Origin of the sequence: Mucilaginibacter oryzae, from assembly GCF_003148845.1 — a bacterium.
GTDB lineage: Bacteria > Bacteroidota > Bacteroidia > Sphingobacteriales > Sphingobacteriaceae > Mucilaginibacter > Mucilaginibacter oryzae.
In genome coordinates, this window is the sequence record NZ_QGHA01000003.1 from 1 (window position 1) to 57671 (window position 57671).

The window sequence follows — 57671 nt, forward strand, 5'->3', positions numbered from 1 at the left end:
TCTTGTAAGGCCAGTTCGCCACCTTGTTCGTAAAGTTCCTTGAACCTGTAGAAACTATCACGGGAATAGCCCATCACTTTACAGGCCTGTGATACGTTACCTAAATGCTCGGCAAGCTCCAATATGCCCATCTTGTTTTTGATGATCTTTGCTTGGGTTGTCATAATGCTAATCTCTGTTACGTGCGTTAATTAATCGTAACTGTCAGATTAAATTGTGACTATCTCACCTAAAACACAGCGCCGGATTAAATCCGGCGCTGTGTTTTTTCTATAAAGAGATCCATCTCAAACGGTGTTATCTCCAAAGCCTGCAAACCAGGTGTTCTGGCTTTCAGAATTTTTCATCGACAGGTACAGACATCAGGCAACTAATGTGGTCATGAAGCTTATCCCCATTAACCCGGCTCAGAACTTTTCCAGTTTTTCTATGCCCCTTTTTTGGCTTGTAAGCTGCTCATTAACTGGTCGTAAAGATCATCGTTTTTGGCTTTGGCCGGTTTAAGCTTTTTGATGGTTGGCCGTTTACCCTTCGCTTTAGCCTTGATCAGTTCAAGTAACTCGGTATGGTATTCGTCTTTGTATTTCGACAGATCAAACTTTTCAGCATATTGGTTAACCAATGCGAGGCCAACATCCAGCTCTTTTTTGCTCACTTTTACATTATCGCTGATATTCAGGTCGTCCTGATCGCGGATTTGTTGCTCGAAGCGGATACGGGTAACCACCATACTTTTTTTCACCGCGTGTACCACGCAAAGGCTTTCGGTGCTTCGTAATACAAATCTGGCCACACCGGCTTTTTTTGTTTGTTGCAGGGTTTGAAAAAGCAACGCGTAGGCCTTGTTGTTTTTAGTATCAGGTTCGGTGTAATAGGAAGTTTCATAGTACATCGGGTTAATCTCTTCGAGGTCAACAAAGCTTTCTATTTCTATAACCCTGCTCTTTTCGGGCGCGGCAGCCTCAAAGTCGGCATCTTCCACAATAACATATTCGTCGTTATCAAGCTTGTAGCCTTTAACTATCTTATCATAGGGAACTTCTTTTTTGGTATTCTCATTTACCCGCTGATATTTGATATGCGCATGATCCCGGCTGTCAAGCATATCCAGGTCGATACCTGAAGTTTGCACTGCCGAGTATAGTTTTACAGGGATGCTTACCAGGCCGAAGCCGATAGAGCCTTTCCAGATAGCCCTCATGATTTTATGGTTTTGATGTGATCATTCGTTTGATGCGGATGGTGGTTCTCTATCTCATCGGCCAATAAATGCAGTACCTGCTCTTGGAGGTTACCTGGATTACTGCAAACCCTCAGGTACTCATGCGGGTCAGGTTCAAAACTGGCAACCCAGGCGCCATCCCTAAAAACTTTAAACTTACAGGTTTGGCCGCTGTGATGCAGGTATTCACCCACCTCAAAGCGCAGTACCTCTTTATCAACACTGATAGTTACCGGAAAATTATCCATATTAAAGTATTTGCTTTTTACAACTATTGTAACCGGCTTTTGTTTAGCAACAAGAAGTAAATATGATAGCTAACTACTCAATAAAATGGATTGAAAATTGCTATGCAACGGTAGTTTTTTGACACTCCGGCAACATCCGGAATTGTATAAAAATGGCTTTGTCAATCCCGATCTGGTTGTAGTTATAACGCAGGTATCAGTGCCTTAGTGCGCTAAAAAAAATATACTTCAAAACTTTCCTTTTTACCATTTTAGCCCGCTACTTTCGGCAAAAAACCAACCAGTTAATATGGAATTTAATCCAAATAATCACATTATACAGATGTGTATGCGCGGAATGCTTATGGAAGAAACCGGCAAGTTTCAGGATGCCGTTAATTTATACAGGCAAGCCTGGGATGACGCTTCAAACGAGTTTGAAAAGTTTCTGGCCGCCTGGTTCATTGCCAGGCTCCAGCCCGAAGCTACCGGCAGGTTAATGTGGTATGACACGGCATTACAATTAGGCCTGAGTTTGGATAATGAACCGGTCAGGGCGGCTTTTCCCCCATTACATGAATATATCGCTCAATGTTACCAGGAACTGGGCGACGTTAGTCATGCCAGGAAACACCAGGAACTCGCCCTGTCATCGGTTAGCCCGCCTTTGGATAAAGGCCCTTTTTATCACGGTACAAAAGCTGACCTGCAGGCCGGAGATCTCCTGAACGCTGGATACATGTCTAACTATCAGTCAGAACTGGTGATGAACCACATCTATTTTACCGGCCTGATCAACGGCGCAGGTTTGGCGGCAGCTTTAGCCAACGGCGAAGGCGCTGAGCGCGTTTATTTGGTGGAACCTACCGGCGATTTTGAGGACGATCCCAACGTAACCAATAAAAAATTTCCCGGAAACCCAACCCGTTCCTACCGTAGCCTGCAACCACTAAAAATCATTGGTGAAGCGACCGAATGGCAAAGGCAAACACCTGAACAACTGCAGCAATGGCGCGAAAAACTAAAGGCTAATAAAGGCGGGATAATCAATTAATGTCCATGATGCTAGTCTATATATTAAATCAGCGGGCTGGTTACGAAATCAATTGTTAAAATCCGAGAATTAATTAAAGGACTTACGGAATTCAAGGGGCGACAGCCTGGTTTTAGTTTTGAATAATTTGCTGAAAGACTGCGAGTGCTCAAACCCCAAAGCATACGCCACCTCACTCACCGACAAGTTGGTGGTAGACAGCTTTTCTTTCGCCTTATCAATAAGCCGGTCATGAATGTGCTGCTGAGCGCTTTGCCCGGTAAGTGAGCGCAGCATATCACTGAGGTAATTTGGCGAAAGATTTAGCTTTGCAGCCAGGTAAGCCACCGTAGGTATACCCCCGCTCAGCGCCTGTTCGTCGTTGAAATAGGTATTTAGCGTTTCCTCCAACCGTTGCAGGATATCGGTAATGGCCGCTTTCCTGGTCAGGAACTGCCGCCTGTAAAAGCGGTTGGCATAGCTCAGCAGCAGCTCGATCTGGGAGATCATAACTTCCTGGCTAAAATCGTCTATCCGGCTGTCCAGTTCCCTTTCCATAAAGTTGAAGATGGACAAAATGATGTTTTTTTCCTCTTCCGAAAGATGTAGCGTTTCGTTGGTGCTATAGGAAAAAAAGCCGTATTGTTTGATCTTTTTAGCCAGCGGGTAGCCTAAAAAGAAATCCGGGTGAATGATCAGGGTGTATTGCGAACACACCGCCCCCTCCTGGTCATTGCCGCCTATAATCTGTCCTGGTGCCGCAAACAACAAGCCGCCCGCATCAAAATCATAATAACCCTGCCCATATTTCAACTTACCTCCCAATTTCGGTTTATAAGCTATTTTGTAATAAGCCAGCACATGCCGCGTTGGCAATTTACCTTCCAATACCGTATGCGCGCCGTTGATCAGGCTGATCAGCGGGTGTTTAGGCTGCGGCAAGCCAAACAGGCGGTGCGCCTCGGTGAGCGATTCCAGCTTAAGCGGCTGTTCCTCTTCTTTTTTCATCATTAACTAAATTACAAACAACCGGGCATCGTTTTCATGCCCGGTTGTCATTATTGATTCATTTTACTGTGCCGAACGTGAAACCTCGTCCCACGCTTCCCAGGTGGCAATACGGTCGGCATAAGCAGCTTTCAAGCCGGGCAGGTTGTGGCTACCCAGGTTTAACCGCAGCGGTGGGTTCACGGCATCCACTAATTTAAACAGCGCGTTAGGCGTGGCAAGCGGGTTGCCTCTTTCCATTCCTTTCATACGCTCCATAAAATCTGCCTTGAAATCGTGGTAAACCGGGTTTCCCTCAAAAATCTTCCCGATCTGATCGCTTCCAAATTCAGTTGCATAAGCGCCCGGCTCAATAATGGTCACCTTGATACCAAATTGCGCTACTTCCAGCGCCAGGCTTTCATGGATGGCCTCGAATGCCCATTTAGACGAGCAATAATAACCGAGTATGGGCATGGCCAGGTGCCCCAGATTGCTTGAAGTACCCAGGATATGACCGTAACCCTGCCCGCGCAGCAGCGGCAACGCCGCCTGGATAACGCTAACCGGACCTATCACATTGGTTTCATATAAGGCGCGGATGTCATCTGCCGCTCCGTCTTCTATGGTACCAACCAGCGGATAACCCGCGTTGTTCAGTATAATATCCAGCCGTTTAAAATGCGCATGTGCCGCGGTAACCGCTTCTTTCACCTGGGCCGCATTGGTAACGTCGAGTTCCAGCAAGAATACCTGATCGCCATATTGTTTTTTCAGGGCTGCTATGCTACTCAAATTGCGGGCGGTAACAGCTACCTGGTCGCCGCGCTGAAGTACTGCTTCTGCCCAGATCCTTCCCAGGCCGCGTGAAGCGCCGGTAATAAACCACACTTTATTTGTTTGTTGTGTCATGCTATTTTTTATTTAATGGCACAAAGTTCCAGTAGCGGGCGATGGGTTTTGTAGCCGGATTACGGGTATTTGTAGGCTAATTACAGATCAGGGGCATGTTTCTCAAACATGATAAGTTTTAATTTCTGACCGGCGATTGCCGGTACTCTCCAATAGGAAGCACCATGCAAACATATCCGCTCTCAAACTATTAATTGAAGCAAACCTTCATAAATTAAATACCTATCGCATTTTACGGCACAATTTTATAAGCTTCGCCCTCTCCTGCTCACCAATCTGCCTTAATGATTTAATCTCATCCGGTATAAGCTTATAGGAGGTTTCAAACTGACTCAGGTACTTTTCAAAATCCATGGGATGATAACTAAACAAGCGATTGGTTTCCTCAGCAATACCGAGATTTTTCGGGATGTACATACCATCATTACCATTATCACTGCTTTTTAACGCCGCCGTTATCATCGTCAGGCGTTTAAACTTTTCTACAAGCCCCGATGTTACCGGACCTCCGGGTGCCACCTTGTAGGTTATCCGTATTTCCCGGGCAACCTTACGGTTTTGATCCGGAAGTAAAATATTTAAACACAGATTGTTCCCGTCATAATTCCAGCTACCATCACGGCTATCCGGATTAAACTGCACGAGCTTGCCGTTTACCGATACCTTTGCGGGCGGCTGGGTACCAAACAGTTTTATCGTAAATTTCTTCCGTTCGACCATTCCTGGATAATTGCCAACAGGAGGCGCGATATTCACCACCTGCACGTTACCGTTGATGCGCGATTCGATGTTCGTTTTAGCAAATTGGCTCTCATAACTCTTATCGTTCCCGTTATCCTCGTAAACCCGGAACTTACCGGTGCTACCGGGAAATATCCCTATTGTAAGATTGTCCGGATCCTTATCGAGATTTTGTACCTGGTCATCATACATCGGGATCACCGAGCCGGCTTTTACATACACCGGGTATTCGTTGATAGAAAACGAGCGTTCAAGTACCTGGCCGCCTTTAAGCAATGTTCCGGTAGACCATTCGTACCAGTCGTTTCCTTTAGGTAACCAAACCTTAACGGTAGCAAAACCATCAACAGATGGCGTGGTAACCGGCCTGATCAGCATATTATCGCCAAACATGTATTGTTCTTTATAGCTGTAAGCCTCCGGCTGTTTCGAGTAATCATAATACATTGGCCGGCAAAGCCCGATCCCCGTTTCGAACGTTTTCCGGGACATGGTATAAATATAAGGTACAAGCGCGTAACGCAGCCTGATGGCATCATGCTGGGCGGTTGCATACTCCGCCGAAAAATTCCAGATCTCCTTTTTAATGGCCGCGTTTTTAGTGGAGTGGGTACGCATGATGGGACTGAAACCTCCGTATTGCAGCCAGCGGGTATAAAGCTCTGGCTCTACGCCTTTTTCATTTCCTTTAAGGATGTGCCCGCCTATATCATGGCTCCAGTACGAATATAAAACGTTTGAAGCCGTGCTGGTAAAATAAGGTTCATAAGCCAATGATTCCCACGACATGAAAGTATCGCCCGAAAAGCCGATCTGGTAACGATGGTTGCCCAAACCGCCCCAACGGTGATATAGCAAAGGCCTGGTTTGGCTGTGCATAGCCATATCTGTAAAAAATGTATAGTTAAGCCACCAGGTATTACTTAGTTGCGGTATTTTATTATCGTTGGGCCATTGCTGCCAGTCAAGCCACCAGAAATCAACACCGGCCTTTTCTATCGGCCTTAAAACGATATCGAATAAGCCGCGCATAAATGCTTTGTTTGATGCTTCAAAAGGGATGGATCTCTTCTGAGCAGTATCCGCTTTCATGTAAGCAGCGAAACTCCGGTACTGATCTTCGGTTGGTTGAATACCATCCGCCGGGTGCAGGTTCAGGGTTGTTTTCAAATGGTTATCCCTGGTCCATTTCAGGAACCTGCCGGGATCCGGAAAAAGATTTTTGTTCCAGGTGTAGCCAGTCCAGCCTTTGGTGTGCCAATCCATATCTATCACCAGCACATCGGTAGACACATCAAAGCGCCTCAGGTTCTGAACCAACTCCCGGAGCTCATTGTCTGAATAACTCCAATACCTCGACCACCAGTAGCCAAACACGTAGCGCGGTAACATGGGAACACGGCCGGCAATTTTGCTAAAATCCAATATAGCTGATTGATAGTTATCGCCATAAGCCAGAAAGTACCAATCCAATTTCGGAGTGCCTGGAGGGGCTACCCATGGCCAGTCAGAATGATCCAGTCTTAAGGATTGAGAATCATCCAGGAAAAACCAGCCGTCCCGTGAAAGGATCCCATCTTCCAGCTGCAATTTCTGATTGCTGTACAGGTTCATCTCACCGTCCTGGCCATCCAGCGTACGGGACGTGCCTTTTAAATTAAATTTCTGCTTTTGCCCGGGTTTCCACGCTACGGTGTCGGCACTCAAAAAACGGATTTTAAGGTTAGTGCTATCAAATACGCCTGAATTGATTTTATAAGCAAGCTCTATTTTATTTGTTTTGAGGTAAAACCAGTTATCGCTCGTACGCGTAGTGAACGCGGGAACCGGCAGCCTGCGGTTAACCACCACCAATGAAGCCCGGTTATCATAGCCTGAAGGTTGCCCCCACTGTAATCTCACCATTTGATCGGTAAGCACGGTGAAACAGGCGTTTCCTAATTGTACAACTGCTTTGGGGTCGGGCGTTAATTGGTTACCGACCTGACCATAGGCCCTGCCGGTTATGAAGATTAAGCAGCAGGTTATCGTTTTAAAAAGCGTTATTATTTTTTGTTGAAAAGTGATGCGCATGTAAATATCAATTGTGATTGGGAATAATCCGGGAACGGGCATAAAACAGCTACCCCGGCTCAAAAACTCCGGTGTTGTTTGTTTTTTTAAAACAAGATTAACTGTAAAATTAAACGCGACTAAACCACGGGATTAATTTCAAGGCTATTATCAGCCTGAAAAAAGCGGTTGTTTTATTCAAAACAACCGCTCATTTAGCTGCCCGGGTTTGATCTTCTAAATGAGTTTGATTAAAAACCTTAATTAAAAGAAAACACGCCGGTATTTCGGTTTAGGTTACCATCCATAATTTTGTACCAGTGCCGGATCGATATTGATCTCGGTTTGAGGTATCGGCATCAGGTAGTGCCTGTCGGCAAAAACGCGGGTTTGATCAACCACGGTTTTATAAAACACGGCAACACCGGCAGCTTCGCTGTTCGGATCCAGGCCGGTAGCGTTTAGCTCGGCGGGAGTAGGCCTGGCGTTCATACCGTGCATGTTACCATTGTCGGTAGTTTTGGCTATCAGCCAACGGCGCACATCCCAAAAACGCTGGTTTTCAAAAGCGAATTCAACGCGCCTTTCGTTCCTGATCCTTTGCCGCATGCCTTCTTTGGTATTATCTGAAGCTATAATTGGCAGCCCGGGCATAGATACACGGCTCCGTACCGCGTTTACAGCATTATACACATCGGTGTTTGGTGCGCCTAAATATTCGTTCATGGCTTCGGCATAAATTAAATAGATCTCAGCCAGGCGAATGATCGGGAAATTACGGTTGGCACTGCCTCCGCCTTTTAAATTCACATTTGGATCGGCCCATTTGCGCCAGTTGTAGCCTGTTTCGCAATTGGTACCGGGTTTAGGCCATCCGTCGCAACCGCCGCCGTTATTGCCAAACCAGGCAAACTTCAGCGGCCTTGCATTATTGCTATAATTCCAAACATCGTACTGAAAAAATATGGTAGCGTAAAAACGCGGATCACGGTTTTTATACATGTTTGATATATTGGAAACCGGGGTATATCTTACCCCATCCCATAACTGGCCGTTCCAAAAGCCGGTAGTTTGATAACCTGACTGAGGGTCGGTTATAGGCCTGCCGTTATTCATTTCGTACGAATCAACCAATTCCTGGAATACGCTCATCTTTCCGTTTCCGTTCACAGCGTTCCCGTCCCTGCCGTTGGGCATGTAGTTACCTTCAAAATCCCTGTTGGTACCCATAATATACGGCAATATAATTTCGTCATAATTGCGGGTAAAAAACAACTGCGCGTAGTTATCAACCGGGTTTGAAGGATTTGGATTAGATAACGAATAAGCATTCAGATCAAGCACTGCTTTGGCGGCGTTGGCGGCCAACAGCCATTTATTGTTATCATAGGTTTGAGGGAACAGTTGCGTACCATCGGCATTTTTAATACCGGCATACATGGCATTACCGTTAAACAAGGGGCTGGCAGCATAAAGTAAGGTACGTGCCTTTAATGCTAAGGCGGCACCCTTTGTTATCCGCCCGTAATCCGCCGAACCGCTGGCATAATTTAAAGGCAAAATCTCAGCTATGGCGTCACATTCTGCTGTGATAAACTTTACCACATCATCAACTGTGTTTCTTGTTGTTGTGGTAGCGGCGGGATCTGTTGTAGCTAAAACTGCATTGATTAGCGGAACAGCCCCATACCTTCTGAATAATTCAAAATATTGATTAGCGCGCAGAAATCGTGCTTCTGCCTTGTACAGCGGAATGCGGGGCGCGTAATAATCATTCCTTGAGGCTGGGATAGGCGTTTTATCAATACTTGCCAGGAATATATTGGCCGATCGGATATACTGGTAAGCCCTGCCCCAGATATCAAGCGAATTGTTGGTAGCGTTCCAGGCACCTGAGTTAAAGGGCAGCTCGGGTACATTTTCCCAATGGTTTTTACACTCATCGGTGCATGCTCCTAAAACCGTTCCTCCACCGTATATGTACTGGATATCGTTATTGTTTAAAGATGCATACAAATGGTTCCACGCACCCTCGGCATTTTGGATATTATTAAAAACGGCGTCCTGCGTAACCAGTTCTGTTGGCACTACATTAAGATATTTTTTGCAGGAAACAACAGAAATGCAGGCAATTAAAAACAGGTATATAAGTTTATTGCTTTTCATGTTTAATGTTTTAAAATGTAAATCGTAAACCAGCATTGATCACTTTTTGCTGCGGATAGGTTCCGGTGCCATTATTGCCAATTTCAGGGTCAAAATTGAAATCTTTAAGCTTGCTCCAGGTGAGCAGATTGATGCCGTTAACAAAAACGCGGGCATTCTCTATCCCTATCTTTTTCATCCAGGTTACCGGCAACGTATAGCCCAGCTCAACCGTTTTTAAGCGGATATAATTTGACGAATAGATCCAGAAGGTGGAAGCCTGCTGATTATTCACATTATCGGCCGATGAAATACGCGGGAACATATAATTAGCATCCGGATTAGAGGCTACCCAATGATTATCCACCACCTGCACCAACGAACTGGCAAATCGTGAAAAGGCATAAACCCCTGATCCTGAAAGCAAGGTAGAACCGCCCAAACCGCCTTGAAACAATACGCTCAAATCAAAATTGGCATAGTGATAACCCAGCGCTACGCCAAATTGCGACTTAGGGTTGGCTACTTTTCCGGGAAGATAACCGGCATCAAGGCTATTGATCACGTTATCTCCGTTCAGGTCCTTATATTTAATATCGCCCGGTTTGGTAACGCCAAGGCTTGCCTGCGAAGGGCTGTTGTCAATATCCTGCTGGCTTTTGAACAGGCCGAGGGCTGTGTAGCCGTAAATCTGGTTGATGCTTGTTCCCTTTAAAGCCTGCCATTCACGGCCCGGGTAATCGGGCTGGGCATAAAACAAAATCTTGTTGGTTGCGTAGGCATAATTGATGGTAATGCTATATCCTTGCTTTTTGCCAAACTCGTGCCTGTGGCTTAACGAAATCTCATACCCCTTGTTATCGGTTATGCCCGCGTTAACCGCCGGTATTTGCGGTAAGCCTATAAACGACGGAATCAGCTGTGAGGTGGCCAGGATATTATTACGGCGCTCTTTAAAAACATCAGCCGACAGCGAGAACATCCCTTTCCATAAACTAAGATCAAGCCCCAGGTTTATTTTTTTTGATCGTTCCCAGGTTAACAATGTATTACCTGCCTGGCCTTCCAGGTAACCTGTATAACCATTTCCGTTGCTGTTAAACCCGAACCTATACGAATCTCCCGTTACCCACGAACTGAGGTAGAGGAACCTGCTCGAACCTATCTTATCGTTACCAACAATACCGTATGATCCCCTCAATTTAATTTGATCGATAAAACTAAGCGAAGCGTTATCTTTAATAAAATGCTCATTTGATGCTATCCAACCTGCCGAAACAGCCGGGAAAAAACCAAATCTGTGCCCTTCGGCAAAGTTTTCTGAGCCGTTATAGCCAAAATTAAACTCGGCAAGGTAACGGTCGTCATAAGCATACGCGGCGCGGCCTAAAATTCCCTGGTATTTGTAGGGCAAACCTGCTCTCGCGTTTTGTACGCCGCCACCTACAGCATCAAAAAAGCTCGACTGGTTATAAATGGCCATAGCTTTTACGGAATGCTTGCCAAAGTCCCGGTCATAATTGATGTAAGCCTCTAAAACTGTACGGCGCGATCCATTGGCGTTTACATTATAATCGAGGGTGCCGTTGCCGTTGTTTACAATTACATAATGACCGTTGGCTGCCAAATCTGTTTCGGTATCAGCAACACCCTGATTTAATAAGTATTGGTATGTGATATTCGATAGCGGCCTGCTTACATTCCGGAAATTATCATTATCAAATGATAATCTCACACGTGTACTCAAACCTTTGGTTAACCAGCCCAGATCCCACTTAAAACCCGCTGTTGACTGCAGTTCGGTTTCGAAGTTTCGCTGATAACCCGATTGGGTTAAATCGACATAAGGCGACTGATTGGTGTTAGGCGCTGCACCGGGCGATCCATCGGGATTGGTTATCGGGTAATACCACGCGGGAGTTTGTTTGATATCGTTAAATATCTGCGAGGCATTTGCGCCGGGATAATTCCTGTCGTACACTATGGCTCCCAAATTCAACTCCATCGACAGGTTTTTGGTAAGATTCAGGTCGATATTAGAGCGGAAGTTGTATTTATGGGTTATGGCCTGGATATCGTACTGGCTTACGGCGTCTTCATAGTTGTACAGGCCGTTTTGCTGTAAATACGATAGAGAGATAAAATACCTTGTTTTCTCGGTACCGCCTGTAACGTTCAAATTACCTTGCGAAAGGTATGAAAACGGCTTCAACATTGTTTTTGTCCAGTTAACATCAGGGTACAAATACTGGTAGGCAGGGTAAGTGCGATCGCGGTATTTGTTCAGCAAAACATCGGTGTAGGCGCTGGTATCGGCGAAAAGACCGTCATTAATCAAACCTTCCTTATAAAGCTTGCGGCCGGTATATGAATCGACATACTGGGGTAGTGAAGTTGGCGATTGCCAGCCATTTTGAGCGGTTGCCGAAATGCGCGATGTACCAATTTTTCCGCGTTTGGTAGTAACCAACACAACGCCATTAGCGCCTTGTATACCGTAAATAGCGGTTGAGGCGGCATCTTTAAGAATGCTTACATTTTCTACCTCATTGGCATCTATACCACTAAAGTCTCTTTGAATACCATCAACCAAAACCAACGGAGATGAATTATTGGTTGTACCGAAGCCCCTGATGTTCAGGGATGAGCCATCGGCGCCCGGCTCGCCACTGTTTTGAACGGTTAACAAGCCTGGTAAACGGCCGGCCAACGCGTTGCTTAAATTGGCAACCGGGCTTTGCTGCAGCTCCTTAGTACCAACAGATACTATTGAACCGGTAACCCGCTCTTTACGCTGGGTTCCGTAACCAACCACAACAATCTCCTGCAGGCCGGTACCCGGAACAAGGGCGATAATACCGAGATCTTTTGCGGCCTGAACTTCTTTAGTGGTATAGCCAATGAAAGAGATGACCAGCGTACTGTTGTCTGGTATATTCTTAAACACAAACTCACCCTTCTCGTTGGTGATCATCCCCTGCCCTGTTCCCTTAATTTTTACTGAAGCTCCGGGCAAAGGCCTTCCGGCCTCATCAACCACCGTTCCCTTAACTTCAATATTTGCCGCCGTCATTTTATCTTTATCGGGACCGGCCTCAACAGGTTCGCCGCTGCTTTTTATTACAATTGTTTTATCGGCAAAACTGTACGACAATGCCTGACCTTTTAATAAAATATCAAGCACTTGTTTAATATCGGCATCCTTAACATTGATAGATACCTGCGGCGAGTTTTGCAGCAGCTTTTTTTTATAAAAGAAAGTATAGCCGCTTTGTTTATTGATATCTTTTAATACGTCTTCGAGCGACACCCCGTTTTCGGCCAGGGTGATTTTTTGGGCGAATACATCCGCTTTAACCTGTAAAGTAAAAGCGATAGTTAAAAAAATAATTAGCTTCATCACTAAAAATGTTCTTCGACTTAAAAACAGAAATTCGCAGTTTTTCAAACTACGTAGATTAATTTTCATAGTTTAGTTAGGTTTTTGGTTGGATTAAAATTGAACTGTGCTGGTTTTCTATTAATCTCCGATCCAGAAACTACCGCGCAAGCGGAACCCGCCGGCAGTGTTGGAAGCACTACCGGCTTTTTTTATGGATGAGATTTTTAATGGAGCTTTTAAGTATCTTTTTTCTTCATCATAAATTGGGTTTTGAGGTTAATAATTGGTTATTGGTTTTTATTAGGATTGATGTAGGGTTGTTATTGAGAAACGATGAGCTTTCGCCCGTTTAGCTTTACATTGATATCATCAAGTTTCAGGATTTTAAGCACCTCTGAAAATGCAGCGTTACCGGGGATTTCCCCATTGTAGGTATCATTACCCAACCGGCCCCGGTATTCTACTTCAACATTGTACCACCTCGAAATTTTGCGCATAACATCATGGATATCCGCGTCCCTGAATAAGATCACGCCTTTTTTCCAGGCCACAAACTCGTCGGCATCTACAGTTACTTTTGATAACCGATCGTTTTTGAAAACAGCCTGTTCATCTGGCCTTAAAGTGATTGCTGAACCGGGCAAATCCGGAGGGCCTGACTTTCCATATACCTTAACGCTACCCTCAAGCAGGGTTGTCTTAACTATATTTTCGTCAGGGTAAGCGTTAACATCAAAGTGAGTACCCAATACCTGCACTACCTGACCCGCACCTGCCACTTTAAACGGCCTGTTAGCATCACGGGCAACTTCAAAATAAGCTTCGCCAGATAACTCAACCATTCTTTCGTTAACTGCAAAGTGAACCGGGTATTTAATGCTGCTGCCTGCATTAAGCCAAACCTTTGTGCCATCGGCCAGTATAAGTTGGTACTTTCCGCCACGGGGTGTTGATAATATATTGTAAACCTGTAATTTACCGGTGGCCTCAGCATGAGTTTTCTGGTAGGCCACGCTGCTATCTGCAGCGTTATTAACGGTAACATCATCAAACCTAAACAATTGCCCCTTGGGCGAACCCTCAAGAATAATTTCCTTTCCGTTGCCAAGGGTCAATATGGCTTTGTTGCTGCCTGGTTTAATAATGTTTTGATCGGATACCAATTCATGAGGTTTAGCAGGATTGTGAAAGTACTTGTTAACGAACAATAATCCGCCCAACGTAAAAATAGCAACCGCCGCGGCCGCCCACCAACGTATTGGGGTAATACGTTTTACCTGTTTTTTAAATAACCGGTTATGCAAATCTGCTTTCAGGCGTTGCTCAATTTTTGCTTTATCGCCAAAGTCTGAGCTCCATGGCATATCCGATAAATCGAAGCTATCACGATACTCTTCAAATAGTTTTTGTTCTTCGGGGGTACAGTTGCCTAATGTGCAACGCTCGTACAATTTTTTAAATTCCTGGTACAACATGGCTATAACGGTTATTGGTATAGACAACCCTCCCGGCAATAACTCACATACTTTTTTTCTTTTTTTTTAGATTTTTTTAAAGAATCTGTAATAAGGCTTAACTATCCCTCAACAATAAAACTTTGTTATTACCTTGCATGGTTCAAGCTCAGATCGGATTCCTTTTAAATGAACCATACCAAACCATCAGATGAAGACTTATTTGCCGCAGTAAAACGTAACGATAAAAAGGCGTTCACCCTGCTTTATGATCGCTACTGGGAAGTGGTTTATAAAAAAGCCTTCTCTTATTTACGTGATACCGAAACCTGCATGGGTATCGTAAACGATATATTTGTTAATATCTGGGAAAAACGGGGGTTGCTTAACATTATCACGTTTAAAAACTACCTTACCTCTGCTGCCCGTTACCGGGTATATAACGCCATCAAAGCCAATAATTCATCGCCGGTAAAATTTGTTAAAGACTATGAAGACCTGGATGATTTAAGCATTGTATACAATAATGCCGAAAGCAGTATTGAAGCCGATGAACTTAGAAACAACCTGGATCAACTACTTGATGAATTACCTGCCAGATGTAAAGAAATATTCCTCTTAAGCAGGGTGAGCCATTTGAGCAACGCAGAGATAGCCGAGCGCCTTTCTATTTCAAAAAGATCGGTTGAAAACCAGATCTCGCTGGCAGTTAAATTCCTTAAGCCGCATTTCAAACACTATCCTACTGTAATACTTATCGCCAAGCTCATCCTTGTACATGCCAAACTCGGGTTATAAGCCAAAATCTGTATTATTAAATAGTAGCCGCCCCGGTTTGTTAGCCTGATAAAGTTTACCGAAGCGGCAGGTAAACAGGTTTGATTACCTGCTGATTGAAAGCACCGGCATTTCTGAACCTATTCCCGTTGCACAGTAAAATTACCCGAAATCTTGCTTTATAATTTTCAAACACAGACCGGCAAAACATACCGTATTATTTAAGTTAAAACGAGTTCGATATATACTTAAGTTATTATAAATCTGTAGAATAAGGCGTTTAATTTTATTCTTAGCCAGGCTTTAAACATCATGATCTGACGATGCATCAACGGAAACGATAACTGCTGATCTCCAACCTCTAATCTCTACCTAACAAACCTCACCACCTCATTTTTAACCGGTTTAATGGTTTTCAAATAAGCGTATATGGCCTCCAGGTCGGACGTTTTCATACCGGCATATTTCCACCAGGGCATAATCGTCTGGAACTCGCCTGGTTTCACTGAAATTGGTTGGACTTTACCATCCGCATATTGCGTAAAACGACTTACAAACTGCTCTTTTGTCCAGCCACCTATTCCGGTTGTTTTATCCGGTGTGATATTGGCCGAATAAACCTTCCCTCCTCCCGGCAATTGATAGCCTTGTCCGCCGGCAAAAGCCAACTCTTCTTTCAGTTTTCCTTTGTCCGCCTGGGTATGGCATTCTTTGCAGGCCGCTGCGTTTAACAAATACGCGCCATATTTAATAGTATCTGATGGGTTTGGCACCGTGCCCGGCTGAGCCTGCTTAGGCATGGTATGCACAATGATGCTTAACGGAAAATCCAACCGGTGCGCCGGATAATTTTTGCCCGTTGGCTTTAAAGTACGTATGTAAGCGATAATATCATAAATATCTTCCCTGCTCATTTTGGCATAATAAGGCCAGGGCATGATCGGGAATATGGCTGATCCATCTTTTTTTACACCGGTGGTGATAGCCCTGAAGATTTCGCCATCGCTCCAGCCAGCCAGGTTGACCGGCGTAATATTAGGCGAGTAAACCGTACCGGGGAAACCAACCGCGGCATCAAATTTTTCGCCGCCACCGCCAAACGTGGTTGAATCTGATGGCCCTGCAAACTTATCCCATCTACGGGCCGAATGGCAATCTATACAAAGGGTAACATGATTAGCCAGGTACTTACCATGGGCTATGCGTTGCGGGGTGGCATCAATTTTAATGGCCTCGGGTTTACCCACGTTGGGCAGTGCAAGCGTTATGTAAGCTATACCTGCAACAATGATCAGCGCCAGCGCTATAACTGCATACGCTGTCCATTTTAAAAACTTTTTCATTTGATTTTTAATTAGTGTAAGGTGACGGAAAATTAAAACGGCCGGAGAATATTACATAGTCCCCGGCCGTTTCTTTGTGATTTATGATGATCGATCAGTCTACTTTTTTAATAGACGAGGCTCCGGATTTATCGTTATTAACGGTAGATGGCGAGCCTTTGTACTGTATTTCAGACGCGCCGCTGGTGTGTACATTAAGGGTTTGCAATACATTAATATTACAATGCCCGATACCAGATGTTTCGATATCATAAGTACCCACAACAAAATCAAAGGCATTTACTTTACCAGCACCGCTCAGGTCAATTTTATGCGACGCGGCCTGGCCTTTCAAAGTGATTTCGGTTGCGCCGCTTCCTTCTGTTGATACATTTGCTGCATTCAGATCAAGCGTTACCTTGGTAGCTCCGGAAAGATCAAGTTTAAAATCTTTGGCGGTGATTTTCCCATCGCTGAAAACCTCAACGGCGCCCGCGGCTTTAACTTCTTCAAGGTTTTTCACACCGATATTGATCACCATATCGCCCGGATCGCAGAAATTCTTTTTTGATTTGATGTGGAGCGTACCACCTTCAACCGATGTAGAAATATATTTGATCAGGTTGTCGTCTGCGGTAATCGTGATTCCCAAAGTACTGTCCTGTTTTAAATGAACCTTAAACGCGCCCGAGATCTCCACTTTTTTAAAATCGTCGGCCTTGCGCTTTTCGGTGGTTTGGTTACCTGAGCCATGCACGCATTTCAGTCGGCATGAGGATAAGATCCCGGTTACAATAAACGCGCTTATAATAGTGATGGTTAAGAAGTGTTTTTTCATGGTTGTGGTGTATGACGCCCGGGGGCAGTTTAGTGTTACTTCAAAATTAAAAAAAGCTACCACATTTTAGGCGATAGCTTTTAGAATATATGATAGACTTTTGCAAAAGTGATTATTAAAGGCCTGCCAGTTCGTTTTCTATAGTGTGTTTGGCCGGCGCGTTGGTTACCTGATCAACGTACTGATTGGCGGCGAAAGCATTGTTGTTCACCAACGATTCGCGGGTATGATTTAAAGTGTATACATCTGCAGTACCGGTCAACTCAACTTTGGCGTGGTCGTTTACATTGATGGTGGTGGCGTAGGTATCGAGTTTCAAATTGGCCGATGCGTTGTTGTAAAGGTTAACGTTTAAATCGATCATTGACAGTTTACCAAATGATTTCACTTCGGCGTTATCATAAGCGTTGATGGCTTTTAAATCGGCAGCGGTTACCCAAACCACCAGTTTTTCATTTTTGTATGAGGTGATACGCAAAGTACCGTTGTTATTTTGAACCAACGCGTTTTCAGCGTAATATTTATTGTAAACCTTAACCTGGTCGGCATCGCCGGCGGATACGTAAACCTCTACGTTACCGCGGATTTCTATTTTGCTGATCCCTTTTACATTGTTTAATACCACAGCGGCATTGTTATCAATTTTTGTTGCCGCGTTACTTTTAGCTGTTGTACCAAGTGCTAAAACCAATGAAGTTGCGATTGTTAATATTGTAGTTTTCATGATGATTAATATTTTGATTGTCAATTATTTGTGTTTTTATTTTATTTAATACACTCATAAGACGCCCCCATTTTTAAAACGTTACAGCCGTTTTGGCCCAATTAGATGTACAGCAGGTTTTAGTCGGTGAAGGGCCGAAAATCATCGGTGAAAAGAGGAAGTTTTTTGATGTGAGGGGTAATATTTTGATGTGCAGATTTCAGATTTCAAATGTGCAGATTCCAGATGTGGAAATGGATCATGATTTGATTTAAGCGAGCTATCTCTGCGGCTGTCTGAAGTCTTCAACTTCAAATTATGATGTTTCGGGTTTACAACCCGCGAACCAGGGTATCAATTACCTTCAGGATTGTAGCTGGAGACTACAAGCATATCAGTCCGCAAACAGGAGTCTACGGACAGCCTTGATAAATTCAAGAGTAAGGAGTAGAATATTTAAAACGATACCCCCAGCTGCAACCCGGTACCAATAGAGGTAGGCTGATCATTCCCGAACCTGACCGGCACCGGTACCGACGCAAAAAAGTTGACATTTTTACCGCGAACAACCACTTGGTTAAAAACAGGCGTTACCCCAAACCTGCCGTTAGTTTCAAATGCCACCCTACTGATAAAGGTAAAACCATGTTTAAACCTGAACATGGCTCCGGGATGAAACACTACAGTATTTACCTTAGCGATGTGCTTTTCGGTACGAATGGAAGGTGATATCTCAAAACTTACCCCAAAATGATCGCTTTTGATGATGTTCATACCAAAAGGGAACGCTATGGTATAAACATTTCTGTCAAAATTACTTTTAAAACCGTCTTTAGTCCAGGTACCTATCGGATCGGTGAAACTAAAATACCCTACAATGCGAGGGTACACGAGGGCTTGCTGCGCGGATACCTTAAAACTGCAGCATACAAAAGCAATAAGATAAGTTAAAAGGTTTTTTGTGATAACAGCATGTACAATAATATGGCATTTAAGGTAATTTACACCTCCGGTAATAAATAATTAACAGCCGGTTATTCTTTTAGTAACACCAATACCCTTTTCGCCAAAACAGGGCATTGTTACCAACGCCCTGTCAAAAAATAACTTTTGCTAATCTGCTAAGTTGTATTCGATCAACACCACATTTACGCCCCCGCTATGGGTGCAAATTAATTCGTCAATGCGATGTTTGTTATCTGAAGATCATTAATTTGCAACGATATGATCGTGATCGGTGCCGGTTGATACTTCCAGCCATTGATCAACCTCTTTATTAACCTTTTCGCTATTGGCTTTGAACATTCCTACAGCATCTTTACCTATCGGTAAATGCAAAGGAGGGTTTTCATGGTGAGCCAGGTTAACAAGTACCTGGGCAAGTTTTTTAGGGTCGCCGGGCTGGTTACCATGCAATTGATCGGCACCTGCCCTCATCGGACCAACAGTAGCGGCATAATCTTCAATAATATTTTTACCCGCGCTGTATGATTCGGCACTCAAAAACTCAGTGCTAAACAACCCGGGGGCGGCAGAAGTTACTTTGATACCCAGCGGCGCCAGTTCTAAAGCCAGGCCTTTTGAAATGCCCTCAACTGCAAACTTGGTCGACCCGTACAAAGCCCAGCCCGGGTAGGCGCCATAACCAAATAATGATGATATATTGATGATATGCCCTGATCTTTGAGCGCGTAAATAAGGTAAAACCGCGCGGGTCACATTCAGCAGGCCAAATACATTGGTGGCATACTGCGCTTTGGTTTCGGCATCGGTGGCTTCTTCAATGGCGGTTACCATGCCGTACCCCGCGTTGTTGATCAGCACATCAATAGTACCGAAATGAGCAACGCCCTCTTCAACAGCGGCTTTAACCTGCGCTTCGTTGGTTACATCCATATTAACCACCAACAGGTTAGGGTTATTGTTCAGCGAGGCTGCCAGTTCAGCAGCTTTGCTGCGCACAGTTGCTATTACCTTATCGCCGTTTGCAAGCGCTGTTTTGGCAATCTCCAAACCAAAACCTTTAGAGGCCCCGGTAACTAATATTACTTTTTGAGTTTTCATTTTTGTTTTGTTTTATATTTATTTGAGACTTTTTAGTCTATTTTAATTCGTTAAAAAAAGCCGTTCAAGCCACAGTTATTTATCTAAAAATAAAAAAGACTAAAAAGTCTATTTTTAGGCCAAAAAAATCAGTTCAGCTCATAGCTTTTCAATTCGTCTTTCAGCATCTTTATCAGGCTGTGCATATACTTACGGTTGCCGGTTACCCTCGAAACCAACATTCCACCTTCAAGCGAGGCAAACATTTTAATAGCATATCCTGCGGCATCAATTCCGGGCGATAATTCCCTCCCGGCTACGCCGTTTTCAATAATCAATTTTATAGTTTCGATGCCATTTTCAATGATCACTTTAAGCTTAGCCTTCAGTTCGGGGTTGTTATCATCCGCCTCTACCCCGAAATTTAAAACCGGGCAGCCGCCATCGATATAAGATTTAATCGGATCTTGATACACATCAATAAAAGCGAACACCTTTTTAACCGCTGTTTTTTGGTGAGCTATGGCAGATGCTATCTTGTCGTTCAGCTTACCAAGCAGGTAGTCAACCATCACCCGGGCAATTTCTTCCTTACTTTCAAAGTGACCGTAAAGACCGCCCTTAGCCATTTTGGTAGCCGCCAAAATATCATCAATGGTGGTACCGGCAATGCCTTTTTCATTAAACAGGTGTGCCGCCTGTTCGATGATAAATTGCCTGGTTCTTTCTGCTTTGCCCATTGTTGTTTTTGTTTGACGAATCGAAAATAGACTAAATAGTCTAAAATAGAAACTTTATTTTATTTGGTGACAATTGTGTGAAGATTCGGTTACGTGAGGATAATTCCCACAAAGCCTTTTTTGGCCTGTTGGATCTTCCCTGGCGTAGATATATAAGCACGCGAAGACGCAAAGTTTTAATTGTACGGTGGTAATTGTTACCCACAATTTTTATTGCATAATTATTGAAAGTAAACTTGTAGCCTTCCGTACTTAAAAAACTTAAAACTTTGCGTCTTAGCGCCTTCGCGTGCCTCAAAAACAAAAAGCCGCCCCTTTACAGAGAACGGCTTCCACTATATAATTGACTCTAAAAAAATGGCGGTTATAAAGTAGCGTATTCGGTTGCTACGCGTTTGGTTTCGCGGTTCAGCGTTTCGGTGGCATGGGCATAGCTTAAACCATTGCTGTTTACGTTTGATACCGGGGTGCGGGTCAGGCTGTATTCGTTAGTGGTACCGCTTAGCTCGGCTTTGGCGTTTTCGGCAAGGCTGATGCTGGCTGCATAGGTATCGAGCTTTAATGCAGCAGACGCGTTGTTGTACAGCTTAACGTTAAGCTCAACACTGTTCAATGATCCGAATGATTTAATTTCGGCATTATCATAAGCGGTGATGGCGCTTAACTGGTTTGCGGTTACCCAAACCACCAGCTTTTCATTTTTATAGGATGAAATACGCAATACACCTTTTTTGCTTTGCACCAATGCGCTTTCAGCATAGTAGTGGTTATAAACCTTAACCTGGTCTGCCGGACCGCTTGATACATAAAGTTCAACGTTTCCGTAAACTTCAATTTTGTTGATGTTGCTTACGTTGGTTAAAACAACAGCGGCGTTATCCGTGGTTGAATTTGCGTTTGCACTTTTTGCGAATCCAGGTACCATAAACAATACGGCAGCGATGGCGATCAATGTAGTTTTCATGGCTTTAATATTTTGATTGTGAGTTACTTATTACTTTATTTCATTAAATACACTGTTAAGACGCCCTCAGTTTCAAAACGTTACAGCAGCATTGGGCTAAATAGATGGAAGACAGGTTTTTATCGGTAAAGCGGCGGTTTTTAGCGGTGAAAAGGGAAGGAAATTTTACTGTACGGATTGCAGATTTCGGATGCCAGGCGGACAATCAGATTTGGGAGCGATGATAACCGTATTGCAAGCCTGCTGAATAAAGGACCTTTGCGCCGGTATTGAAATAACGGGGCAATAACCGTCAATTTCCCGTTCATATTGAATAACAACATGAACGGAAAATCATGAAAACTACTGAAAATAAGCAATTTACAAAACATTACTAAATAGCTTTATAAGCTATTCCTTATTTGTTGTTTGAACCGGAGGCGTATGCTTTTCCCTCAAATACTTAAGTATTTCGGGGAAAAATTCGACAAAAGATTTGTACTTGTTGCTTTTTAGGTAGCGCTCATATATAAAAGGCTCCAGTTCCTCTACATAAATAAAGTCACTAAGCAGTTCTTTAGCCATTTGCTTTTTATAAGCGCGCGGCTCGCGGTATTGATGATACAAGGCAGCTGTTACAGAGCGCACCATGTTTTCGTCGAAACAGTAACGCCAGTTGCTGATGCTGTTACGCTTCATGCCGTCGTCATTTTTATTAAACAGGTAAGCCAATTCGTCTATTTGCTTTTCGTATTGCTTTTCCAATCCATTCAGGTAAATATGGCTGCCTTCATGAAATACAAGGTTATCAAAGTTGGCAAACTCAAAATAAGGGTCTTTTTGCGGGTCGGCATTACGTTCAAAGTATCCGGTGTTATATACTATCCAATCGGCAAATTGCGGATTAATAGTTTTAGTTGTAATAGCGTGCGATCCCCAGCTGTTTAAAGGATCAATACAAATCCACCAGTGTACATCGGCGTTATACTTATAAAAGCCCTGTAGCTTTTGCACTAAACCCGCCGAATCAACGCTGGCTTTCAAGCTATTGCCCCATCGCGTGTAACGAGCGGCATGCTTCCGGTAAAAATCCCAAAAATGGGTGGCGTTAAAAAAGTCGCGGCAAAGCTTAATGTACTCCAGCACATTTTCCTTACCATAGTTTTTATACCAGGATAATTCCGCGGGTTCGTAGATCTTAATGTTCGGAAAATCGCTCATACACCAGCCGAGTTCAACCAGATCGGTATAAGTTTGGCCAAAGGTTGCCACCTTTTTCACCGCCGGATGATCTTTGTATTTTTCAAAGTATGCAAGCGCCTCCTTACTATAAGCCGACGGATTGGGCTGAGGATATTTATCGGCAAGTATTTGCACTATAGTGAACAACTCCACTCCGGGGTGCACATTTACCTTAAGCTGGTCTTTTACCTGGCTATAGGCCGGGCTGCTTAAAACGATAAGGATAAGTAATAGTATTCTTTTCATGGTTTGTTGAATGATTTAAACCAAATATCTTCCTGAAAAACAGACCTGCTAAATGCAATTGATAAACCGGCGAATTTCATTGATGAACGATTTATAAAGTTTCATCATCAACATTAGCCCGTTGGTCAATAAAATATGGTTGATAACCTTTCTGCAATCAATTGATGCCCTATCAAGCCCTATATTTACCGCATGAGGCAAAAAAATTTAGTATTGCTGCATGTACTGGTATGGTTAGTATTGGTATTTAATGATGTTATTCCGCACTTTTTAGGTAATGAATATGCTGCATTTAGGGCACTGCCTAAAGATGCCGGTTTGTTATTAAGATATACACTGATTGGCATTGGCTTTTACACCGTTGCCGCGTTATGTTTTTATGGCAGTTCCCTGGTGGTAGCACCACTGTTGTTTTTGCATAAAAGGTTTATCAAAGCAATTTGTATGGCAGTGGTAATGCTTGGGGTATTGGCGGGTTGGCGATACATTGTCGAGTTTGGTTTCTTTAAACCTGTATTGGGTTTTGATAATTATAGAGGCAACCAGGTATCGGCGCAATATTACATCGGGAATGTGTTTTGGTACTATTACCCCAAATACTTTATATACGGGTTGATGTACTTTTTTGGGGAGAACTGGCTGCGGAGCCGTAACCGGGAACAGGCGCTGCAAAAAGAGAAATTGGTAACAGAACTTGCCTTTTTAAGATCGCAGGTAAACCCGCACTTTTTATTTAACACCATTAATGATATTTACGCGCTTGCCTACCAAAAATCGGAACAGGCTCCCGAGGCCCTGCTCAAACTATCAGAACTTTTGCGCTATATGCTCCGCGAAGGCGCTGATGATTTTATGCCGCTTCAAAGCGAAATAGACTATCTTCACAATCTTATCGAACTGCAACGCATCGGTGCTAAAGGGAATGCATACATCAATTTTGAGATTGAAGGTTATGTGGGGGCACAGAAAGTGGCATCGCTGTTGTTTGTTGCCTTTGTAGAAAACGCCTTTAAACATGGGGTGCTTAACAACGCTGCTACGCCGGTTAATATCAGGATATTAGCTACTAATGACCGTATTGACTTCACAGTAAGTAACAAGATCAGCAATAGCCAAAAAGATAAAGCAGGCGGTATAGGGCTTAACAATGTTAAACGCAGGTTGGAGCTTTTGTATCCCGGCAGGCATAAATTAGCTGTAACTGCTAACGATCATTATATTGCACATTTACAACTGCAACTTAACACATGAGTTTACGCTGCCTTATTATAGATGATAAACCGCTGGCCATTGATATATTGGCAGACTACGTACACAAAACGCCATTTTTGGAGTTAGTTGGCAGCACCTTAAACCCCATAGAAGGACTTGGCATATTGAGGGATCAAAAGGTAGATCTGGTGTTTTTAGACATCCAGATGCCGGAGCTTACCGGACTGCAGTTTATGAAAATTGCCGGGAAACAATGTTTGGTTATCCTTACCACCGCTTATGCTGATTATGCGCTTGATGGCTATGAGCATGATGTGGTTGATTACCTGTTAAAACCTATAGCATTTGATCGTTTTTACCGTGCAGCCGAAAAGGCGTTAAAACAATTATCACCACCATCAACATCAGCTTATGTCCAGCCAATACCGGCAACTAAAACAGCCACCGAATACCTGTTTGTAAAAACAGAACACCGTATCCAACGGGTAACTCTTCGTGATGTGTTGTATGTAGAAGGGGTACAAAATTATGTTTCTATCCACACCGCCGATGCGAGGATAATGAGCCTGCAAACGCTCAAAAACCTGGAAGAACAATTACCTGCGGGGGATTTTATGCGTGTGCACCGCTCTTTTATCATCAACCTGCGTCATATAACTTTTGTAGAACGTGGCCGGATCTTTATAGGTGACACCGTTATTCCCATTGGAGACAAGTATAGGGATGATCTTTATAAAATAATTGGCGCAAACTAATATTTGATTTTTGCTGCAATCCCGAAGCTTCCCGCCTCATTTAACTCAAATAATACACTTCGCCATCAGTTTTAATCTTCCCGGCATCCAGCAACATCCTAACTGTGTCCAGCTTTTCCTTTTCGGTGCCGGTGTTGATGCCGGTTATTAACGCGCCGATATCCGGGGAGGATACCTGTAGCAGCTGCACTATTTCGGTGGTGATATTATCAAAAATCTCCGCTTCGTTAACGCGTCGCTTTTCTTCAATACAAACATCACAAACGCCACATTTGGGGGCGTTCGCTTCATCAAAATAGTCCAACAGCATCTGGCTGCGGCATTTTTTTCGTACGGCGTAGGCAAATACCGCTTCCATTTTTTTTCGGTAAACCTCCTTGCGCTCCTCAATATATTTCCTGTCGATAATGAGATGACCGGCCTGTACACGTGGCTTGAGGTAGGTAACCTGGGGTTTATCCGTTTGCTGCATATAACTGATCAGTCCAAACTGCTGCAGCTTCTCCATCCCCTCAATAACCTGCTGTACGCTGAGGCCTGTGCGGCGGGCGATATCAAACTCCTTGATCCGCACATATCCATCAAACGCGCCACCGTACGACCGGAGCAGGGTTTTAACAAAGGGGTCCCAGCCCGCGTTTTGAATCTGAAAGTTATACAATTGTTCATTCACCACTTCAAACTGAAAACGCGAAGGCAAAAACACGCTTTCGTTAAACGCCAGGTATTCATCGCGCTCCAAAAATTTCAGGGCATTGAGCGTTTTTATAGGGTCGAGTTTAAAACGGGCGCAAAACTCGCCTATATCAAGGTCAAAACTCAAACCCTCCCCAGCCTCATAAGCCAGCTGGTAATAATTGGCCAGGTAATGGTACACCTGCTTTATTTCATCAACCGAGGGGAAACTAAGCTCATACATCTTCTCCAGCCGCAGCTTATCGGCGGCGGTATAAAGCAGTACGCCGTAAGCTTTCTGGCCATCCCTGCCTCCCCTGCCCGCTTCCTGGTAATAGGCCTCCAGGCTTTCGGGCATGTCTTTATGGATCACGAAACGCACGTCGGGTTTATCAATGCCCATCCCAAAGGCGTTGGTGGCCACAATAATGCGCACCCGGTTATTTTTCCAGGCCTCCTGCTTTTCGGCACGCTGATCGGTGGTGAGGCCGGCATGGTAGTAGTCGGCCTTAATGCCATGATCTGTATAAAACTTTGCTATTTCAAAAGTTTCCTTGCGGCTGCGTACGTAAACAATTCCGGAGCCTTTTACGCCACGGGCCACATCCAGTAATTTCCTGAATTTATCTTCCTCATATTGCACCACGTAGCTTAAGTTGCTGCGCTCAAAGCTTTGCTGGAATACTACGGCGTTTTTGAATTGCAGTTTATCCTGTATATCCTGCTTAACCTCAGCAGTGGCCGTGGCCGTGAGGGCTAAAACGGGCACATCCGGATGCAGTTGCCGCAGATCGGCGATATGCAGATATGGCGGCCGGAAATCATAGCCCCACTGCGAGATACAATGCGCTTCATCTACCGCGAAAAGGTTTACCTTCATATATTTAATGCGCTCACGAACAAGTTCGCTCAGCAAACGCTCCGGCGATAAATACAGAAACTTCACCGAACCATAAATGCAATTGTCCAGCGCCAGGTCGATCTCGCGCCTGCCCATGCCCGATACTATCGAAATCGCGTTGATGCCTTTATCGCGCAAGGTCTCCACCTGGTCTTTCATCAGCGCGATCAGCGGCGAAACAACAATACAAACGCCCTCTTTTGCCAAAGCAGGTACCTGGAAACAAACCGATTTGCCCCCGCCGGTGGGCAGCAATGCCAAAGTATCGTGCCCGGTTAAAACAGACTGGATAATCTCGGCCTGCATAGGCCTGAAGTTATCGTGGTTCCAGTATTGTTTTAGAATTTCTTCGATGGTCATGAGGGGTGTAATTTAGTTGGAAAGTCTGAAGTCCGCAAGTCCGGAAGTCCGAAGTCCGAAAGTCTGGAAATCGAAAGCGGAAGTTCCAAAGCTGGAAATCAGCGGAGGGTTCCGCATTTATATACTCACTATCTAAATTGATTGCCTGAAACTTATTGACCTTATACATCCGCACTTTCCGACTTCCGCACTTCAGACTTTCCAACTTTCGGACTTGCGGACTTCCGGACTTCCGTACTACCTTCCCAGCAACCACTTATAAAACCCCGGCCAATCGCCATTCCATTGTTTTTCATTGTGTGAAGCGCCTTTTACCACCACCACCGGAGTGTTTTGCGGTTTGATGCCTTTTGCCTTTAACAAATCCGCCATCTTCTGCATATCTGCAACCATACTATCGCTTTCCGCATCACCGCAGACAAAGTAGAAACGAGTGTTTTTGTAAAACTCCGCTTGCTTAACCAGGTCATATAGTTGTGGCGCTATCCAGAACGCGGGCGAAAATATCCCGGCGTTCCCAAAAACACGCGGATATTTAACGGCGGCGTACAGTGATATTAAACCTCCCATCGAACTGCCTGCTATTGTTGTGTGTTCAGCATCCTTCAGGGTGCGGTAATGGCTATCCACATAGGGCTTTAGCGTTTCAACCAAAAACCGCGCATAATCAGCACCCCTGCCCCTGCCGTATTTCGAATCGTAAGGATCGTATTCTGTAATCCGGTTTTCGCCACCGTGATCAATGCCCACTATAATACAATGACGCTTGGCCGCTACCTGGTCCATCAGCTCGTCTATCCCCCATTCGCCGTAACCCGAAGTGTATTCATCAAAAAGGTTCTGCCCGTCGTGCATATAAATAACCGGGACCCTCCTTTTAACGGATTCATAATCCGCAGGCAGGTAAATCCAAATCCTCCGCCGACGGTTAAGCTGCGGCATATTGAATTCTTCGCTGATGATACGCACCCGCGCCGTGGCTGTATGCTTCTTTTGAGCCTGTGCAAAATTATCCTGCCATCCGGCCACATCTATTGTGATAGATGTATCGGCGTTCAGTTTTAACTGCCGGTTGTCAGTTTGTTTGCCGACGGCATCGCATTCTGCTGTTTTCCAGCTGCCGCGGGTTATTTTAAAGCGATAAATCCCGGCGTTCAGATGCCTGGTTAAGCTGTACTTTTCGCCATCGGTTTTGAGCAGCTCCCAGTCCTTATCGGCTGGGTTCCATCCATTAAAATCGCCAGCCAGAAACAGGCGTTCGGAGGCATTTTTCAGGGCCGGAATTTTGCCGGTAAAAACACTGATTTTGACCTGTGCAAAAAGCAAAAAATTTTGGCCAAAAAGCCAAAACGCGCAGAAAATTATTTTTTTCGTCATGGTAAAACACTAAAAACCGGGAACGTTCCCGGAAACGTTCCCGGAAATTGATTGCATTAAAGTAAAATAGCCCATTGTGTATTCTTAACACTTACTTTTTCAATAAACCTCGCTTTAAATCCAAATTTCGCATAAAAACAATACTTTTTCGCCTCGATTTTAATACTTTTTAATATTTCTTTTTAGTTAATTTTTAATTAATCAGACCCTCTAAAATTATCTTTTACATAAAATTTGCAATTGATATTGGTAAATGTAAATTAGTCGCATGCTGTTTCGGCCACTATTATAAACCAATTATAGCCGACAAATTAAGCCTTTTTTTATCCATTAAAATCAATAAGTAAATGAGAAAAAATTACTCAAAAAAGTATGTTCTTCTTTGCGCTTTCCTGATGATGTCAGTCATGGCATTTGCACAAACCGGAAGCATTAAAGGAAAGGTATCCGATGAAACCAACCAGCCCCTGCCTGGCGCTACAGTAACTATCGATGGTACCACTATCGGCTCAACTACCGATGCTAATGGTAATTATGCCATTAATAACGTAAAGCACGGTAGCTATACGCTCAGCATTAAGTTTATAGGTTACGTTACTTTAAAACAAGCCGTAACCGTTAACGGCGCTACCGCTTTAAACTTTAGCCTGGTGCCCGAAAGCAAAAGCCTTAACGAGGTTGTGGTGATCGGTTATGGTACCCAACGCAAAAAAGACCTATCTGGCGCCATTACCAACGTTACCTCCAAAGACTTTCAGAAAGGTGTGATCACCACGCCTGAACAACTGATTGCAGGCAAGGTAGCCGGCGTATCGGTAATATCAAACAGCGGTGCGCCGGGTTCAGGTAGCAAGATCCGTATCCGTGGCGGCGCATCATTAAGCGCCAGCAACGATCCGCTTATTGTTATTGATGGTGTTCCTTTAGACAATGCCCGTAATGCTGATGGTACTTCAAAAATATCAGGTGTTGCCGATCCGTTAAGTTTAATAAACCCTAACGATATCGAATCGTTTTCTATCCTTAAGGATGCATCAGCTACCGCTATTTACGGTAACAGGGCGTCGAACGGTGTAATTTTGATCACCACAAAAAAAGGTAAAGGCAAACCGACTCTTGATTTCAGCTCGCAGTTCTCGGTATCTAAACTTGGTAAAGAAGTAAGCGTATTAACGGCCGATCAGCTTCGGGCATATGTTAAAGCCAATGGAACAACGGCGCAGCAGGCCCTCTTAGGCAACGCTAATACCGATTGGCAAAAAGAAATTTACCAAACAGCACTCACTACCGATAACAATATCAGCGTATCAGGCGCAACGAAGGTACTTCCATACCGCGTATCTGCCGGATATCTTAACCAGGAGGGCATTCTGAAAACAGGTTCACTACGTCGTTTCACTGGTGCTATCAACCTGAGCCCAAGCTTTTTCACAGATCATCTGAAACTGAATCTTAATATTAAAGGCGCAAACGTAAAACAAAGATTTGCTAATCAGGATGCCATCGGTGCAGCGGTTAGCTTTAACCCCACCCTACCAGTATACTCTGGGAGCAAACGCTTTGGCGGTTACTACGAGTGGCTTGACCCGTCATCCGTTAATGGCTTAAAATCATTAGCCCCATTAAACCCGCTTGGCATGCTTGAACAGCGCGACGATAAAAGTAACGTGTACCGCAGCATAGGCAACTTAACCATTGATTACAAATTCCATTTCCTGCCTGAATTACACGCTAACGTAAACCTTGGTTACGATGTATCAAACGGCCGTGGTAATGTATTTGTAAGCGATAGCGCTGCTGTAGGTTATAAAAGATTTAAAGATGCCAACGGCGTTTTCCACGGCGGAACCAAAACCCAATACAAACAACTGCAATCAAACAAAATATTTGAAGGCTATCTGAGCTATGCTAAAGATTTTAAAAGCATTAAAAGCCATGTTGACGCGGTTGCAGGTTACTCATACCAGGATTTTTTAACAACAAATTACAATTTTCCGGATATCACCGCGGATGGTACGATTGTTTCAAAACCGGTTTATCCGTTTGATAAGCCCGAAAACAGGTTAATCTCAGTGTATGGCCGTTTAAATTATGTTTTTGATGATAAGTATATTTTAACCGGTACTGTGCGTCGCGATGGATCATCAAGGTTTGCACCAGACAGAAGATATGGGACATTCCCTTCGGCCGCCTTTGCCTGGAAAATGATCAATGAAGATTTCCTTAAGGGATCAAAAGTCTTATCTGATTTAAAATTACGTCTTGGCTGGGGTAAAACCGGGCAGCAGGATATTGGCGAGAATTACAGCTATATCTCATACTACAACCTGAGCAACAACACAGCTCAATATCAATTAGGTGATACTTTTTATAATTTATACCGTCCGGGAGGTTATTATCCTAACAGAACATGGGAGGAAACAACATCTGCCAATGTTGGCTTTGACTTCGGCTTTATCGATAACCGTATAACCGGAACAGTAGACTACTATCACCGCAAAACCAAAAACCTATTAAACAGGATCTCTCAACCGGCCGGATCAAACTTCTCTAATGAGATCGTAGCCAATATTGGCGATGCCACCAGCAGCGGCGTAGAGTTTAATATCAATGCAGATGTGATCCGTACCAGCGATTTAACCTGGAGCATTGGTCTGAATGCTACTTACAATCAAAACAAGATCACCAAATTAACCATTGCTCCTGATCCAAGCTACGCGGGTAGCCCAACCGGTGGGATATCTGGCGGTACAGGCCAAAATATCCAAATCAATTCTGTTAACTATCCACGTTATGCTTTTTATGTATATCAACAGGTTTACGATGCCAACGGCAAACCGCTTGATGGTGTATTTGTTGACCGCAATGGCGACGGCGTGATTAACGAACAGGATTTGTACCATTACAAAAACCCCGATCCTAAAGGCTACTTTGGTTTAACATCAAACGTAAACTATAAAAAATGGTCGGCTGGTTTTACTGCAAGAGCCAGCGTGGGTAACTATGCTTATAACAACGTATTTTCAAACACAGGCACCCAGCGAAGCATCATAAACCCTATCGGCGTTATCAATAACGGTTCAACCAATGTACTGGAAAGTGGACTCAGCGGGAGCAGTGATAAAAATGTACTTTCAGATTACTACATACAAAACGCGTCGTTTATCCGCATGGATAACGTTAATGTGGGTTACAATTTCGGTAAACTGTTTAAAAACAGCGGCGCCCTTCGTGTAAGTGCCAACGTTCAAAATGTGTTCGTGATCACCAAATACAAAGGTGTTGACCCTGAAATAGGTACCGGTATAGATAACAACCTGTACCCAAGGCCACGCACCTATGTATTAGGTTTTAATTTATCACTATAACCTGTATAGCCAGTCACATTAAAAAGAAATTAACATGAAAAGAAATTCAATAAAACTTATATTAATTGGTGGCTTATTTACCGCAGGCTCGCTGTTATCGTGCAATAAAAAGCTCGATCTGATTCCCACCAACGACCTGACATCGGCACAGGTGTATAATTCGCCCGATGGTTACAAAAAAGCTTTTGCAAAAGTTTACGCCGCGTTTGCCTTAACCGGCAACTCAGGCCCTTCAGGTAACGGCGACGTTCAGGGTATTGACGAAGGTACATCAGACTTTTTCAGGCTAATGTGGTGCGCCCAGGAATTACCTACCGATGAGGCAGTAGTTGGCTGGGGCGACCCCGGTCTGCCCGATTTCCATAATATGACATGGTCATCAAGCAACCTGTTTTTGAAGGGTATTTATTACAGAGCTGTTTACCAGATCACTTTGGCTAATGATTTTATCCGCCAATCTTCCGACGCTAATTTAAGCAGCCGTGGCATATCTGGCGCTGATGCAGACAAGATACGCGTTTACGCTGCCGAGGCGCGCTTTTTAAGGGCTTACCAGTATTCGATATTGATGGATTTGTTCGCCAACCCGCCGTTCGTTACCGAAAAAGACCCGCTTGGTTCAACGCTGCCGAAGCAAATTGCACGTAAAGACCTGTTTAATTACATTGAAAGTGAACTAAAAGCTATTGACGGACAATTAGTAAAACCAAAACAAAACGAATACGGTCGTGCCGACCAAGCAGCCGAATGGGCTTTGCTGGCAAGGATTTATCTAAATGCCGAGGTTTATACTGGTACCGCACGTTATGGAGATGCGATCACTTACTCGAAGATGGTCATTGACAAAGGCGGTTACAAATTAATTGGCGACTATACCAAACTGATGCGTGCAGATAACAATCTGAATACCGATGAATTTATTCTCACCATTAATTATGATGGCTTGCGCACACAAAGTTACGGTGGCGCTACCTTCATGACCCACGCCCCTGTCGGAGGTTCTATGCCGGCTGCGCAGTTTGGCATCAGTGGTGGATGGGCTGGTTTACGCACTACTAAAGCATTGGTTAACCTGTTCCCGGGCGGGGCGTCAAGTGCCGACAAACGCGCGCAGTTTTATACTGCCGGTCAAAACTTAGAAATCACAGACATAAGCACTTTTACAGACGGATACGCTATATCCAAATTTAAAAACGTAAAAATAGCTGATGGTTCGCAAGGATCAAGCCTTGACTATGCCGACATGGACCTTCCAATTTTCAGGCTCGCCGAACAATACCTCATCTACGCCGAAGCTACTACTCGCGGCGGTACCGGCGGCGACTTGAGCACAGCGATTGGATATATCAACAAGCTGCGTGAAAGAGCTTATGGCAATGCCAATGGCGACGTTACCAGCATCACTACAGATCAGATCCTTGACGAAAGGGGCCGTGAACTATATTGGGAAGGTTTTCGCCGTACAGATTTGATCAGGTATAAAAAGTTTGTTGAAGATAGCTATCTATGGCCGTTTAAGGGTGGCGTTAAAGCGGGTAAAGGTGTTGAAAGCTACCGCACCATTTATCCGTTACCAACAAGTGATGTTGCAGCCAATCCTAACCTGAAACAAAACACAGGATATTAAAAAGGTTTTAATGCAGGAGGCTGCAATTATGCTTCCTCCTGCCTAACGATATTTCAAATTCAATTTCAGAAAAAAGATATGAAAAAATCATTTACGAAATTCCTGGCATTGGGCAGCATTGCCTTGTTGTTGCTGGCATCATGTAAAAAGGATGAAACAAAGGTTATTGCCAACACATCACAAGCCAAAAGCACTTTTACTGCAAGCACAACAACTCCGGCACTGAGCAAAGACCATCTTGACGACCAAGCTATAACTTTTACCATCAAATCGCCCGATTACGGGTTTAAATCTGCCGTATCAAACAGCATCCAGATCAGCACAGATGATTTTGCTACAACCGCTAACACTAAAGAGGTATCTTTGGATTTGAAAGCTACCAGCAAAGCCTTCAATGTGCTTGATTTCAATAACATTTTATTGGGCCTGAACCTGCCAACAGGCGTAGCCACAACTGTTAAAGCCAGGTTAAAAACCCAGTTTTCGGGTTCGGTAGTTACACCTACCTATTCAACCGTGGTTTCGCTGAATGTAACGCCCTTCGCTTTAACCTCGTTTATTTATTTGGGTGGAGCTTATGAAGGCTGGACAGTGCCAAGCCCTAATGTAGATAGCTTATTATCTGCAACCAGCAATGGTATTTATACCGGTATCATCAACTTCCCTGCCGGTAAACTGGAGTTTAAAGTATTACCCACCAAGAAAAATTTTGATGGCAATTACGGTTCTGATGGTCCGGGTAAAATAACTCAGGGTACCGGAAACCCACCAAATATCACGGCACCGGCAGCGGGTTTAACCTGGGTAACTGTTGATATGAACAACAAAACCATCACCTTCGAGCCTGTTAAATATTATTACAGCCTGATAGGAGTTGCCAGTCCGAGCGGGAACTGGAATGACGATACCGACTTAAAATATGATAACGGCAACCAGGTTTGGCAAGCAACAGTTAAGTTAAATGCAGGCGAAATGAAAGTACGCCGTAACCACGATTGGGGTACCAGCTACGGGCCACCTAAGGTGGGTGCCGACGGATCAACCCTAGCCACATCCGATACGGATAACATCCCGGTTGCAGCAGCAGGTACTTACTATTTTACTTTTGCGCTAAATGCGGCTGATAACACCAAAGCAACGTACACGCTGGTGAAAAAATAAACACAGTTGATTGATTTATAAGTAAAGCCTCGCCCGGTAAAACCGGCGGGGCTTTCAATTTATAGAATAGTTGTTCTATTTATTATCTTTAGCGCAAACCTATTATAAATATAAAGTGCCAATAATAAAGGTCTTGCTAATATACATATTACTTACTATCTTGTCATCAGGTAATATTTACGCTCAGGATAGTTTTTTTAAGGGCAAAATAGTAAATAATGAAACCTCACTACCAATTTCAAACTGTAGTTTAATAATTTACAAAAACAACACGGTTATCTATCACACATTTAGTGACAGTTCTGGAAATTTCAACATTAAGGCTTCGATTTTTAAACAAGGTACGCTAATAAAAATTCATAGCTTAACCCATGAGGATTTACAAATTAAAAACACAGAACTAACTAAATTTATAAATAATAATCAATTTGATTTAGGCTTATTCAGGCTTACTTCCAAAAGTATATTAATAAAAGAAGTAATAATAAAAAGCTCTAACAGATACCGGGACACCGCAATAATTGATCTTTCAAAAAAGAACTTTGATCGATCTGTAATGATTGACGAACTGTTTTCAAACGATTATGGCTTTTACAAAGATGATAAAGGCCAGCTTTACTATAATGGCAAGCGCGTATCTGATTTGACAGTTAACGGAAAAGACTTTTTTGGCAAAAACAATACCGATATCTATAACCTGCTACCGGCACTCGCCCTTCAAAGCATACAGATTATTGAAACCAATATTGATAGTGTTTATAATACCACAACGCTTACTCCTACTATTAAAGTCAACTTAAAGCTTAAAGAAAAATATAATAAAGCCGGGTTTGGAAATATAAGCTCAGGTTATGGAACCTTAAACAGATATTTGGTATCATCTAATGGTTATTACTATAAAAACAATGAGCAGGTTTCATTATCATTAAACACCAATAATATAAACATAGGTGATAACTCACCGATAGAACCGATAATCAGCTTTTCGGCCAATAGCAATAATACAGTTGCCAGGAGTACTCTGCTAACTTATAACAACTTTATCGGAAAAAAAATCGAACTCAGGTTTTCGATAAAAGATAAAACAAATACCAATAGTTTTACCAGTCAAACAGAGAGAAGAGATCAGGTCATAAACATTTTATCAGGAATAACCAATAAATCAAATTCAAAAACATCAGGCATCCCCGATAGTAAATTAAGTTTAAACTATACTTTTGATACGTTAAACGTTATAAATCTCAATCAGAGCTATACTTACAATAAATTATCAGAAATAGATTCTCTTAACTATAAGGTAAAATCCGACACCTCAAATACAATTTCCAACTTAGGCAAAACCCAAACCAAGCGCAATAACTCGCTGCTTACCACGCTCGCATTTGTACATAAATTCTCCTCAAAAAAAGGGCGGTCTATCGATATAACCGCGAGCCACGCCAGCAATACTATAAACAGTGGCGAAACGGACGATATATTTAATTTAACAAATACAATTATCGAAGCGTATTACGTAAAAAATTCAAAAAACACCAACGAAAATATATGGAGCGTCAAAGCCAATTTCGCAGAACCGCTTTCTAACAGTTCATACATTGATTTTTTTTCGACTTACAAATACGATAAGATTAGTTACGCAAATACCATTGCAAGCGACAGTTTAAATACCCTGCCTGATTTAAAATTTGATATTGCCGATCAATTTATCCAATTGGGGGCCCGGTTTCAAAAAACATTTAAAAAAATATCTCTTGAAAGCACAGTGACAGAACTGGCCGATTTGAAAAGGAATAAAACATATGATCAGATTACTTATAAAAATTTCTTTAACCTAAATCTCGATTTAAAAATTGATTACCGGCCCAGTGAAAAAAAATACCTGGCAGTATATTATAAAAAAACAACTACCTATCCCGAAATGAGCCAATTAACGGATATCAATAATTCTTTTGATTTGCTTTATCAAACTAATGGCAACCCTAATCTTAAACCACAAACAAACAATACTATCAGGGTAGATTATAAATTTAGCAGCTTACATGATTATACCCTAAATGCCGAATTAAATCAATACTCGTCAAAATATGGGCTCAATGTAACCGCAATACCTAATAAAATTCAAAATGCCTTTGTTGATAATATTGGTAATGCAACTAATGCATCAGTAGGTTTAATCATGCCATTAAATGTGGGGGGTAAGTTTTTTATCAACTACAACACCAATATAGCCTACCAGGAACAACCTACTATTATAAATAACGATTTGAATCGCAATAACGGTATAGCTTTTACGCAACTATTATCAACCAATAAAGAAATTTTTAAAAATGTATTATCGATATCACCAACTCTTGCTATTATTTACAGCAAATACTATTACCAGTCATCAAGTTCAAATATTATCACTTTAACATATTCGGATAAATTTTCTTTATCCATTGCCAAATTCACAGTTGATTTCTTCCCATTGGTTAACTATAATCATAACATAAGCAGCCGGACCACTTTTTCGATGAACGGGGCTATAAAAAGGAATTTATTCAAAAAATACGGAATGATTTGGATACAAGGTTATGATCTTTTCAACTCATTTAATTACCAAAATAATTTCTATAGTCCATCATACGTTACCTCCATTCACTACTCAAATACCAAAAGATATTTTATAATAGGTTTTAATTATAAATTCAATAACATTAATTAAATCCGTGCAAGCTTTATTATTATATTTGAATATAAACCAAATCATTATAAACATGAAAAAAATTCTATTATTCTGCAGTTTAATTCTGAGCTGTTATCTGAGTAGTGCTCAAACTTTAACTGCAAGCCCAACAACAGTCGAATCGGGAAGTGAAGTAACTTTTACAGCGCAAAATGAAAGTGTTATCGGGCACATTATCGCCTTTGGTCTGGCTTCAATTCCACCAACCGTAACCCAGGTAAGTATATCATTTGTTAGCGGCAGCGATACTTATTGGAGCGCGTTTTCGCCTACTGTAGGTTCAAAATTCAAATGCAAATTTGTAAACAACACAACCACCAATCAAACAGTTAATGTTAGTGTTACCGGTACTGTAAACAATGATAATACCGGTAGCCAAAACACCAATTGGGGTAGTGTAATAGCAATCACGGTTAAACCACCTGCTACTACTCCCACAACTTATTATAATGATGCGAAATCGGCTGTTTTTTATAACAACACCTGCGCTTCAGGCTATGGTTCAGACCCATATACTTATCTTGTACCGGCCAATAAATACAGCTCCCAGATATCGAAGGCTGACGCTAATAACAAGGCCCAGGCTGATATTAACGCAAATGGGCAAACAAAAGCTAATCAAAACACTACATGTAAATTGCTATATTACAATGTTGCAGCTTCGCAGGTATTTACTCCGTCGTGCAGTGTAGGTTATGTTTCATCAAGCCCTACAGTTACTTATACTGTTGCCGCCGGTGCTTACAAATCAACCATTTCGCAAGCAGATGCCGATTCGAAAGCGCAGGCAGAAATTGCTGCAAACGGGCAAGGTTATGCTGATGGCACTTGCAAATTTGTTTACAAAAGCGCGGCAGTGACCGGTAATTTTACAAAAAATGATTGCGGAACCGGCTACGTAGGCAGCACAGTAACCTATACCGTACCTGTTGGCCAGTTTACATCTACTGTTTCGCAGGCAGATGCAAATAGCCAGGCCCAAAATTATTTTAATGCAAACGCCCAGGCTTACGCCAATGCAAACGGATCTTGCCAACAAGTAGTTAATGCCAGCTTTGACGTTGTTAGCACCTATCCAGATCCTCCTTCGGGCAGTTCAACTTATTTTATAATTTTCATTAACGGAACAAACGTTTCAGGGTCACGCGGAACTGCGCCTCAAAACCAACACAACACGGTTGCGGCTTCAGGAATTATCCCTAACTCAAATTCAACTGTAGTTGTTCAGGTTACCTCCGGGCATATGCCAACAACACCTACGCTATCTGGTTTCTGGGGATTAAGAAATGGTACCATAAGCGGCAATACTATTACCTTTACAGGTGTTAATTTAACAGCTTCAAGCCAAGGTATAAGTCTTACGTTTCATTAATTAACCAACCACTTTTAAAGCTGTTAAATAAGGAAAGCGATGAGGTTCCCCCATCGCTTTCCTTATTTAAGTATGCTATTTTTCTTTTCTATGAACTATGATCCATCAACCATGGACAAAAAAACAGTTACCTTTTGGCAATCTCCACATAATCTTTAGAGGTTGACCCAACATAAATCTGGCGTGGGCGCCCGATCGGTTCTTTGTTCTCCTTCATTTCTTTCCACTGGGCAATCCATCCCGGTAAGCGGCCAAGTGCAAACAATACCGTAAACATATCTGTAGGGAAACCTAAGGCCCGGTAAATAATGCCTGAGTAAAAATCAACGTTAGGGTATAATTTACGCTCAACAAAGTATGGATCTTTCAAAGCTACTTCTTCAAGCCTTTTGGCAATATCCAATACTTCATCATTAATGCCCAGTTTTGCTAAAATATCGTCGCAGGCCTTTTTGATAATTTTGGCGCGCGGGTCAAAATTTTTGTAAACACGGTGACCAAAGCCCATCAGGCGGAAAGGATCATTTTTATCTTTTGCTTTGGCTATCCATTTGTCGGTGTCGCCGCCGTCTTCTTTAATTTTTTCCAGCATTTCAATCACGGCCTGGTTGGCGCCGCCGTGCAGCGGTCCCCAAAGCGCCGAAATGCCGGCAGAAACCGAAGCATAAATATTAGAATCCGAAGAACCTACGATACGAACTGTTGACGCTGAACAGTTTTGCTCATGATCGGCATGTAAAATTAACAGCTTGTTCATGGCGTCAATCACCACCGGGTCGATAGTTACTTCTTCTGTACGCTGCCCAAAAGTCATGTACAAAAAGTTGGTAACATAATCGTATTTATTCTGAGGATAAATAACCGGGTGACCCAGTGATTTTTTATAGATCCACGAAACCACGGTAGCCATTTTGGCCAGCATTTTAATAATGCTCTGGTTAAGCTCTTCGGTGGTTTGTGATGGTTTTAATGATTCGGGATAAAATGCCGATAAAGCAGACACCAACGATGATAATTGCCCCATCGGATGTGATTTTGACGGGAAACCGTCAAAAAACTTCTTCATATCCTCGTGCACCAGCGTGTGGTGGCTTAACTCATACTGAAACGCTTTCAGTTTTTCGGCAGTTGGCAATTCGCCGTAAATAAGCAAATAAGCAACCTCAATAAATGACGATTTTTCGGCAAGCTCTTCAATCGGGTAGCCGCGGTATTTTAGGATGCCCTGCTCACCATCTAAAAAAGTAATGGCGCTTTTGGTAGCGCCTGTATTTTTATACCCTATATCGAGGGTAACATAACCTGTTTGATCGCGAAGCTTAGAAATATCGATCGCCTTTTCACCTTCAGTGCCCTCAATTACCGGCAGCTCGATTGTTTTATCATCAAGTATTAATTGTGCTGTTTGAGCCATAGAGAATTTGTATCTGCAACAAATGTAAATAAATCTGCGTATTAATAACCGCTAATATAAATTACTGTTTGTAAAATTTACGGGCAAATTTATTAATTTGAGCGCGGTATCCTTATTTTATTCTTATTAATAATTGATTAAAAAATTACTTAACATCATCTCGTTAAAAAGCAACGCTTTGGTTCTGATCCAAAACAATGCCACCGTTTACCGGCTATTGCTTTTAGGGCTGCTCATTGCAAGCCCGTCGTTACATTACCTCTGTTTTGATAAAACCTATGATCCTGTTTGGCTGCGCTTAATCAACTGTTTTTTTTGTATTGCCACTTTAATATTTTCTTTTTCAAGCAATAAACTTTATTACAATATAAGTGTGGGGCTCACCATATCATCCTTTTTGGTGATCAATAACTGTGTTTTACTTGGCAAAAACGGGTTTGAACATGTTTACCTTTTAAGTGCGATAGCTATTTTTGTCGCCCTGACGCTTTTTTGTAAAAGGCGCCGCGAGTTTGTGCTAATAAGCGAGGCTAACCTGGCGGCTGTTATAATTGCCTACTTTACAGCGCCCAAACTCGCTATTTCGCCTGCTGTGCTGGTGGTACTTATTATTGTTTTTACATTGATAGCCTATGTTTCTTTTTTGGTATTGATGGCCTACAAATACCAGTTAAAAAACGCGGTAGAAAATGTGATGAAGCTAAACCAAAGCTTAATGGCTAACGATACCGAACTGCGCGAAAGCCGTGAGCACCTTAACGCGCTCATCAACTCACTTAACGATATTATTTTTGAGTTTGACGAAAGCAAAACCTGCATTAATGTTTGGTTTAATGAAACGACCGAAAGGGTTGTTAACCCGAGGGTGGCAGTAGGCAAAAAGCTTGACCAGGTGGTAGGCCGCGAAAAAGCAGAAAAATACCACCTCGCTTTAAATTACGTAATAGAAACCCACAAACCGATATCAATTGAGTTTGAATCTGATTTTGACAGCGGTCACTTTTTTACGGCCAATTTCATGCCGATTCTTGATCAGGCCTCCGGGTATACCGGTCGAATCTCGGCATCAGTTGTTGATATAACAGAACAAAAAAAATACGAGCGAAAACTTAAAGAAAACGAGGAGCAGCTACTCCAGGCGCAACACATTGCAAGAATGGGCAACTGGTGGTATGATCATGAAACGACAGAAACGTTCTGGTCGGCCAACCTTGCCACCCTGCTCGAAGTAGAAAACCCTCCCGATGGGATAAACCGGTTTCATTATTACATGAGCCTGGTACACCCCGACGACAGGAAAGAGGTACTTGAATTCCTTAACGGCATCCGCCTGCATACACAGGATAAAATTGAGCATAAGTTGATCACACCACTGGGTAATTTAAAATACATCAGGATTCAACGCGGTGAAAACAAACAATCGGCAAACAACCAGGCCCGCACTTTTGGTATCATACAGGATATTACAGAGGCGCGTTTAACAGGAAAGGCGGTTAAGCTAAGTCAACTGGAATTGATGGAAGCCCAGGCCATTGCCAAAATAGGCAATTGGAAGTACGATGTCGCGTCAGGGAACCTTTCATGGTCGGAAGAGTTGAATAATATTTTTGAATTGAGTGAGGAAACCTCATCGCATTACCGATACTTTGTAAGGTTACTGCATAAATATGCCCATCCTAACGACAGGCCTTTAATAAAACAGTTATTGCGGAGCGATGTAAACAACATACGTCCGTCTTACGAATACCGGGTCATCACAGCGGCAGGCCATATCAAGCACCTTAGTATTATAGTAGGTAAACGCTTGTATAATGACGATGGCAGCGTACGCAAAATTATAGGCACCCTGCAGGACATTACCGAGCGGAAAACAGCCGAACTTGATTACAGAAGTGCCGAAAGTAAATACCGGCAGGTGTTGGAAACCATTAACATGGCCGCCATAACCATTGATGATAAAGGCATTGTTACCTTTTGTAATACCTACCTGGCCAATTTATTAGGTTGTACACAAACCGAAATCATCGGTAAGAACTGGATGGATCATTTTATTCCGGATGATTTGAAGGATTACATGAAAAGCTGGTTTATAAATAATGCCGTGTTACCGCATTATGTTAATCCAATTATATGCCGCAATGGCGAACGGCGTATCATTAGCTGGCAAAACGCCGTTTTTTACGATGAAAACGGCAAGCTTAAAGAAACTACCGCCCTTGGCGAAGACATAACCGACCAGGAAAAAGCCCGGCAAGACCTGATTTGGGCCAAGGAAGTGGCTGAAAAATCGTCGAAATTTAAATCGGAGTTCCTTTCGATCATGAGCCACGAAATCCGTACCCCGATGAACGCGGTAATTGGCACAACCAACTTGTTACTGAGCGAGAACCCGAGGCCCGAGCAAATGGAATATCTAAATACGCTCAAATTTTCGGGTGAAAGCCTGCTGGCTATTATTAACGATATTTTAGATTACAATAAAATAGAAGCCGGGAAACTGGAATTAAACCACTCGCCGTTCAACATCCATCATCTCATCCATAAAATAAAGCAATCATTTATACAGCGCGCTTCAGAAAAACAGCTGGCACTTGATATTATTATCGATAGCAGTATCCCTGCCGAATTAATTGGCGATGCCATGCGCCTGAGCCAGGTTTTAAATAACCTGGTGAGCAATGCCATCAAATTTACCCATAAGGGAGGCGTTACCATAAGGCTTGACCGGGACAACATCACCCAAAGCGCGATAGGCATTAAATTCGCTGTTATTGATACAGGGATAGGGATTTCGCCGGAGAGCTTTAATATCGTTTTCGATCCGTTTACACAAGATTCGCAGGTGATTAACAGCGATTACGGCGGCACCGGCCTTGGTTTAGCCATTACCAAACGCCTTGTAGAGTTACATAAAGGCACTATTTCGGTATCAAGCGAGTTGCAAAAAGGCACAACCTTTAACTTTACCATAAGTTTTGTGCCTGCTCCCGATGCCGATGCGCCTGTTACGCCGCCTGCGCCCGTAAACATTAGCGATAACAACCTGCAGTGTATGAGCATACTGGTGGTTGATGATAACAAAATGAACCTGATGATAGCCGCCAAATTTTTAAAACGCTGGAACGCGCTGGTAAGCGAAGCTTTGAATGGCAGGATTGCTGTTGATATGGTGATTGCCAACAGCTATGATGTGGTGATTATGGATCTGCAGATGCCGGTGATGGACGGGTTTGAAGCAACCGCCATCATTAAACAAACTCACCCCGACCTACCGATCATAGCCCTGACGGCCGACGCCATGCCCGAAACCTATGAAAAAGCCCTGGCCGCCGATATGGTTGATTATTTAACCAAACCTTTTGTGCCCGAGGTATTGTACGCCAAACTGGCTAAACATTTGAAACAGCCGGCGTAATTTTGATTTCGGATTTCGGAGGTTCGATTTCGGATTTATTTTTGGTAACAAAAAATCAGCAAATCAAGGCAATCAAACACAAGGTTAATTGATCTGCTCCTTTACTGATCCGCACTCCTTCATGTGCTCGGGGAAATATGGGTTTTCGATAGGCTTGGCTGCCGATAACCAGTATCCGCCTTTTCCACCATCAGCCATCGGGCAAAAATCAACGTAAATTGGCGCCGATTTAAATTTGCCGCCTTTAACCAGGTCAATCACATCTTTACTTAAAACCAGGAACAAATCGCGCTGGGCTTTGATGTCTGCCGCGGCAGCTATCTGGTGCGCTACCGTAGCGGTTTCGGTGCAACCTTTAATACCGGCCAAGTGGGTTTCTAAAGCGGTGGCAGCGGTTTTAACGCCGGCTACGTCCGATTTTAAAAATTCATCTTTTAACGCGATATATGCTTTAACCACACCTGCTGTATCGGTTATCTTCGGCGCGGTTGCCGTTTTAGCCAAATCGGCAGCTACACTATCGGCTTTAACTGTTTCTTGCTTTTGCTTTGCTGCCTGGGTACATGCCATAGCGGCACACGCTACAACTATAACTCTCCTTTTATTAACTTTCATATTTTAATTAATTTGTACGGATAGCTTCTACCGGATCAAGCCTTGAGGCCGAATAAGCGGGGATAATACCCGCTATCACTCCTATTATAACCGAATAGCTTAACCCCCTTATCACGTTAGCGGCATCAAGTATCACCTGTATATCAGCCGCAGCCTTAACAGCAAAAGTAGCCAGATACACAAAAAACAACCCGATGAAGCCGCCAAATAAGCAAAGCAAAACCGATTCAATTAAAAACTGCAATAATATGAAATAGTTTTTAGCCCCTAATGATTTTTGGATACCAATAATGTTGGTACGTTCTTTTACCGATACAAACATGATATTCGCTATACCAAAGCCACCAACCAAAACCGAAAACAAGCCTATTATAAAACCGCCTTTATTCACGATGCCAAACAAATCATCGAGTTGCTTGGTGATCATGGTGGTGCGGTTGAGCGAGAAATTATCCTCAACGCCAGGCCTTAACCTGCGGATAGAGCGCATCAGGCCTTTTATTTCGCTTTCCACATCATCGGTAGGGATACCTTTTTTGCCGCGAACAATGATAGCCGGCCCATATTTTGAACTTTGAATATCAATCAGGTTACGGGCAAAATTAAGTGGCAGCAATACTTCTTTATCGGTAGAGATGCCCAACATATCCTTACCCTGCTTTGAAAATACACCTACTATGGTTACATAACGCCCCATCACCTTGATCTGCTTACCAATTGCGTCGCCGTCAGGAAAAAGGTTTTGTGCTATATCATAACCTATATTGGCAATAGGCGCGCCGGTTTTTGATTCGATTTCGGTGAAGTAACGACCACTTTCAAAATCAAAATTCCAGGTTTTATCATGATCATGCGATGCGGCGTCAACCTGGGCGCCCTCAACCGTGTTGCTTTTGTATTTGATGGTTCGGTTGTCGATATTGATCTCGTACGATAAAGCCTCGGCAGTAGTTATGCGACGGGAAAGCTCGTTAAAATCACGCAAGTCTGATTCAGGTCGTTGCAGGTATTTCCACCAGGGGAAGTCGCTCCCTCCCACCCATGGCCATTTCTGTACGTAAATACTGTTATTGCCGAGCTTATCAACGCTGTGCTGCAGGTTATTACGTAGAGTATCAACCGCAGATTGTACGGCAATGATGGTAAAAATCCCGATGGTTACCCCCAGCAATGATAAAAACGTGCGCGTTTTATTTTGCCTTAGCGCGTCGCCGGCGAATAAAAAGCTCTCTTTTAAAAGTTTTAAAAAAAGCATCTAACTAATTTTGATATTTTGTGTTAATCAATTTTATTGCACGTTTTTACGTGGAGATATACTAATAACCAGATTTAACAAACAACAAACCCCGCAGGGGCATTATTTTTTTTAGACGATGGCGCGCTTATTAAGTTACAGCATTTATCAATTAATATAACAGGAGTGCAATAAAATGCTTCTTAAAAAAATCCGTTAAATTAACAAAAAAAAATCGTACATTTGCGCCCTTGAAAATTCATAAACATAAACATGAAATTATCTCAATTTAAATTTAACTTACCTGACTCCCTTATCGCTCATACACCTTCGGCTACACGCGATGAATCACGTTTAATGGTTTTACACAAAGATTCAGGCAAAATTGAGCATAAAATATTTAAAGATGTACTTGATTACTTTCATGATAAGGATGTAATGATCCTTAACAACACCAAGGTTTTCCCGGCCCGTTTATACGGCAATAAAGAAAAAACTGGTGCTACCATTGAGGTATTCCTGCTTCGCGAACTGAATAAAGAGCTGCGCCTTTGGGACGTATTGGTTGATCCGGCCCGTAAGATCCGCGTAGGCAATAAATTATATTTCGGCGACGACGATTTGCTGATTGCCGAGGTTGTTGACAACACCACTTCACGTGGCCGTACCATCCGTTTCTTATTTGACGGAACCGACGAAGAGTTTCGCCGCAATGTTGAAATTTTGGGAGAAACACCGCTTCCTAAATACATTAAGCGTAAAGCCACTGCCGAAGACAAAGAGCGTTACCAAACCATTTTTGCCAAACACGAAGGCGCTGTTGCCGCTCCTACCGCCGGCCTGCACTTTAGCCGCGAACTGATGAAACGCCTTGAATTGAAAGGCGTTGAATTTGCCGAGGTTACTCTGCACGTGGGCCTGGGAACTTTCCGCCCGGTTGAGGTTGAGGATTTAACCAAACACAAAATGGATTCGGAGCAGTTCATTATCGAACAAAAACAAGCCGATATCGTAAACCGCGGCATTGAGCGCAAAGCAAGGATTTGCGCGGTTGGTACAACTTCTATGCGTACCATCGAATCGGCAGTATCGGCCAACAAAACCCTGAAAGCCGCTAACGACTGGACCAGCAAATTCATTTTCCCGCCGTATGATTTCAGCATTGCCAACTCAATGATCACCAACTTCCACACACCCGAATCAACCCTGTTGATGATGATTGCGGCCTTTGGTGGTTACGAAAACGTAATGAATGCTTATGAAGTAGCTGTGAAAGAAAAATACCGTTTCTACAGCTACGGCGATGCCATGCTTATCATCTAAAAGTTTTTTAATAGCATATATAAATTTGAGATGCGGGATTTTTCCGGCATCTCATTTTTTTTGCGGCAGTTTTTAGGTTAACCCATTAGCTCCCGATCAAAACGAGCCGTGGCCCAACAGAAGCAGGCCGAATGTATGCCCTCGCGGGCAGAAGCTTTTTTCTGTCTTGACTTTTTGGTTACTTTTGTGTCAAGACAAAAGTAACAGCCCCCGTGGCAAATGAGCGGCCAATGATTGTATAATTGCACAAAGCCGTAAGTAACCCGCAAAGCCTTACGTAAGTCCTCCCATACACACAAGAATTCTATTTTCATCAACTTTACATGCCCTCTAACCTCCAATCTCCAATCACTAATCTCCCGCATTACGTTATTATAGTAGCCGGAGGCTCTGGCAGCCGCATGAAATCGGCAGTACCTAAACAGTTTTTATTACTAAGCGGCAAGCCGGTTCTAATGCACACAATGGAAGCATTTAACGGCACAAAATCAAAGCCGGAAATCATACTTGTTTTACCATCAGATTACCATCAATACTGGCAGCAACTGGTTAAAGAGCATTCGTTCGCCATCACCCATCAACTGGTAACCGGGGGCGAAACCCGCTTTCATTCGGTGAAGAGCGGATTGGCATTAATTGAAGCCGAAGAAGCATTGGTTGCCGTACACGACGCTGTACGCCCGCTTACAAGCCAATCAACTATTGACGAAGCATATCATTGCGCTAACCAACACGGAACAGCGGTTGTGGCCGTTAAAAGCCGCGATTCTATCAGGCAGGTAAAAAACGGCAAATCGATAAGTTTGATGAGGGATGAGATTTACCTGGTACAAACCCCGCAAACATTTAAAGCATCGTTATTAAGGAAGGCTTATCAACAACCGTTCGATCCAAAGTTTACTGATGATGCCAGTGTTGTTGAACAATACGGAACTGAAATAAAATTAACCGAAGGCGATCACAGTAATATCAAGATCACCTTTCCTGAAGATATAGCCATTGCCGAACTGCTTTTAAGCAAAAAGCCACAGCTTTTTTAAACCTGCGGCTTTTTAATGCATTAACCCGGCGAGGTGCTATGCCCTCCTGATTACGCCTAACAATAAGGCTATAATAGCGATTACAAGCAATACGTGAATTAAACCAGGCGCCGAATAAGCAAAAAATCCGATAGCCCATCCTATCACCAGGATAACAGCTATAACGTAAAGTAGACCTCTCATAGTATTTGAAATGTTTTTTAAGTAAATGTGCTGTCACCTATACCAAAACCATTCCAAAAAGCGCTAACCAACAAAAAAACCCTTATTGCTAAGGGTTTCTTTATTTTTTAGTACTCGTCTTCATTAAAAAAGAAGTCATCTTTTGTAGGGTAATCCGGCCAGATCTCTTCAATATTTTCGTACGGTTCGCCATCATCTTCAAGTGCCTGAAGGTTTTCTATAACCTCTACAGGAGCGCCTGAACGGATAGCGTAATCAATTAATTCATCTTTTGTTGCGGGCCATGGTGCATCCTCAAGGTGCGATGCCAGTTCAAGTGTCCAATACATCGTTTTTATTTATATTTATAATTATCGGTAAATTTTACGTTTTCGCAAAAGTATAACATTTTCAATTTGAAAATCAATATTTTTTTTCATTTTTTCCAACACGCGGTACCCACTGATTTTCAGCTATTTTATTATCATTTGCAATTTTACGCGCCAGGGTGAACAGGTAATCGCTCAGCCTGTTCAGATAAATATTCACTTTTTCGTCAACTGTACTCTGTTCGGCAAGCTGCACGGTAACCCTTTCGGCCCTGCGGCAAACACACCGGGCAATATGGCAAAATGAAACGGCATTATTGCCGCCGGGCAAAATAAAATGCCGCAACTCGGGCAGGCTTTCATTCATGGTGTCCATTTCAATTTCCAGCAGCTCTATATCACCGGGTTCCAGATCCGGGGTAACCATTTTTGATTTTTCCGGGTCGGTGGCCAGCGAGGCGCCGATAGTAAACAGCCTGTCCTGTATCTGCTTCAATACCTCCTGATCATGCGCGTCGATATCCTGATCGCGGATGAGCCCGATGTACGAGTTCAGCTCATCCACCGTACCATAACTCTCAATCCGGATGTGATGCTTGGGTACGCGGGTACCTCCTATCAGTGAGGTTAACCCGTTGTCGCCCGTTTTAGTATATATTTTCATGCTTAATTTTAAATAAATCTATTTTCAAGACGAAAGTTTTACTTCAACGTAAAAAGTCCGGAATTTTAAAAACCTTCCGCTAAGTCGGGAGTTATCAACCTAACATAAATTCATTGTCAGCTAATTAAAACAACCTGATCAAATCTTTTTTCACCATTTACTGTTATTCAAATCTATCATCTTAATTATTGCATTTCCAGGCAATTTGATATAATTTTTGCTAACGAAGTGTAATTTTTAAAATGTTAGCTTAAACTTGCATTGTAATATCTCAAATACATCCCTGGTAAGCTATGAAATCGATCATATTATCATCCAAACTGCTTTGTTTATCATTAATTATCCTGCTATCTACAGCCTTCAGTTGCGGGGGCAGCAATAGTAACAGCAGCGGCAATGAGAGCAGTGAGGCATCGGCCGATAAGCCTGTAGCTCCTAAAGTTAGCATAGCTACCCTCGTAAGCGAACAACAGTTTAATGATCTTTTTCCGCAACGCGATAAGTTTTATACCTACGCGGCCTTTATTAAGGCGGCCGATGAGTTGGGCATGATTAAAGTTAAGGTAACCCGCCGGGCCACCTCGGTGTACCAACTGATACGCACCGATAAAAAAACGGGCAAAAGCAAAGTTGTGCGCCAGGATGCCGACTGGAACGAAGACTGGGCCAAGGCCAAACCGGATAGCAACTACACCATCAACTACGGAAATTTTTGTACCGAATTTAACGCGGATATCAACAAAAAAGAACTTGCGGCATTTTTTGCGCACATAGCGCACGAAACCCGCCATGGTGTTAATGCAACCTATACCGATGGGTTGATGCTGATCCACGAGAGCAATACCACCCTCCCCTATATTGCCGAAAATGACGAATACCCGCCCGTTGCCGGCAAAAAGTATTATGGCCGCGGACCAATGCAATTGAGTTATAACGGTAATTACGGCTACGCTTCTGATTGTATTTTGGGTGATGACAGGATCCTGCTGCAAAACCCCGAAATGGTTGAAACCGATCCGGTGATGGCTTTTAAAACCGCCATTTACTTCTGGATGACGCCGCAAACCCACAAGCCATCGGCACATGATGTAATGACCGGCAAATGGCAACCCAATGCCGAAGATAAAGCCGAAGGCCGTAAACCAGGTTTCGGCATGACCATCAATATCGTAAACGGCGAAGTGGAATGCAACAAAGGCGAAAACATGTATAACATGAACGACAGGATTGGCTTTTACCAGTTTTTTTTAAAGAAACTGGGTATTACCGATGCTAATTGCGCTTGTTCATGCGCTACCATGAAACCGTATCATTATTGATAGCTTTTTGAATTTTGTTGCAAAAAAGTTATTATTGTGTTAATATTTAACACTAAACTTTAACAAAGTGTCATCATTGCTTGATACCGCGCAAATCCAGTCAACCGTAACCGATATAGCCGACATACTTGCATCCCTTAAACAGGAATTCAGGATTGAGCAAACCGGGCATATCGATTTTAACCTGGGACAATTCAGCGTATTTAAAAACTATACAGATGTTAACCTGCTCAGTTCGCATGCGGTAAAAAACAAAAATAACGATAGCTATATCCTTTTCACCGAAGCGCGGCCAAAGCTTAACGACCATGGTAAAGCCATGCCTATTGAGCAACACGTTTGGGCGCTTGCCTATTTAAAGCACGATTTTGGCCGCGTACTCATCAGGCGCGAAACCCTGGTTGATAAAATCAAGGAACTGATCCACCCGGTAGAACTTGATTTTGCCGAAGACAAGGCTTTTAGCGATACTTTTTACATGCTGGTAAGCGATCGTCAAAAAGCCGTGAGCGGCGCCAACCGCAACTTCCGGAATGTGGTAATGGATGTACGTTTGGATGATTTTGTAATTGAGATTGTTGAACACACGCTTATTATTGGTAACACCAAAACTCGCTGTGCCGAAAAAGCGCTGCATCTGGCGGAGTTTGTTTCGAGGCTGTGTACTACGTGTGATTAATATTTATTATCCAAACAATAGCTAAACCTTACATCATGAATTTACTCTCGTTATTGCTGGCTATAACAATCAACGGCAATTCGTTTCTCAAAACCGATACAACCGACTACTGGCATGTGGCTTACAACTCAAAAATAATAGCCCGTTATACCGCTTTTGATAAAGCACCAATAAGAATTAAAAAATCGGCTGTTAAAGATGGAGATATACTACTGGTAACTTACGGCGATGACACTCCCGGCGATGCTCAGCACACTGGTCTGTATATTTTAGGTGCTAACAAAAAGCGCATTATGATTACCACGGCCAAAGAAGGCGAGCCGCTAAAATTTTACCTGAACTATGCTTTAGCTACTCAAAAACAATATCATTTAAAAGATCTTGATTTTTTTTACTTTGATGACAAGCGGGACCATTTCATATTTAAGCTAATAATTCAGTAGCGCTTTCACAATAAGATTGTGCGTTTAGCAAGCAGCGCTCATGAATATGATCTAACCAACTATTTTTGCTCCAACGTATCCGGCGTTTCTTCTATCGCCCTCCTGTCTACCGTTTGGATATTGGTATTCATATAGTCCTTCTCAATCAAACCATCGCGCATGCGCACAATGCGGTGGGCATGCAGGGCAATGTCTTCCTCGTGGGTTACTAAAATAATGGTGTTGCCTTTGGCATGGATATCCTCAATCAAGCCCATAATCTCGATTGATGTTTTGGTATCGAGGTTACCGGTTGGCTCATCGGCCAGGATAATGGATGGATTATTGATCAGCGCCCTCGCCACAGCCACACGTTGCCGCTGCCCGCCCGAAAGCTCGTTAGGTTTATGATCCATGCGGTGACCCAAGCCTACGTTTTTTAAAGCGCCCGCGGCCCTTTCAGTACGTTTCTCTTTACTGACACCGGCATAAACCAGCGGCAGGGCCACATTATCCAAGGCGGTATTACGCGGTAACAGGTTAAATGTCTGGAATACGAAACCAATTTCAGAATTACGTACCTCGGCAAGCTGGCTGTCGGTCATGCGGCTCACGTCTATCCCGTTAAGCACGTACTGGCCTTTGGTTGGGGTATCCAAACAGCCTAAAATATTCATGAGAGTTGATTTTCCCGAACCGGAAGGGCCCATGAGCGCAACAAACTCGCCTTTATTAATAGATAGCGAAACAGATTTAAGCGCGTGGATCACCTCGGCACCTATCACATATTTACGCCCGATATCTTTAATAGTTATTAACGGTTTGGCAGTATTTGTTGGCTCCATGAATTATTTTTCGGTTTGACTGCGCAAGGGTCCGGAATGTTACAGAACGAAAAGTTTTTTGTTGTCCGGAAGTCAGATGTCCGCAAGTCCGAAAGATGCAATGTCCACACTATTTACAACTCTCGCACTTTCCCTACTTACCGACTCACGGATACCGACTTTCGGACTTTCCCTACTTTCGGACTAAAACTACTTCTCAATAACCTTGGCTACCAAAAAGTAATCTTCATCGTGCTTAGGGGCGTTTTGCAAAGCCTCTTCGTGCGTTATTTCGTGCTTAACCACATCTTCGCGCAGTACATTTGCCGTATCGGTCATGTATATCAACGGCTCAACACCCGTAGTATCCACCTCGTTGAGCTTGGCCATGAAATCAAGTATTTTGCTCATATCCTGCATGGTTTCTTCTTTTTCGGCTTCGGTAAGTTCTAAACGGGCCAGCTGGGCTACTTTTTCTACGGTTTCTTTATCAATGGTCATGCGGTATGTTTATTTTATTTAAAACCTGATTGTGTAATACGCAGCTGTTAAAAATAAAAAACTGAATTTCAATCAGGGTTACTTACAAATATATTACAAATTAGTATGGTGTGGCAGTATTACCGGATAATTGATTACGCAGGTACATGAACCTGATCCTGCTGTTTTAAAGCGGCGCTCATTAGTTCATATACCTTATCGCGCAGGCTATCGGCATCATCTATGGTTAGTTCCGAAGTTTCAACAGGCTTTCCAACCTTAAATTTACATACGCCGGGCCTGCTGCCAAATTTGGTACCGGTATCCCAAAGTATTTGCCAGGTATTGGCGGATGTTACCGGGATGATGGGGATTTTAAGTTCGATGGCCAGCCTGAAAGGGCCATTCTTAAATTCGCCAAGCCTGGGCGGATAATCGTCGGCTATTTTTCCTTCCGGAAAGATAATCAATGACATGCCGTGCAGCAACCGCTCAGCGGCTTTTTTAAAGGCCCGGAACGACGACATTTTGCTTTCCCTATTTACGGGAATATCAACCGTACGGAAAAACAAACCGGTTACAAGGCCATTCTCCAGTTCATGCTTGCCCATAAAAAAGCAATTGTTTTTAACCAGGATGCTCATCGCCGAAATATCGAGATTGGAGGTGTGGTTAGCGCAAATAATATAAGGCCTGTCCCAATTGATGGCCTGCTCGTAATCGAAGCTGTAAAATATGCCAACAAAGGCCGAACTTGCCGCTCCTAAAAATCGCCTGAATTTATTGAGCGCAGGATAACGCTGCGGTTTACGCGAAAAATAATATAAAAACGGCCACATTAAAAAGTACCCCAGGGCAACGCTGCCCATGTATAAATACACGTGTGCTTTTCTCAATATGATTTTCATCCTCACCAAAAATATAAAAAATCCTTACTTTCGCCACACTATGGAGACTGTTGTTAGTGGTATCCGGTCGACCGGAAACTTACACTTAGGAAATTACTACGGGGCGTTGCAAAACTTTATAAAAATGCAGCATGAATATAACTGCTTTTTCTTTATTGCCGACCTCCACTCGTTAACTACCCACCCCACACCTGCCGATTTGCATGGCAATGTAAAACAGGTGCTGATAGAATATTTAGCCGCCGGCATCGACCCGGAAAAGGCGACCATCTATGTACAGTCGGACGTGCCCGAGGTAACAGAACTGTACCTGTACTTAAACATGAACGCCTACCTGGGCGAACTGGAACGGGCCACATCCTTTAAAGATAAAGTGCGCGCCAACCCTGAAAATGTTAACGCGGGCCTGCTTACCTACCCGGTACTGATGGCTGCCGATATCATTATTCACAAAGCCGTTAAAGTACCTGTGGGTAAAGATCAGGAGCAGCACCTTGAAATGGCCCGTACATTTGGCAACCGCTTTAACCGCTTATACAACCACGATTATTTCCCTGAACCATACGCTTTTAGCTTTGGCGAAAGCCTGGTAAAAATTCCAGGATTGGATGGTAAAGGTAAAATGGGTAAATCAGAAGGGGAAGGCAACGCCATATTCTTGAGCGATACGCCCGAGGCCATCCGCAAAAAAGTAATGCGTGCCGTTACCGACAGCGGCCCTACGGTTGAAAACCAGCCAAAACCGCAAGAAATTCAAAACCTTTTTGATTTGATGAACGTGGTGTCAACACCTGATACCGTAGCTCACTTTGACGAGGCTTATAACAAAATGGCTATCCGTTACGGCGACCTGAAAAAACAGCTTGCTGAAGATATGATCCAGGCTACCGCCCCTATCCGCGACAGGATCAATGCCATTGCAAACGATGCCGGCTACCTGCGCAAAGTTGCTGAAATGGGAGCCGATAAGGCCCGCGAAAGCGCTTCGAGAACGATTAGGGAAGTAAGGGAGATCATCGGATTCAGGAAATTTTAAATAGCGGGTAGTTGATAGTTCATGGTTGATGGTGTATATTAGTCGGAGTTCGTTTCAGGCAGCTTCGCAAACAAGAGGCTATGAACCATGAACCATACCCCACAACTAAAAAATATGCACTTAGCTATTGTAGGAAATATAGGCGCCGGAAAAACCACCCTTACCGAAATGCTGGCCCGCAACTACGGTTGGGACCCTTTATATGAGGCTGTAGATAATAACCCCTACCTGGAGGATTTTTACAGCGACATGAAACGCTGGAGCTTTAACCTGCAGATTTATTTTTTAAACAGCCGTTACCGCCAGATCATCGATATCCAGAAAAGCGGGCGCAATATTATCCAGGACCGTACCATTTATGAGGACGCCTATATTTTTGCCGAAAACCTGCACGATATGGGCCTCATGACCACCCGTGATTACGAAAACTACGAATCTATTTTTCAGAATATAACCGAGTTTATTAAACCGCCCGATCTGCTGGTTTATCTTAAAGCTTCGGTACCAACCCTGGTAAGCAATATCCAGCGCCGCGGTCGTGAATACGAAATCGGCATCCGTTTGGATTATCTTTCAAAACTGAACGAGAAATACGATAAATGGATAAACAACTACAAACTGGGTAAACTGCTCATATTGGATAAAGATAACCTCGACTTTGCCAATAACACCGAGGATATGGGTACCATTGTTAATTTGATAGAACGGGAAATTAACGGGTTGTTTTAACATAATAAAATGAAGAAATTACTGTTCTTCATTTTATTACTAATTGTTTTTATGGCTTGCAAGCATCAGCCTAAAAATACCGTTGATTATAAACATTGGCATACTCTCGACCTGGAGGCTTTCAGGTTATGGTTGCCGCCAAACTGGCGTTATCATCAGCAACAGGGTGTTGATTCATTTGTAGCTGATATTGTTGGCCCCAATGTTTCCTTTAGTTTTGATTTTAGTTCGATGGGATATGCCAGCCATCTTGTTAATTCAGAACAGGAATATCTAAATAGTAATTACTGGCTGACGGATTGCAGACTTTGCCACACGCCTATTGATAGGGAGCAAATTGCACAAACCGATAGCAGCATAAAAATAAACAAGCTATCAAAATCTGAAATACAGAAATTTCCAGGCATTGACTATTTAGCCAGTGTAACTTATAAAGACGGTTCGATACATAAAGTACCTATCGTTATTCCTGCCGAAACCAAAGCATATTGCATCAGCGAAGAATCAAAAGATGGCTTTATCGTAAAAACAATTTACCCCAAAATTGCCTCAAACGGAATAACCGGTATTTATTATCAAAGTAAATCGTCAAATTTGAACTTCCAGTTATCAGCATATAATTTGTCAAAACAGGATCAGAACCTTGCTTTGCAAATGTTTAAAACCATAGTGATAAAAACCCAATGAAGATATTAGGCATCATTCCCGCCCGCTACGCGTCGTCACGTTTTCCCGGCAAACCCTTGGTTGATATCGGCGGAAAAACGATGATCCAACGCGTGTACGAGCAGGCTAAAAAATGCAAAAGCCTTAACGAGGTAATTGTTGCCACTGATGACGACCGCATTTTTAACCATGTTAGCGATTTTGGTGGCTTGGCGGTGATGACCGGCTCCCACCATCAAAACGGCACCGACCGCTGCGCCGAGGTAGCCCGCCTGCACTCCGGATACGATGTAATCATCAACATCCAGGGTGATGAACCGTTTATTAACCCGGAACAGATCAGCAAACTGGCCGCCTGTTTCAATGATGCTGATACACAACTGGCCACGCTGGTAAAACGCATCCTTACTGAACAGGAACTGCATAACAGTAATTCGCCCAAGGTGGTGATCAACCAACAATCGGAAGCTGTTTATTTTTCGAGGGCAACCTTACCCCACATCCGCGGACAGGAGCCTGAAAACTGGCTCGAATTTTATCCTTTCTTTAAACATATTGGTATTTACGGTTATCGTGCAGACGTACTACAGGAAGTAACCCAACTACCTGTATCCCCTCTCGAAAAAGCGGAAAGCTTAGAGCAATTGCGCTGGATAGATAACGGCTACCGCATAAAGGTTGCGGAAACCAATTTGGAAACACACGCGGTAGATGTACCGGAAGATCTGGAGAAATTTAAATTTGAGTTCTGACAAGTGTGCTAAATTGCTGTAGGTAAACCCAAAAGCGTTGCGTGCTTTCAACACAAAATCAGCCCTTCCATTTTTTAAAAACAGCTATGGCGAAGCCTTAAAATTTTTCGTACTTTTGTATCCCGTACAGAAACAATTGGCCGGGGCATAAAAGCCCGGTCATTTTTAAAAAATCATGACTAAATATATTTTTGTTACGGGCGGTGTTACCTCATCGTTAGGAAAAGGTATTATCTCTGCTTCATTAGCCAAACTACTTCAGGCGCGCGGTTATCGTGTAACCATCCAAAAATTTGATCCCTATATCAATATCGATCCGGGAACATTGAACCCTTACGAGCATGGCGAATGTTATGTTACCGAAGATGGTGCCGAAACCGATCTTGACCTTGGCCACTACGAGCGTTTCCTGAACACACCTACTTCAAAAGCCAATAACATCACTACCGGCCGTATTTACCAAAATGTAATTAATAAAGAGCGTGAAGGCGCATTTTTAGGCAAAACTGTACAGGTAGTGCCCCACATTACCGACGAGATTAAAAGAAACTTCCGCATTTTAGGCGAAAACGGCGAGTACGATATCGTAATCACCGAATTAGGCGGCACCGTAGGCGATATCGAATCGTTACCATACATTGAAGCCGTAAGGCAATTTCGCTGGGAAACCGGCTCAAACAACTCGTTGGTGATCCACCTTACGCTGGTTCCTTTTCTTGCCGCCGCAGGCGAACTGAAAACCAAACCAACGCAACACTCGGTTAAGATGTTGTTGGAGTACGGGATTCAACCCGATATCCTGGTTTGCCGTACCGAGCATCACTTAACCAACGATATCCGCAAAAAAATAGCCTTGTTCTGTAACGTAAACATCAACGCGGTTATTGAATCGATAGATGCGCAGAGCATTTACGATGTGCCGTTGCTGATGCTGAAAGAACAGTTGGACAAAACCGTGCTGACCAAACTGAAACTTCCGCATAAACTGGAACCTGATTTGGAAAACTGGAAAGATTTTCTGGGTCGCCTCAAAAACCCAACTGCCGATGTGCGCATCGCCCTTGTTGGTAAATATGTGGAGCTGCCGGATGCTTACAAATCCATTACCGAAGCATTCA

Annotated in this window: 49 protein-coding genes (1 of these 49 running past the window's edge); 21 read left to right on the forward strand and 28 right to left on the reverse strand. The window is 43.2% G+C overall.

What is annotated here, in order from left to right:
• The 3 genes from LX99_RS09200 to LX99_RS09210 form a co-directional block, all read right to left on the reverse strand.
• On the reverse strand, window positions 1-164 hold a 164-nt coding region (locus LX99_RS09200; RefSeq protein ID WP_146203086.1), incomplete at its 3' end, for a helix-turn-helix domain-containing protein.
• 263 nt (window positions 165-427) lie between these two features.
• Window positions 428-1201 (reverse strand): non-homologous end joining protein Ku, encoded by a 774-nt coding sequence (gene ku / locus LX99_RS09205; protein WP_109607623.1) that lies wholly within the window; start codon window positions 1199-1201, stop codon window positions 428-430.
• Entirely contained in the window at window positions 1198-1470 is a 273-nt protein-coding gene (locus LX99_RS09210; RefSeq protein ID WP_109607624.1) for a hypothetical protein, read from the reverse strand. Before LX99_RS09210 ends, ku begins: the two co-directional genes overlap by 4 nt.
• A gap of 625 nt (window positions 1471-2095) precedes the next feature.
• Here LX99_RS09210 and arr point away from each other — a divergent pair.
• Window positions 2096-2503, forward strand: coding sequence for an NAD(+)--rifampin ADP-ribosyltransferase (gene arr, locus LX99_RS26370; RefSeq protein ID WP_342769423.1), 408 nt, complete (start codon window positions 2096-2098; stop codon window positions 2501-2503).
• Window positions 2504-2572: 69 nt separating this feature from the next.
• On the opposite strand, the gene LX99_RS09220 is transcribed toward arr, so the two are convergent.
• The 6 genes from LX99_RS09220 to LX99_RS09245 all read right to left on the reverse strand — a co-directional run bounded on the left by LX99_RS09220 (window position 2573) and on the right by LX99_RS09245 (window position 14176).
• On the reverse strand, window positions 2573-3490 hold the full coding sequence (locus LX99_RS09220; protein ID WP_109607626.1) for a helix-turn-helix domain-containing protein: 918 nt from the start codon (window positions 3488-3490) through the stop codon (window positions 2573-2575).
• 63 nt (window positions 3491-3553) lie between these two features.
• Window positions 3554-4381 carry an SDR family NAD(P)-dependent oxidoreductase gene (locus tag LX99_RS09225; protein WP_109607627.1) on the reverse strand — a complete coding sequence of 276 codons (828 nt, stop codon included), beginning with the start codon at window positions 4379-4381 and terminating at the stop codon, window positions 3554-3556.
• Between the two features lie 222 nt (window positions 4382-4603).
• Window positions 4604-7195 (reverse strand): TIM-barrel domain-containing protein, encoded by a 2592-nt coding sequence (locus tag LX99_RS09230; protein ID WP_170122662.1) that lies wholly within the window; start codon window positions 7193-7195, stop codon window positions 4604-4606.
• Between the two features lie 276 nt (window positions 7196-7471).
• The gene (locus LX99_RS09235; protein ID WP_170122663.1) at window positions 7472-9340 is read right to left on the reverse strand and encodes a RagB/SusD family nutrient uptake outer membrane protein; all 1869 of its coding nucleotides are present in this window, start codon (window positions 9338-9340) and stop codon (window positions 7472-7474) included.
• A gap of 10 nt (window positions 9341-9350) precedes the next feature.
• Window positions 9351-12719, reverse strand: coding sequence for a TonB-dependent receptor (locus LX99_RS09240; RefSeq protein ID WP_170122664.1), 3369 nt, complete (start codon window positions 12717-12719; stop codon window positions 9351-9353).
• A 302-nt stretch (window positions 12720-13021) separates the two neighbouring features.
• A complete protein-coding gene (locus LX99_RS09245; RefSeq protein WP_109607631.1) occupies window positions 13022-14176 on the reverse strand; it encodes a FecR family protein in 1155 nt (384 codons plus the stop codon).
• Window positions 14177-14344: 168 nt separating this feature from the next.
• Between LX99_RS09245 and LX99_RS09250 the strand changes: the two genes are divergently transcribed.
• Complete coding sequence (locus tag LX99_RS09250; RefSeq protein WP_109607632.1) at window positions 14345-14953, forward strand: sigma-70 family RNA polymerase sigma factor; 609 nt, start codon at window positions 14345-14347, stop codon at window positions 14951-14953.
• A gap of 347 nt (window positions 14954-15300) precedes the next feature.
• On the opposite strand, the gene LX99_RS09255 is transcribed toward LX99_RS09250, so the two are convergent.
• The 3 genes from LX99_RS09255 to LX99_RS09265 all read right to left on the reverse strand — a co-directional run bounded on the left by LX99_RS09255 (window position 15301) and on the right by LX99_RS09265 (window position 17816).
• Window positions 15301-16275 (reverse strand): c-type cytochrome, encoded by a 975-nt coding sequence (locus LX99_RS09255; protein ID WP_109607633.1) that lies wholly within the window; start codon window positions 16273-16275, stop codon window positions 15301-15303.
• A 94-nt stretch (window positions 16276-16369) separates the two neighbouring features.
• Window positions 16370-17092 (reverse strand): head GIN domain-containing protein, encoded by a 723-nt coding sequence (locus LX99_RS09260; protein ID WP_146203087.1) that lies wholly within the window; start codon window positions 17090-17092, stop codon window positions 16370-16372.
• 115 nt (window positions 17093-17207) lie between these two features.
• Window positions 17208-17816, reverse strand: a complete 609-nt coding sequence (locus LX99_RS09265) for a GIN domain-containing protein (protein ID WP_109607635.1) — start codon at window positions 17814-17816, stop codon at window positions 17208-17210.
• A 92-nt stretch (window positions 17817-17908) separates the two neighbouring features.
• Here LX99_RS09265 and LX99_RS25610 point away from each other — a divergent pair, with 92 nt between their 5' ends.
• On the forward strand, window positions 17909-18070 hold the full coding sequence (locus tag LX99_RS25610; protein WP_170122665.1) for a hypothetical protein: 162 nt from the start codon (window positions 17909-17911) through the stop codon (window positions 18068-18070).
• A gap of 181 nt (window positions 18071-18251) precedes the next feature.
• On the opposite strand, the gene LX99_RS09270 is transcribed toward LX99_RS25610, so the two are convergent.
• From LX99_RS09270 to LX99_RS09290, 5 genes are all read right to left on the reverse strand, one after another.
• Window positions 18252-18686: a hypothetical protein gene (locus tag LX99_RS09270; protein WP_109607636.1), complete on the reverse strand. Its 435-nt coding sequence runs from the start codon at window positions 18684-18686 to the stop codon at window positions 18252-18254.
• 318 nt (window positions 18687-19004) lie between these two features.
• Window positions 19005-19859, reverse strand: coding sequence for an oxidoreductase (locus LX99_RS09275; protein WP_109607637.1), 855 nt, complete (start codon window positions 19857-19859; stop codon window positions 19005-19007).
• A gap of 128 nt (window positions 19860-19987) precedes the next feature.
• Window positions 19988-20578 (reverse strand): TetR/AcrR family transcriptional regulator, encoded by a 591-nt coding sequence (locus tag LX99_RS09280; protein WP_109607638.1) that lies wholly within the window; start codon window positions 20576-20578, stop codon window positions 19988-19990.
• 364 nt (window positions 20579-20942) lie between these two features.
• Entirely contained in the window at window positions 20943-21542 is a 600-nt protein-coding gene (locus LX99_RS09285; RefSeq protein WP_109607639.1) for a GIN domain-containing protein, read from the reverse strand.
• Window positions 21543-21932: 390 nt separating this feature from the next.
• Window positions 21933-23009, reverse strand: a complete 1077-nt coding sequence (locus LX99_RS09290; RefSeq protein ID WP_109607640.1) for a DUF4932 domain-containing protein — start codon at window positions 23007-23009, stop codon at window positions 21933-21935.
• Between the two features lie 192 nt (window positions 23010-23201).
• Between LX99_RS09290 and LX99_RS09295 the strand changes: the two genes are divergently transcribed.
• The gene (locus LX99_RS09295; RefSeq protein ID WP_109607641.1) at window positions 23202-24260 is read left to right on the forward strand and encodes a sensor histidine kinase; all 1059 of its coding nucleotides are present in this window, start codon (window positions 23202-23204) and stop codon (window positions 24258-24260) included.
• Complete coding sequence (locus tag LX99_RS09300) at window positions 24257-24976, forward strand: LytR/AlgR family response regulator transcription factor (RefSeq protein ID WP_109607642.1); 720 nt, start codon at window positions 24257-24259, stop codon at window positions 24974-24976. The genes LX99_RS09295 and LX99_RS09300 overlap by 4 nt, the downstream gene beginning before the upstream one ends.
• A gap of 40 nt (window positions 24977-25016) precedes the next feature.
• On the opposite strand, the gene LX99_RS09305 is transcribed toward LX99_RS09300, so the two are convergent.
• The gene (locus tag LX99_RS09305) at window positions 25017-26912 is read right to left on the reverse strand and encodes a RecQ family ATP-dependent DNA helicase (protein WP_109607643.1); all 1896 of its coding nucleotides are present in this window, start codon (window positions 26910-26912) and stop codon (window positions 25017-25019) included.
• A 237-nt stretch (window positions 26913-27149) separates the two neighbouring features.
• A complete protein-coding gene (locus LX99_RS09310; RefSeq protein ID WP_109607644.1) occupies window positions 27150-28289 on the reverse strand; it encodes an alpha/beta hydrolase-fold protein in 1140 nt (379 codons plus the stop codon).
• A gap of 347 nt (window positions 28290-28636) precedes the next feature.
• On the opposite strand from LX99_RS09310, the gene LX99_RS09315 reads away from it, so the two are divergent.
• The 5 genes from LX99_RS09315 to LX99_RS09335 all read left to right on the forward strand — a co-directional run bounded on the left by LX99_RS09315 (window position 28637) and on the right by LX99_RS09335 (window position 38542).
• The gene (locus tag LX99_RS09315; protein WP_109607645.1) at window positions 28637-31657 is read left to right on the forward strand and encodes a SusC/RagA family TonB-linked outer membrane protein; all 3021 of its coding nucleotides are present in this window, start codon (window positions 28637-28639) and stop codon (window positions 31655-31657) included.
• Window positions 31658-31691: 34 nt separating this feature from the next.
• On the forward strand, window positions 31692-33284 hold the full coding sequence (locus tag LX99_RS09320; RefSeq protein WP_109607646.1) for a RagB/SusD family nutrient uptake outer membrane protein: 1593 nt from the start codon (window positions 31692-31694) through the stop codon (window positions 33282-33284).
• Window positions 33285-33362: 78 nt separating this feature from the next.
• Complete coding sequence (locus LX99_RS09325; RefSeq protein ID WP_109607647.1) at window positions 33363-34445, forward strand: SusE domain-containing protein; 1083 nt, start codon at window positions 33363-33365, stop codon at window positions 34443-34445.
• Between the two features lie 70 nt (window positions 34446-34515).
• Window positions 34516-37149: an outer membrane beta-barrel protein gene (locus tag LX99_RS09330; protein WP_146203088.1), complete on the forward strand. Its 2634-nt coding sequence runs from the start codon at window positions 34516-34518 to the stop codon at window positions 37147-37149.
• 52 nt (window positions 37150-37201) lie between these two features.
• Window positions 37202-38542: a DUF5977 domain-containing protein gene (locus LX99_RS09335; RefSeq protein ID WP_109607649.1), complete on the forward strand. Its 1341-nt coding sequence runs from the start codon at window positions 37202-37204 to the stop codon at window positions 38540-38542.
• Between the two features lie 127 nt (window positions 38543-38669).
• On the opposite strand, the gene LX99_RS09340 is transcribed toward LX99_RS09335, so the two are convergent.
• Window positions 38670-39956, reverse strand: a complete 1287-nt coding sequence (locus LX99_RS09340; RefSeq protein WP_109607650.1) for a citrate synthase — start codon at window positions 39954-39956, stop codon at window positions 38670-38672.
• Window positions 39957-40089: 133 nt separating this feature from the next.
• Between LX99_RS09340 and LX99_RS09345 the strand changes: the two genes are divergently transcribed.
• Entirely contained in the window at window positions 40090-43371 is a 3282-nt protein-coding gene (locus tag LX99_RS09345) for a PAS domain-containing hybrid sensor histidine kinase/response regulator (RefSeq protein ID WP_109607651.1), read from the forward strand.
• Window positions 43372-43455: 84 nt separating this feature from the next.
• Here the strand turns inward: LX99_RS09345 and LX99_RS09350 are convergent, their stop codons facing one another.
• Both LX99_RS09350 and LX99_RS09355 read right to left on the reverse strand, forming a co-directional pair.
• Window positions 43456-43986, reverse strand: a complete 531-nt coding sequence (locus tag LX99_RS09350; protein WP_109607652.1) for a DUF3347 domain-containing protein — start codon at window positions 43984-43986, stop codon at window positions 43456-43458.
• 7 nt (window positions 43987-43993) lie between these two features.
• On the reverse strand, window positions 43994-45241 hold the full coding sequence (locus LX99_RS09355) for an ABC transporter permease (RefSeq protein WP_109607653.1): 1248 nt from the start codon (window positions 45239-45241) through the stop codon (window positions 43994-43996).
• Window positions 45242-45493: 252 nt separating this feature from the next.
• Between LX99_RS09355 and queA the strand changes: the two genes are divergently transcribed.
• Together queA and LX99_RS09365 are read left to right on the forward strand one after the other, a co-directional pair.
• Window positions 45494-46543 (forward strand): tRNA preQ1(34) S-adenosylmethionine ribosyltransferase-isomerase QueA, encoded by a 1050-nt coding sequence (queA, locus tag LX99_RS09360; protein ID WP_109607654.1) that lies wholly within the window; start codon window positions 45494-45496, stop codon window positions 46541-46543.
• A 323-nt stretch (window positions 46544-46866) separates the two neighbouring features.
• A complete protein-coding gene (locus LX99_RS09365) occupies window positions 46867-47583 on the forward strand; it encodes a 2-C-methyl-D-erythritol 4-phosphate cytidylyltransferase (protein WP_109607655.1) in 717 nt (238 codons plus the stop codon).
• Between the two features lie 36 nt (window positions 47584-47619).
• Here LX99_RS09365 and LX99_RS09370 read toward each other — a convergent pair whose 3' ends face one another.
• The 3 genes from LX99_RS09370 to LX99_RS09380 all read right to left on the reverse strand — a co-directional run bounded on the left by LX99_RS09370 (window position 47620) and on the right by LX99_RS09380 (window position 48738).
• Window positions 47620-47766, reverse strand: a complete 147-nt coding sequence (locus LX99_RS09370; RefSeq protein WP_022834025.1) for a lmo0937 family membrane protein — start codon at window positions 47764-47766, stop codon at window positions 47620-47622.
• A gap of 107 nt (window positions 47767-47873) precedes the next feature.
• The gene (locus LX99_RS09375) at window positions 47874-48095 is read right to left on the reverse strand and encodes a DUF2795 domain-containing protein (protein WP_002996718.1); all 222 of its coding nucleotides are present in this window, start codon (window positions 48093-48095) and stop codon (window positions 47874-47876) included.
• Window positions 48096-48168: 73 nt separating this feature from the next.
• A complete protein-coding gene (locus LX99_RS09380; RefSeq protein WP_109607656.1) occupies window positions 48169-48738 on the reverse strand; it encodes a cob(I)yrinic acid a,c-diamide adenosyltransferase in 570 nt (189 codons plus the stop codon).
• A 293-nt stretch (window positions 48739-49031) separates the two neighbouring features.
• On the opposite strand from LX99_RS09380, the gene LX99_RS09385 reads away from it, so the two are divergent.
• The 3 genes from LX99_RS09385 to LX99_RS09395 all read left to right on the forward strand — a co-directional run bounded on the left by LX99_RS09385 (window position 49032) and on the right by LX99_RS09395 (window position 51179).
• Complete coding sequence (locus LX99_RS09385; RefSeq protein WP_109607657.1) at window positions 49032-50057, forward strand: chitinase; 1026 nt, start codon at window positions 49032-49034, stop codon at window positions 50055-50057.
• Window positions 50058-50124: 67 nt separating this feature from the next.
• Complete coding sequence (locus LX99_RS09390; protein ID WP_146203089.1) at window positions 50125-50736, forward strand: hypothetical protein; 612 nt, start codon at window positions 50125-50127, stop codon at window positions 50734-50736.
• 35 nt (window positions 50737-50771) lie between these two features.
• Entirely contained in the window at window positions 50772-51179 is a 408-nt protein-coding gene (locus tag LX99_RS09395; protein ID WP_109607659.1) for a hypothetical protein, read from the forward strand.
• Window positions 51180-51238: 59 nt separating this feature from the next.
• Here the strand turns inward: LX99_RS09395 and LX99_RS09400 are convergent, their stop codons facing one another.
• The 3 genes from LX99_RS09400 to LX99_RS09410 form a co-directional block, all read right to left on the reverse strand.
• Complete coding sequence (locus tag LX99_RS09400; protein WP_109607660.1) at window positions 51239-52003, reverse strand: ABC transporter ATP-binding protein; 765 nt, start codon at window positions 52001-52003, stop codon at window positions 51239-51241.
• Between the two features lie 189 nt (window positions 52004-52192).
• Window positions 52193-52483, reverse strand: coding sequence for an Asp-tRNA(Asn)/Glu-tRNA(Gln) amidotransferase subunit GatC (gene gatC, locus LX99_RS09405; protein ID WP_022834029.1), 291 nt, complete (start codon window positions 52481-52483; stop codon window positions 52193-52195).
• A 134-nt stretch (window positions 52484-52617) separates the two neighbouring features.
• Entirely contained in the window at window positions 52618-53370 is a 753-nt protein-coding gene (locus tag LX99_RS09410) for a lysophospholipid acyltransferase family protein (RefSeq protein WP_109607661.1), read from the reverse strand.
• 40 nt (window positions 53371-53410) lie between these two features.
• Between LX99_RS09410 and trpS the strand changes: the two genes are divergently transcribed.
• The 5 genes from trpS to LX99_RS09435 all read left to right on the forward strand — a co-directional run.
• Window positions 53411-54406, forward strand: a complete 996-nt coding sequence (gene trpS, locus LX99_RS09415) for a tryptophan--tRNA ligase (protein ID WP_109608056.1) — start codon at window positions 53411-53413, stop codon at window positions 54404-54406.
• 114 nt (window positions 54407-54520) lie between these two features.
• Window positions 54521-55135, forward strand: coding sequence for a deoxynucleoside kinase (locus tag LX99_RS09420; RefSeq protein ID WP_109608057.1), 615 nt, complete (start codon window positions 54521-54523; stop codon window positions 55133-55135).
• A 9-nt stretch (window positions 55136-55144) separates the two neighbouring features.
• Window positions 55145-55822: a hypothetical protein gene (locus LX99_RS09425; RefSeq protein ID WP_109607662.1), complete on the forward strand. Its 678-nt coding sequence runs from the start codon at window positions 55145-55147 to the stop codon at window positions 55820-55822.
• Window positions 55819-56553, forward strand: a complete 735-nt coding sequence (gene kdsB / locus LX99_RS09430) for a 3-deoxy-manno-octulosonate cytidylyltransferase (protein ID WP_109607663.1) — start codon at window positions 55819-55821, stop codon at window positions 56551-56553. The genes LX99_RS09425 and kdsB overlap by 4 nt, the downstream gene beginning before the upstream one ends.
• 175 nt (window positions 56554-56728) lie before the next feature.
• Window positions 56729-57671, forward strand: the 5' portion of a protein-coding gene (locus LX99_RS09435; RefSeq protein ID WP_109607664.1) for a CTP synthase. It continues 668 nt past the right edge of the window; only the first 943 of its 1611 coding nucleotides appear in the window; its start codon is at window positions 56729-56731; the stop codon falls past the right edge of the window.

Excerpts from the sequence above, each read along its gene's own strand:
- LX99_RS09275 (WP_109607637.1), bottom strand. The coding sequence starts at position 19,859 with ATGAAAACTCAAAAAGTAATATTAGTTACCGGGGCCTCTAAAGGTTTT.
- LX99_RS09210 (WP_109607624.1), bottom strand. The coding sequence starts at position 1,470 with ATGGATAATTTTCCGGTAACTATCAGTGTTGATAAAGAGGTACTGCGC.
- LX99_RS09340 (WP_109607650.1), bottom strand. The coding sequence starts at position 39,956 with ATGGCTCAAACAGCACAATTAATACTTGATGATAAAACAATCGAGCTG.
- LX99_RS09290 (WP_109607640.1), bottom strand. The coding sequence starts at position 23,009 with ATGAAAAGAATACTATTACTTATCCTTATCGTTTTAAGCAGCCCGGCC.
- LX99_RS09255 (WP_109607633.1), bottom strand. The coding sequence starts at position 16,275 with ATGAAAAAGTTTTTAAAATGGACAGCGTATGCAGTTATAGCGCTGGCG.
- LX99_RS09380 (WP_109607656.1), bottom strand. The coding sequence starts at position 48,738 with ATGAAAATATATACTAAAACGGGCGACAACGGGTTAACCTCACTGATA.
- LX99_RS09230 (WP_170122662.1), bottom strand. The coding sequence starts at position 7,195 with ATGCGCATCACTTTTCAACAAAAAATAATAACGCTTTTTAAAACGATA.
- LX99_RS09235 (WP_170122663.1), bottom strand. The coding sequence starts at position 9,340 with ATGAAAAGCAATAAACTTATATACCTGTTTTTAATTGCCTGCATTTCT.
- queA (WP_109607654.1), top strand. The coding sequence starts at position 45,494 with ATGAAATTATCTCAATTTAAATTTAACTTACCTGACTCCCTTATCGCT.
- LX99_RS09410 (WP_109607661.1), bottom strand. The coding sequence starts at position 53,370 with ATGAAAATCATATTGAGAAAAGCACACGTGTATTTATACATGGGCAGC.
- LX99_RS09220 (WP_109607626.1), bottom strand. The coding sequence starts at position 3,490 with ATGAAAAAAGAAGAGGAACAGCCGCTTAAGCTGGAATCGCTCACCGAG.
- LX99_RS09420 (WP_109608057.1), top strand. The coding sequence starts at position 54,521 with ATGCACTTAGCTATTGTAGGAAATATAGGCGCCGGAAAAACCACCCTT.
- gatC (WP_022834029.1), bottom strand. The coding sequence starts at position 52,483 with ATGACCATTGATAAAGAAACCGTAGAAAAAGTAGCCCAGCTGGCCCGT.
- kdsB (WP_109607663.1), top strand. The coding sequence starts at position 55,819 with ATGAAGATATTAGGCATCATTCCCGCCCGCTACGCGTCGTCACGTTTT.
- LX99_RS09315 (WP_109607645.1), top strand. The coding sequence starts at position 28,637 with ATGAGAAAAAATTACTCAAAAAAGTATGTTCTTCTTTGCGCTTTCCTG.
- LX99_RS09300 (WP_109607642.1), top strand. The coding sequence starts at position 24,257 with ATGAGTTTACGCTGCCTTATTATAGATGATAAACCGCTGGCCATTGAT.
- LX99_RS09385 (WP_109607657.1), top strand. The coding sequence starts at position 49,032 with ATGAAATCGATCATATTATCATCCAAACTGCTTTGTTTATCATTAATT.
- LX99_RS09250 (WP_109607632.1), top strand. The coding sequence starts at position 14,345 with ATGAACCATACCAAACCATCAGATGAAGACTTATTTGCCGCAGTAAAA.
- LX99_RS09395 (WP_109607659.1), top strand. The coding sequence starts at position 50,772 with ATGAATTTACTCTCGTTATTGCTGGCTATAACAATCAACGGCAATTCG.
- LX99_RS09400 (WP_109607660.1), bottom strand. The coding sequence starts at position 52,003 with ATGGAGCCAACAAATACTGCCAAACCGTTAATAACTATTAAAGATATC.
- LX99_RS09310 (WP_109607644.1), bottom strand. The coding sequence starts at position 28,289 with ATGACGAAAAAAATAATTTTCTGCGCGTTTTGGCTTTTTGGCCAAAAT.
- LX99_RS09355 (WP_109607653.1), bottom strand. The coding sequence starts at position 45,241 with ATGCTTTTTTTAAAACTTTTAAAAGAGAGCTTTTTATTCGCCGGCGAC.
- LX99_RS09320 (WP_109607646.1), top strand. The coding sequence starts at position 31,692 with ATGAAAAGAAATTCAATAAAACTTATATTAATTGGTGGCTTATTTACC.
- LX99_RS09325 (WP_109607647.1), top strand. The coding sequence starts at position 33,363 with ATGAAAAAATCATTTACGAAATTCCTGGCATTGGGCAGCATTGCCTTG.
- LX99_RS09365 (WP_109607655.1), top strand. The coding sequence starts at position 46,867 with ATGCCCTCTAACCTCCAATCTCCAATCACTAATCTCCCGCATTACGTT.
- LX99_RS09285 (WP_109607639.1), bottom strand. The coding sequence starts at position 21,542 with ATGAAAACTACATTGATCGCCATCGCTGCCGTATTGTTTATGGTACCT.
- LX99_RS09260 (WP_146203087.1), bottom strand. The coding sequence starts at position 17,092 with ATGAAAAAACACTTCTTAACCATCACTATTATAAGCGCGTTTATTGTA.
- LX99_RS09295 (WP_109607641.1), top strand. The coding sequence starts at position 23,202 with ATGAGGCAAAAAAATTTAGTATTGCTGCATGTACTGGTATGGTTAGTA.
- LX99_RS09245 (WP_109607631.1), bottom strand. The coding sequence starts at position 14,176 with ATGTTGTACCAGGAATTTAAAAAATTGTACGAGCGTTGCACATTAGGC.
- LX99_RS09280 (WP_109607638.1), bottom strand. The coding sequence starts at position 20,578 with ATGGGCAAAGCAGAAAGAACCAGGCAATTTATCATCGAACAGGCGGCA.
- LX99_RS09305 (WP_109607643.1), bottom strand. The coding sequence starts at position 26,912 with ATGACCATCGAAGAAATTCTAAAACAATACTGGAACCACGATAACTTC.
- LX99_RS09335 (WP_109607649.1), top strand. The coding sequence starts at position 37,202 with ATGAAAAAAATTCTATTATTCTGCAGTTTAATTCTGAGCTGTTATCTG.
- LX99_RS09240 (WP_170122664.1), bottom strand. The coding sequence starts at position 12,719 with ATGAAGCTAATTATTTTTTTAACTATCGCTTTTACTTTACAGGTTAAA.
- ku (WP_109607623.1), bottom strand. The coding sequence starts at position 1,201 with ATGAGGGCTATCTGGAAAGGCTCTATCGGCTTCGGCCTGGTAAGCATC.
- LX99_RS09425 (WP_109607662.1), top strand. The coding sequence starts at position 55,145 with ATGAAGAAATTACTGTTCTTCATTTTATTACTAATTGTTTTTATGGCT.
- LX99_RS09350 (WP_109607652.1), bottom strand. The coding sequence starts at position 43,986 with ATGAAAGTTAATAAAAGGAGAGTTATAGTTGTAGCGTGTGCCGCTATG.
- LX99_RS09375 (WP_002996718.1), bottom strand. The coding sequence starts at position 48,095 with ATGTATTGGACACTTGAACTGGCATCGCACCTTGAGGATGCACCATGG.
- trpS (WP_109608056.1), top strand. The coding sequence starts at position 53,411 with ATGGAGACTGTTGTTAGTGGTATCCGGTCGACCGGAAACTTACACTTA.
- LX99_RS09225 (WP_109607627.1), bottom strand. The coding sequence starts at position 4,381 with ATGACACAACAAACAAATAAAGTGTGGTTTATTACCGGCGCTTCACGC.
- LX99_RS09370 (WP_022834025.1), bottom strand. The coding sequence starts at position 47,766 with ATGAGAGGTCTACTTTACGTTATAGCTGTTATCCTGGTGATAGGATGG.
- LX99_RS09265 (WP_109607635.1), bottom strand. The coding sequence starts at position 17,816 with ATGAAAACTACAATATTAACAATCGCAACTTCATTGGTTTTAGCACTT.